Annotated in this window: 42 protein-coding genes, 2 tRNA genes and 1 pseudogene; 15 read left to right on the plus strand and 30 right to left on the minus strand. The window is 72.4% G+C overall.

Features of this window, described 5'->3' with window-relative positions; all coding sequences use genetic code 11:
• Nucleotides 1–112: 112 nt before the first annotated feature.
• A complete protein-coding gene (locus tag ABD52_RS13455; protein ID WP_047892031.1) occupies nucleotides 113–1,042 on the minus strand; it encodes an LLM class F420-dependent oxidoreductase in 930 nt (309 codons plus the stop codon).
• Between the two features lie 87 nt (nucleotides 1,043–1,129).
• On the opposite strand from ABD52_RS13455, the gene ABD52_RS13460 reads away from it, so the two are divergent.
• Nucleotides 1,130–1,438, plus strand: coding sequence for a metalloregulator ArsR/SmtB family transcription factor (locus tag ABD52_RS13460; RefSeq protein ID WP_013475589.1), 309 nt, complete (start codon nucleotides 1,130–1,132; stop codon nucleotides 1,436–1,438).
• Between the two features lie 3 nt (nucleotides 1,439–1,441).
• Nucleotides 1,442–1,972 (plus strand): SRPBCC family protein, encoded by a 531-nt coding sequence (locus ABD52_RS13465; RefSeq protein WP_047892032.1) that lies wholly within the window; start codon nucleotides 1,442–1,444, stop codon nucleotides 1,970–1,972.
• A 9-nt stretch (nucleotides 1,973–1,981) separates the two neighbouring features.
• On the opposite strand, the gene ABD52_RS13470 is transcribed toward ABD52_RS13465, so the two are convergent.
• Together ABD52_RS13470 and ABD52_RS13475 are read right to left on the minus strand one after the other, a co-directional pair.
• Nucleotides 1,982–2,365 (minus strand): hypothetical protein, encoded by a 384-nt coding sequence (locus tag ABD52_RS13470; protein ID WP_013287882.1) that lies wholly within the window; start codon nucleotides 2,363–2,365, stop codon nucleotides 1,982–1,984.
• Nucleotides 2,366–2,445: 80 nt separating this feature from the next.
• Nucleotides 2,446–3,207 (minus strand): GNAT family N-acetyltransferase, encoded by a 762-nt coding sequence (locus tag ABD52_RS13475; protein ID WP_047892033.1) that lies wholly within the window; start codon nucleotides 3,205–3,207, stop codon nucleotides 2,446–2,448.
• Nucleotides 3,208–3,365: 158 nt separating this feature from the next.
• Here ABD52_RS13475 and ABD52_RS13480 point away from each other — a divergent pair, with 158 nt between their 5' ends.
• Both ABD52_RS13480 and ABD52_RS13485 read left to right on the plus strand, forming a co-directional pair.
• A complete protein-coding gene (locus tag ABD52_RS13480) occupies nucleotides 3,366–3,833 on the plus strand; it encodes an SRPBCC family protein (RefSeq protein ID WP_047892034.1) in 468 nt (155 codons plus the stop codon).
• A 369-nt stretch (nucleotides 3,834–4,202) separates the two neighbouring features.
• A complete protein-coding gene (locus ABD52_RS13485) occupies nucleotides 4,203–4,637 on the plus strand; it encodes a hypothetical protein (protein ID WP_047892035.1) in 435 nt (144 codons plus the stop codon).
• 144 nt (nucleotides 4,638–4,781) lie between these two features.
• Here ABD52_RS13485 and ABD52_RS13490 read toward each other — a convergent pair whose 3' ends face one another.
• Nucleotides 4,782–5,267: a hypothetical protein gene (locus tag ABD52_RS13490; protein WP_047892036.1), complete on the minus strand. Its 486-nt coding sequence runs from the start codon at nucleotides 5,265–5,267 to the stop codon at nucleotides 4,782–4,784.
• Nucleotides 5,264–5,770 (minus strand): SigE family RNA polymerase sigma factor, encoded by a 507-nt coding sequence (locus ABD52_RS13495; RefSeq protein ID WP_013475583.1) that lies wholly within the window; start codon nucleotides 5,768–5,770, stop codon nucleotides 5,264–5,266. The genes ABD52_RS13490 and ABD52_RS13495 overlap by 4 nt, the downstream gene beginning before the upstream one ends.
• A gap of 136 nt (nucleotides 5,771–5,906) precedes the next feature.
• Between ABD52_RS13495 and ABD52_RS13500 the strand changes: the two genes are divergently transcribed.
• On the plus strand, nucleotides 5,907–6,698 hold the full coding sequence (locus ABD52_RS13500; protein ID WP_047892037.1) for an aminoglycoside N(3)-acetyltransferase: 792 nt from the start codon (nucleotides 5,907–5,909) through the stop codon (nucleotides 6,696–6,698).
• A 129-nt stretch (nucleotides 6,699–6,827) separates the two neighbouring features.
• On the opposite strand, the gene ABD52_RS13505 is transcribed toward ABD52_RS13500, so the two are convergent.
• Nucleotides 6,828–7,268 (minus strand): hypothetical protein, encoded by a 441-nt coding sequence (locus ABD52_RS13505; protein ID WP_235437459.1) that lies wholly within the window; start codon nucleotides 7,266–7,268, stop codon nucleotides 6,828–6,830.
• Between the two features lie 19 nt (nucleotides 7,269–7,287).
• Between ABD52_RS13505 and ABD52_RS13510 the strand changes: the two genes are divergently transcribed.
• Nucleotides 7,288–7,812 carry a hypothetical protein gene (locus ABD52_RS13510; RefSeq protein WP_235437460.1) on the plus strand — a complete coding sequence of 175 codons (525 nt, stop codon included), beginning with the start codon at nucleotides 7,288–7,290 and terminating at the stop codon, nucleotides 7,810–7,812.
• Here ABD52_RS13510 and ABD52_RS38245 read toward each other — a convergent pair.
• Together ABD52_RS38245 and ABD52_RS40790 are read right to left on the minus strand one after the other, a co-directional pair.
• Complete coding sequence (locus tag ABD52_RS38245; protein ID WP_186461613.1) at nucleotides 7,744–8,127, minus strand: hypothetical protein; 384 nt, start codon at nucleotides 8,125–8,127, stop codon at nucleotides 7,744–7,746. The two genes, ABD52_RS13510 and ABD52_RS38245, sit on opposite strands and share 69 nt — an antisense overlap.
• 335 nt (nucleotides 8,128–8,462) lie before the next feature.
• Nucleotides 8,463–8,699 carry a hypothetical protein gene (locus ABD52_RS40790; protein WP_235437461.1) on the minus strand — a complete coding sequence of 79 codons (237 nt, stop codon included), beginning with the start codon at nucleotides 8,697–8,699 and terminating at the stop codon, nucleotides 8,463–8,465.
• Between the two features lie 4 nt (nucleotides 8,700–8,703).
• Here ABD52_RS40790 and ABD52_RS40795 point away from each other — a divergent pair, with 4 nt between their 5' ends.
• A complete protein-coding gene (locus tag ABD52_RS40795) occupies nucleotides 8,704–9,084 on the plus strand; it encodes a hypothetical protein (protein ID WP_235437462.1) in 381 nt (126 codons plus the stop codon).
• 1,125 nt (nucleotides 9,085–10,209) lie between these two features.
• Here ABD52_RS40795 and ABD52_RS13520 read toward each other — a convergent pair.
• The gene (locus ABD52_RS13520; protein WP_047892040.1) at nucleotides 10,210–11,277 is read right to left on the minus strand and encodes a helix-turn-helix domain-containing protein; all 1,068 of its coding nucleotides are present in this window, start codon (nucleotides 11,275–11,277) and stop codon (nucleotides 10,210–10,212) included.
• 581 nt (nucleotides 11,278–11,858) lie between these two features.
• On the opposite strand from ABD52_RS13520, the gene ABD52_RS37455 reads away from it, so the two are divergent.
• The 5 genes from ABD52_RS37455 (at nucleotide 11,859) to ABD52_RS39065 (ending at nucleotide 14,330) form a co-directional block, all read left to right on the plus strand.
• The gene (locus ABD52_RS37455; RefSeq protein ID WP_053065373.1) at nucleotides 11,859–12,269 is read left to right on the plus strand and encodes a helix-turn-helix transcriptional regulator; all 411 of its coding nucleotides are present in this window, start codon (nucleotides 11,859–11,861) and stop codon (nucleotides 12,267–12,269) included.
• Nucleotides 12,266–12,526 carry a hypothetical protein gene (locus ABD52_RS41585; protein ID WP_082171285.1) on the plus strand — a complete coding sequence of 87 codons (261 nt, stop codon included), beginning with the start codon at nucleotides 12,266–12,268 and terminating at the stop codon, nucleotides 12,524–12,526. The genes ABD52_RS37455 and ABD52_RS41585 overlap by 4 nt, the downstream gene beginning before the upstream one ends.
• A gap of 187 nt (nucleotides 12,527–12,713) precedes the next feature.
• Nucleotides 12,714–13,505: a hypothetical protein gene (locus ABD52_RS13535; protein ID WP_145754821.1), complete on the plus strand. Its 792-nt coding sequence runs from the start codon at nucleotides 12,714–12,716 to the stop codon at nucleotides 13,503–13,505.
• Nucleotides 13,506–13,619: 114 nt separating this feature from the next.
• Complete coding sequence (locus ABD52_RS13540) at nucleotides 13,620–14,117, plus strand: DUF5956 family protein (protein ID WP_047892043.1); 498 nt, start codon at nucleotides 13,620–13,622, stop codon at nucleotides 14,115–14,117.
• An 18-nt stretch (nucleotides 14,118–14,135) separates the two neighbouring features.
• Entirely contained in the window at nucleotides 14,136–14,330 is a 195-nt protein-coding gene (locus ABD52_RS39065; protein WP_145754824.1) for a hypothetical protein, read from the plus strand.
• 47 nt (nucleotides 14,331–14,377) lie between these two features.
• Here ABD52_RS39065 and ABD52_RS13545 read toward each other — a convergent pair.
• From ABD52_RS13545 to ABD52_RS13560, 4 genes are all read right to left on the minus strand, one after another.
• A tRNA-Ile gene (locus tag ABD52_RS13545) sits at nucleotides 14,378–14,454 on the minus strand.
• Nucleotides 14,455–14,574: 120 nt separating this feature from the next.
• Nucleotides 14,575–15,810, minus strand: coding sequence for an NAD(P)/FAD-dependent oxidoreductase (locus ABD52_RS13550; RefSeq protein ID WP_047892044.1), 1,236 nt, complete (start codon nucleotides 15,808–15,810; stop codon nucleotides 14,575–14,577).
• Nucleotides 15,803–17,938, minus strand: coding sequence for an MMPL family transporter (locus ABD52_RS13555; RefSeq protein ID WP_047892045.1), 2,136 nt, complete (start codon nucleotides 17,936–17,938; stop codon nucleotides 15,803–15,805). Before ABD52_RS13555 ends, ABD52_RS13550 begins: the two co-directional genes overlap by 8 nt.
• A gap of 176 nt (nucleotides 17,939–18,114) precedes the next feature.
• A tRNA-Asn gene (locus tag ABD52_RS13560) sits at nucleotides 18,115–18,187 on the minus strand.
• A gap of 267 nt (nucleotides 18,188–18,454) precedes the next feature.
• On the opposite strand from ABD52_RS13560, the gene ABD52_RS13565 reads away from it, so the two are divergent.
• Nucleotides 18,455–18,841: a hypothetical protein gene (locus tag ABD52_RS13565; protein WP_013287896.1), complete on the plus strand. Its 387-nt coding sequence runs from the start codon at nucleotides 18,455–18,457 to the stop codon at nucleotides 18,839–18,841.
• Between the two features lie 96 nt (nucleotides 18,842–18,937).
• The gene (locus ABD52_RS13570) at nucleotides 18,938–20,122 is read left to right on the plus strand and encodes an ROK family transcriptional regulator (protein WP_047892046.1); all 1,185 of its coding nucleotides are present in this window, start codon (nucleotides 18,938–18,940) and stop codon (nucleotides 20,120–20,122) included.
• Between the two features lie 4 nt (nucleotides 20,123–20,126).
• Here the strand turns inward: ABD52_RS13570 and ABD52_RS13575 are convergent, their stop codons facing one another.
• The 17 genes from ABD52_RS13575 to ABD52_RS13655 form a co-directional block, all read right to left on the minus strand.
• On the minus strand, nucleotides 20,127–21,137 hold the full coding sequence (locus tag ABD52_RS13575; protein ID WP_013475574.1) for a sugar phosphate isomerase/epimerase: 1,011 nt from the start codon (nucleotides 21,135–21,137) through the stop codon (nucleotides 20,127–20,129).
• A 173-nt stretch (nucleotides 21,138–21,310) separates the two neighbouring features.
• Nucleotides 21,311–23,419 (minus strand): ThuA domain-containing protein, encoded by a 2,109-nt coding sequence (locus tag ABD52_RS13580; protein ID WP_047892059.1) that lies wholly within the window; start codon nucleotides 23,417–23,419, stop codon nucleotides 21,311–21,313.
• Nucleotides 23,420–23,436: 17 nt separating this feature from the next.
• Complete coding sequence (locus tag ABD52_RS13585; RefSeq protein ID WP_047892047.1) at nucleotides 23,437–26,271, minus strand: RICIN domain-containing protein; 2,835 nt, start codon at nucleotides 26,269–26,271, stop codon at nucleotides 23,437–23,439.
• Between the two features lie 290 nt (nucleotides 26,272–26,561).
• The gene (locus tag ABD52_RS13590) at nucleotides 26,562–27,629 is read right to left on the minus strand and encodes a polyprenyl synthetase family protein (RefSeq protein ID WP_047892048.1); all 1,068 of its coding nucleotides are present in this window, start codon (nucleotides 27,627–27,629) and stop codon (nucleotides 26,562–26,564) included.
• The gene (locus ABD52_RS13595; protein WP_047892049.1) at nucleotides 27,626–29,020 is read right to left on the minus strand and encodes an alkaline phosphatase family protein; all 1,395 of its coding nucleotides are present in this window, start codon (nucleotides 29,018–29,020) and stop codon (nucleotides 27,626–27,628) included. The genes ABD52_RS13590 and ABD52_RS13595 overlap by 4 nt, the downstream gene beginning before the upstream one ends.
• On the minus strand, nucleotides 29,017–30,204 hold the full coding sequence (gene eboE, locus ABD52_RS13600) for a metabolite traffic protein EboE (RefSeq protein WP_047892050.1): 1,188 nt from the start codon (nucleotides 30,202–30,204) through the stop codon (nucleotides 29,017–29,019). Before eboE ends, ABD52_RS13595 begins: the two co-directional genes overlap by 4 nt.
• Entirely contained in the window at nucleotides 30,204–31,055 is an 852-nt protein-coding gene (locus tag ABD52_RS13605) for a TatD family hydrolase (RefSeq protein WP_013287904.1), read from the minus strand. Before ABD52_RS13605 ends, eboE begins: the two co-directional genes overlap by 1 nt.
• Before the next feature lies 1 nt (nucleotide 31,056).
• Nucleotides 31,057–31,662: an EboA domain-containing protein gene (locus ABD52_RS13610; protein ID WP_047892051.1), complete on the minus strand. Its 606-nt coding sequence runs from the start codon at nucleotides 31,660–31,662 to the stop codon at nucleotides 31,057–31,059.
• A 34-nt stretch (nucleotides 31,663–31,696) separates the two neighbouring features.
• Nucleotides 31,697–32,593 carry a sugar phosphate isomerase/epimerase gene (locus tag ABD52_RS13615; protein WP_047892052.1) on the minus strand — a complete coding sequence of 299 codons (897 nt, stop codon included), beginning with the start codon at nucleotides 32,591–32,593 and terminating at the stop codon, nucleotides 31,697–31,699.
• Entirely contained in the window at nucleotides 32,590–33,498 is a 909-nt protein-coding gene (locus ABD52_RS13620; protein ID WP_047892053.1) for an SCO3242 family prenyltransferase, read from the minus strand. Before ABD52_RS13620 ends, ABD52_RS13615 begins: the two co-directional genes overlap by 4 nt.
• Nucleotides 33,495–34,643: an inositol-3-phosphate synthase gene (locus ABD52_RS13625; protein ID WP_047892054.1), complete on the minus strand. Its 1,149-nt coding sequence runs from the start codon at nucleotides 34,641–34,643 to the stop codon at nucleotides 33,495–33,497. Before ABD52_RS13625 ends, ABD52_RS13620 begins: the two co-directional genes overlap by 4 nt.
• Before the next feature lie 210 nt (nucleotides 34,644–34,853).
• Nucleotides 34,854–36,059, minus strand: coding sequence for a Gfo/Idh/MocA family protein (locus ABD52_RS13630; RefSeq protein WP_013287909.1), 1,206 nt, complete (start codon nucleotides 36,057–36,059; stop codon nucleotides 34,854–34,856).
• Between the two features lie 20 nt (nucleotides 36,060–36,079).
• Complete coding sequence (locus ABD52_RS13635) at nucleotides 36,080–37,132, minus strand: substrate-binding domain-containing protein (RefSeq protein ID WP_013287910.1); 1,053 nt, start codon at nucleotides 37,130–37,132, stop codon at nucleotides 36,080–36,082.
• Between the two features lie 93 nt (nucleotides 37,133–37,225).
• Nucleotides 37,226–38,314 carry an ABC transporter permease gene (locus ABD52_RS13640; protein WP_013475563.1) on the minus strand — a complete coding sequence of 363 codons (1,089 nt, stop codon included), beginning with the start codon at nucleotides 38,312–38,314 and terminating at the stop codon, nucleotides 37,226–37,228.
• Nucleotides 38,311–39,879, minus strand: a complete 1,569-nt coding sequence (locus tag ABD52_RS13645; RefSeq protein WP_047892055.1) for a sugar ABC transporter ATP-binding protein — start codon at nucleotides 39,877–39,879, stop codon at nucleotides 38,311–38,313. The genes ABD52_RS13640 and ABD52_RS13645 overlap by 4 nt, the downstream gene beginning before the upstream one ends.
• Nucleotides 39,876–41,054 (minus strand): ROK family protein, encoded by a 1,179-nt coding sequence (locus ABD52_RS13650; RefSeq protein WP_013287913.1) that lies wholly within the window; start codon nucleotides 41,052–41,054, stop codon nucleotides 39,876–39,878. Before ABD52_RS13650 ends, ABD52_RS13645 begins: the two co-directional genes overlap by 4 nt.
• A gap of 208 nt (nucleotides 41,055–41,262) precedes the next feature.
• Nucleotides 41,263–42,354: a YihY/virulence factor BrkB family protein gene (locus ABD52_RS13655; RefSeq protein ID WP_047892056.1), complete on the minus strand. Its 1,092-nt coding sequence runs from the start codon at nucleotides 42,352–42,354 to the stop codon at nucleotides 41,263–41,265.
• Nucleotides 42,355–42,510: 156 nt separating this feature from the next.
• On the opposite strand from ABD52_RS13655, the pseudogene ABD52_RS39070 reads away from it, so the two are divergent.
• A pseudogene (locus tag ABD52_RS39070) lies at nucleotides 42,511–42,577 on the plus strand (GNAT family N-acyltransferase); the annotation flags it as partial.

A 42,577-nucleotide genomic window follows, 5' to 3' on the forward strand; every position in this document is an offset into this window, starting at 1 on the left:
GTCCCCGTCGATCTTGGAGTTGTGGCGCCCGGATTGTCGCTCAGGCGAGGCTTGTCAGGTGCCACAACTCCAAGATCGACGGGGACGGCCGGGGCGGCGGGGCGAGCCCGGGTCAGATCTTGGGCATCACCTCGGCAGCTACCAGCTCCAGGTGGTCCAGGTCGCTCACGTCGAGCACCTGGAGGTAGGCGCGCGAGCTGCCCGCCTCGGCGTACCGGCCGAGCGTGTCGACCACCTCGGCGGGCGTGCCGGCGGCGCCGTTGGCGCGCAGCTCGGCCGGGTCGCGCCCGATCGCCTCGGCGCGGCGCTTCACCTCGGCCTCGTTGCGGCCGCAGCAGAGCACGAGCGCGTTGGACCAGGTCATCGTGGACGGGTCGCGGTCGATCCGGGCGCACGCGTCGCGTACCCGCCCGAACTGCGCGACGGTGTCCTCGACCGAGGCGAACGGCAGGTTGAACTCGTCGGCGTACCGGGCGGCCAGGCGGGGTGTGCGCTTCGGTCCCATGCCGCCGAGCAGGATCGGCGGGCGCGGGCGCTGCACCGGCTTGGGCAGCGCTGGCGAGTCGCTGACCGGGTAGTACGTGCCGGGGAAGTCGAACGTGGAGCCCGCCGGGGTGGACCAGAGCCCGGTGATGACGGCGAGCTGTTCCTCCAGCCGGTCGAACCGCTCCCCCAGCGACGGGAACGGGATGCCGTACGCGGAGTGCTCCTCGGCGTACCAGCCGGTGCCGATGCCCAGCTCGACCCGACCGCCGCTCATCTGGTCGACCTGCGCCACGGTGATCGCCAGCGGGCCCGGCAGCCGGAACGTGGCGGCTGTCATGAGCGTGCCGAGCCGGATCCGGGTGGTGTCGCGGGCCAGCCCGGCGAGCGTGGTCCACGCGTCGGTCGGGCCGGGGTCGCCGCTCACCGAGCCCATCTTCAGGTAGTGGTCGGAGCGGAAGAACGCGGCGAAGCCGGTCTCCTCCGCGCGGCGGGCCACGGCGAGGAGCTGGTCGTATGTGGCCCCCTGCTGGGGCTCGGTGAAGATCCGCAGTTCCATCCCCCGAGCATATGGAGCCCGCCGGGCCGGGGCGGCGCGACCTGCCATTCCTTGCCAGGCATATAACCGATAAGGCATATTACAAGAGTGACCGTCGACGCCTTCACCGTCCTGGCCGAGCCCTCCCGGCGCCGCATCCTGGACCGGCTGCGCCGGGCGGAGAGCAGTGTCGGCGAGCTGGTGGACGCGCTGGGCATGAGCCAGCCGGCGGTCTCCAAGCACCTGCGGGTGCTCCGCGACGCCGGCCTGGTCACCTGCCGTACGGCGGCGCAGCGGCGGATCTACCGGGTCGACGTGGCGCCGCTACGCGCAGTCGACGACTGGCTCGGGCCGTACCGGTCGATGTGGACCGCGCATCTCGACGCCCTGGAACGCCATCTCGACAGTCAGGAGTGACAGATGGACCGCGACACGTTCCGTCCCGGCCCGCTCGCCCGGGTGAATCTGGAACCCGCGAACGACAGGTGGGACCTGGTCTTCGTCCGCGACCTGCGGCACCCGCCGGAGACGGTGTGGGCCGCGCTCACCGACCCGGATCAGCTCGCCGCGTGGGCGCCGTTCCTGGCCGACCGCGACCTGGGCCGCACCGGTGACGCCGTGCTCAGCACCGTCGACGGCGAGCAGGCCCACCCGGCGCCGGCCCGGGTGCTGCGCGCGGACCGGCCGCACCTGCTGGAGTACACCTGGGGCGACGACCTGCTCCGCTGGGAGCTGGCCCCGACCGGCGACGGCACCACGCTCACGCTGCGGCACCGGGTCGGCCGGCCCGACCTCGCCCCGATGACTGCCGCCGGCTGGCACCTCTGCCTGGACGTCGCCGCCCATCTGCTCGACGGCGACCCGGTCGGCCCGATCCGGGGCGCGGAGGCGAAGGACTTCGGCTGGGCGGAGCTGCGCGACGCGTACGCCGAACGCCTGAACCGCGACTGACGACGGTCGTCACGCGGTCCGGCGGCGCAGCCACCCGGCGGCGCCGCCGACCAGCGTCGTCCCGATGGTCGTGCCGATGGCCACCAGCGCCGCCCCGACCGCCCACAGGCCGGTGTCGTCGGTCGAGGCGGCGTGCACCGCCCACGGGACGGTGAACGCCACTGTCATCACCGTTGCCACCAGCCAGATGTTCAGCCACCAGCCGCCTACCGCGGCCAGCGCGCCCAGGGTCAGCACCGCGGCGGCGACCTGCCAGACCGCGTACGGCCCACTCATGTCGCCGGTCTGCGGGTCCACGGTCCAGCCGGACTCCCAGCTCAGCCAGGCCACCCAGGCACCGGCCGTGGCCAGCGCCAGGAGCAGACCGCCGAGCAGCGTACGTCTCGTTGTCACGCATTCGATCCTGCCCGGCCGGCGGGCAGGGCGAATGAGCACGCGTACTCGGTTCGCCACCTCGGGACGCATCGAGCGGGCTACGCGTCGGGGATCCGGACCGTGAGCACCCGGGTGAGGGCGCGGAAGCCTGCCGCGTCGTACATGCGGCGGGCCGGGTTGCCGTCGACCACCGACAGGCCGACTGACGGCAGCCCGACCTCCCGCGCGCCGCGCAACGCGTGCACGAGCAGCGCCCGGCCGAACCCGCGCCGCTGTGCGCGGGGCGCCACACCCAGGTTGAGGATCCAGACGCAGTCGTCGTCGGTCCACGGCACCGGCCCGGCGCACAGCACGTGCCCGGCGCTGCGGCCGTCCGGGTCGATCAGCCGGGCCGAGGCGGGCACCAGGGGTGGCACCGGCTCGCCGGTGTCGAACATCGCCCGTACCTCTTCGGTGTCGCTCGGCTGCCAGCGGCCGTCCGGGTGGTCCGGGCCGTACGCCGCGTCCAGCCCTTCGGCGAGGTCGTCGTCCCAGCCGGGGGCGCCGAGCGACCAGCCGTCCGGCAGTGCCACCGGTTCGGGTACGCCGGTCAGGTCGTGTCGCATGTCGGTGGCGGCCCGGTCCAGCTTGAGCCCGTCGGCCACCAGTGCCGCCGCCAGCGCCTCGTCCGGCGTCTCCAGCCGGTGCCCGGCGAGGTCGCGCCGCACCTGCGCGACGAGCCGGGTGAGCGGCGCCTCGGGCAGCGGCCGGACGTCGGCCGCGACCGCGGTGCCGTCGTCGTCCCGCAGCCGCATTCGGGCCAGCGGGGTGTCGTCGTCACCGAGCAGCAGCGAGTCGTGGAGGTGTTGTCGTACCGGCATTCGCGGCAGCGTACCGGGCGCGCCCCGCTCCCGCTCCCCGCCGATCTTGGACTTGTGGCGCCTGAATCGCCCGTCTCAGCCGCATTCGTTCACGACCACAACTCCAAGATCGACGAGGAGCACCCGCGGGCGGGAGGGTGCGGGCCTAGGGTTGGGGGGTGAGCAGGATCGATCGGGGCAGCAGGACGATCGCCGCGCCACCGGCGGCGGTGTACGACGCGCTCGTCGACCGGGCCGCCCTGGAGGCGTGGTTGCCGCCGGACGGGATGCGCGGGCGGATCGAGCGCTGGGATCCACGGCCGGGCGGCGGGTTCCGGATGGTGCTCACCTACCTCGACCCGGCTGGCAGCCCCGGCAAAACGTCGGACGCGACGGACGTGGTCGACGTCGGGTTCGCCGAACTCGTACCGGCACGCCGGGTGGTGCAGACGGCCGTGTTCCAGGCCGACGACCCGGCGTACGCGGGCACCATGACCATGACCTGGCACCTCACGGCGGCCGGCGACGGCACCGCTGTGACGGTCACCGCCACCGGTGTGCCGCCGGGCATCGACCAGAGGGTGCACGAGGAGGGCATCGCGTCCTCGCTGGCGCACCTGGCCGCGTACCTCGAACCGGGCGGCTGACCTCGACGGAGGCCGGGAATGGCGGCGGCTTTTGCGGGTAGCCGCCGGCGGTGACCGGGCAGCGTGCGGGGCGCGGCGGCCGGCGGGGGTCGTCGCGGCGCGCCGGCCTGGACGCGGAACGGTTCGACGAGGCGTGGGAACGCGTGAACGAGCGCGGCCGGGCCGCCGGGCGGGACCGGATGCAACAGCTGCGGATCAAGTCCGTACTCGCCGTGCAGGCCGGACTTGCGGCGGCGCTGGCCTGGGCCGCCGCGCGCTGGCTCACCGGCATGCCGAGCCCGATCTTCGCCCGCGGACGCGGGCGTGCAGGTGCATGTCGTGCCGTCCGTCGTCGTGCACGGCAGCGCTGCGCTCGGCTAGGGTGCGCCTGTGGCAGTGACGGCAGCGGGCGTCTTCCGGCGTACGCCGCAGGAGCGGGCCGACCAGCGACTCGCCTGGGATCGCGCCGACCAGCCGTTCTTCGCCGCCGGGGCCTGCCACATCCTGGCCTGGGTGTGCCGGGACACCTACCCGGATCGGCCGATCGGTCTCGCGGGGTTGCGGTTCGCGGGTCAGAGCCAGGTCTTCCACGTGTACGCGACCTGGGCGGACCGGGCGTTCGACCACGCCGGCTGGAACCCGGAGGCGGATCTGCTCGCGGCCAACCGGGAGTTCGAACGGCGCCCCCTGGAGCGGATCGCGATCGTCGACGATCTCGCCACCTTCTGCCGGGAGCACTTCTCCCGCATGCCACACCAGTACTGGGGTGATCCGCTCCCCCGCGCCCGCGACTACGTGAACCGGCACGCCCCGCCGTGGGAGTGACGCCGAACGTCGGTAGGGCCGTCTCCACCCGGCTCGGATCGGTCGGGCGTACCCGCATGGACTGACCGCGCCGAGGGCCGGGCCCGCCACGGTCGGGGCGGGCCCGGCCCTCGCACCGGCCCGGAGGGTGCCGGCGTACGACGGTCAGCGCCTGATGGGGCTGGGCGACGGAGCCGCACCGCCCGGCGGGCTCGTGCCCTCCGGACCCAGCGGGACGGGCGACGGCATCGCACCGCCCGACGGGCTCGTGCCCTCCGGGCCTACCGGGACGGGCGACGGTGCGCCCGGGCGAGTCGGGTCCGCGCCGTCCGGCATCCGCCGGCCGTCCGGGCCGACCGGGACGGGCGACGCCAGGCCCGGCGGGGCCGGAACGGGCTCGGTCCGGTCCGGCTGCGGGGCGCTCGTGCCCGGCTGCGGCGAGATCACCGGGTCGTCGCCGCGGCCGGCGTAGGCGAACGGCGCCCCGATCACCAGCACCGCCAGGATGCCCGCCGCACCTGCCGCCACCGTGTTGCGTCGACGGTTACGCACGCGCCGTTCCGCCCTGGTCAATGAGTCCTGCACAGTCGGTGCCTCCTCGGCGATGTCGGTGAGGGTGGAGCGGAGCAGACCTTCGAACGGATCACTCATCGCCGCATCTCCAGAAGCTCGCTGTCCGGCAGGATCTGACGCAGTCGGGTGACCGCCCGGTGGGTCCGGCTGCGCACCGTCCCGACCGAGCAGCCCAGCAGTTCGGCGACCTGGGCCTCCGGCAGGTCCTCGTAGTAGCGCAGGACCACGACGGTGCGCTGCGCGGGCGGCAACTCCCACAGCGCCGCCCGCAACGCCAGCCGGAGATCCGTACCGCCGGCCGGGTCGGCCACCACCGGCTCCCGCACACCGGCCGGGGACTCCCGACGACGGCGCAACCGCCGCCACCAGCTCACCTGCTCCCGGTACATGACGGCACGGAGGTAGCCCTCCGGGTCGGCGTGCCGGATGCTCCGCCACTTCGGAATGATCTTCGACAGCGCCGACTGGAACAGATCCTCGGCACTGCTGCGGTCACCGGTGAGCAGGTAGGCGACCCGTATCAGCGCCGGGGCACGGCTCGCCACGAACTCGGCCAGCACCGCCCGCTCGTCCTCGTCCACCGCACCACCCTCGTCTCCTCGTTCACCAGTGACAGACGCCGGTAGGCACCGCCGCTATCCCGGGATCGGCGAAACGGTTTCCGCGGGCGTCGGCACCGTCCCCGGTCCAGGCTCGGCCCCGCCTACACTGCGGCGGGTGGACCAGGCCGCACCGCACACCGTCAGCTCGATCGCGTACGACCTGCGCGCGCTCGGCATCGTCCCGGGTGACGTTCTGCTGCTGCACTCGTCGTACCGGAGTCTCGGGTTCGTCGCCGGTGGCACGGAGGCGGTGGTGCGGGCGCTGTTGGCGGCGCTCGGACCGGAGGGCACCCTCGTCGTGCCGACGCACACCCCGGAGAACACGGACCCGGCCGAGTGGCGGCATCCGCCCGTACCCGAGGCGTGGTGGCCGGTCATCCGCGAGCAGACGCCCGGCTTCGACCCGGCGTGCACGCCGAGCCGGTGGATGGGCGCCGTCGCCGAGACGGTACGCACCTGGCCGGGCGCCCGCCGCAGCGACCACCCGCAGGTGTCCTTCGCCGCGCTCGGCGCGCACGCCGCCGACGTCGTGGAGGGACACCGCCTCGACGACGCGCTGGGCGAGCACTCACCGCTCGGCGCGGTGTACCGGCTCGACGGCAAGGTGCTGCTGCTCGGCTGCGACCACAGCTCCAACACCTCGCTGCACCTGGCGGAGTGGCGGCAGGCGTCGCCGCCGCGGGCGGTGACGGGCTCGGCGGTACGGCTGCCGGACGGCACGAGCCGGTGGACCACGTGGACAGACGTCGTCACCGACGAGGACGACTTCGACCGGCTGGGCGCCGACTTCGAGGCGACAGGCGGCGCGACGACCGGCCAGGTCGCCGGCGCGACGGCACGGCTGATGCGCCAGCGCACCCTGGTCGACTTCGCAACCGCCTGGATGGCCACGAACCGCGGGCGTTGACCGCGCCTCGGGCGGGCTTTCATCGATCTTGGAGTTGTGGCTCCTCGGATGTCCCGCACGCGGCCTTTGTGAGGTGCCACAACTCCAAGATCGATGTAGCGAGGGCGCCGGGAACGACGGGCCGCGCGCTCAGTCCGGCGGCTTGGGGGCGAAGGGGTTACGGCGGGGCTGGCGTAGTTCCCACTCCGCCGGGCAGAGGTGGGTCCACGCGGCTCCCGTCACCGATCGCCGGTCGGGCAGCTCGTCGCCCCAGGCCGGCAGGCGGTTCTCGACCTGCCGGACATAGCGCTCGTAGACGACAAGCTCGCGGTACTCCGGATCGTGCCGCCAGAGCGCGTACGGCTGCTCGCGCAACCAGTCGCATGCCGCGTCGCCCTCGGCGACCAGATCCGCGGTCGGCGGCAACACCGCCAGCGGCCGATCGTTCCGCCGGTCGCCGTACTGCTTCAGGTACGCCAGGTATCCGCTCTCGTCCCGCGGGTGGGTCGCGTGGACGCCGACGACGGTCACCGGCAAGGCGAGCAGCGCGGTCACGGCCAGTGCCGACACCACCCACAGGCGTCTGTTCACGCGGCAACCATAGACTGCGGTGCATCTGTCCGCCGCCCCCTGGCAGCGGCGCGCCACGCCTACGATCTCGCGCATGAAATCGCCGCGCCTGCGCCTTCTCAGCTGCCTCGCCGTGCCGTTGCTGGCAGCCTGCGGCGCCGAACCGTCCGAGATGGTGGCGGAGGTGCCGCCGACGTACACCTGCTGCGAGGACCTGGACGTCGACAAGCCGTATCAGCCTGGCCAGACCGTGACCGTCCACTGGACCGTCGAGTCCCCGGACGAGCCGGGCTCCGCCTCGCCGCAGGTCGAGCTGGCCGCACGGCTGACGGGTCCGTTCGGCACTGTGGACGACCTCAAGGCCGCTTCGGCGGTCCCGGGGCTGGTCACCTTCACGGCGACACCGGTCCGGCCGACCGGCACTCCGGGCGAGCGTCCCGCCAGCACGATCGTGATCGGCCCCGATGCCAAGCCGGGCTTCTACGACCTGGTCACCTCAGTGATCGACGGAGGCAACGCCACGTCCAGTGGCAGCAGCATCGTCCGGGTCGTGCCCGAGCAATGAGCGCCGGCTTCCAGGAGCAGGCATCTCCCGAGGCGGCCCCGGCTCGGCGCGGCACCAACCGCCTCGGAACTCCACTCCGGGGATTCCCTCGATCAGGCGGCTGATGTCGACCACCGCCCCGAGAGAGTCGGCGACGCTGCCGCGCAGTTCTCCGACCGCCGATTCGAGATCGTCGTCTTCCGTGCGCCACTCGACATCCGCATCTCGCAGCTCGGCCACTGCGCGATCGGTGAGAGCCTCCGCGTCAGTGACCAGGACGTCGACTCTGCAGTACAGGTGCAGAGCGAACGGCGTCGAGGCGTGCGGGTTCTCCATCCGGTCAGCATGCCGAAGCAGGCGTGAGTTGGGTAGAGCGCTCCCGACGGGCCCGGCCCTCGCCGTGGTAGAGGTCCGCCCGGTCCTGGAAGCTTATGACCCGGGCGAGTTCATCAGTGGGATGCGCGGGGCCACCCACTCGGCCAACCCGCGCCGTAGCAGGAACCGCTGATCCGAAGTGAGATCAACCGTTACGACGTCAGCAGCGCTCATGCGCGCGATTGTCACCCGGGCGGTCCATCTGGTTGATGGCCGCCACTGCGTCCGACATGTATCGTCACGCTCCCGCAAGATCGCGAGATGGGATACGACGTGACGGTACGACGGTTCGGGCTCTACGTGGCGGTCGCTGCGATGCTGCTCACCGCCTCGGCGTGTGGCCGCGCCGACGAGACGCCGGGCACGCCCACCGCCGTGGCGGCGAGCACCGCTACGGAGTCACCCACTCCCATGCCCTCGGCGCCGACGGCCACACCGAGCCTCGCGCCCGAGCCCTCGCAGACCTCACGGTCCTCGGGGACTCCCCGGTCCTCGACGGCCCCCGCGGCCGCGCCCACGACCAGGAAGGCCACGCAAGTGGCCACCGCCAGCAGCAAGGCGGCCTGCACCACCGTCAGAGGTCCCTTGGAGAAGGCCATCGCCGGGCTGATCACCCTGGTCGGGGTCGCCTCCAGTTCGACAGTGGAGGCCGAGCTCGTCAACGCCCGGGCGGAGGCGTCCACCCGATTGGTCAACCTCGAGGCGGTGGCGAACAGGGTGGCCGGCGAGCAGACCGACCGCACGCTGCGGAAGAAGTTCCAGGTGCTCACCATGGCCGCAGGCCGGAAGGACGTCGAGGTCCGCTCGATCAAGCCCAAGCTCGAATATGCGGAAGCGATCGTGAAGGTGGCGAGCGACACGGGCGACCTGGAGAGCGCGGTCGACAAGCTCGAGCCGACCTGCGGCAGGTACTGGTAGCTCGGCTGAGCAGGGCGTCTCGCGTGGCAGGGCGGGCGGCATCGAACGCATCCCGCCTTTCGGTACGGTGACGCTTCACGGGTCGCGCCCCAACCGTCGAAGGCCTCGCCGTTCAGGAGGTGACGCGCGTGCGATGGACCAGCCGCATGTTGTGGTGGCCGATCAGCGTCTGCCTGATGGTGACGCCAGCAGCCTGTACGTCCTCAAGCGGTTCCGGCCAGGGTGAGGCCCGACCACCCGCACCAACTGCATCTCTGGGTACTGACCCGAGCGCGTCCCCGTCAACTGACGGGAGCGCCAGGCAGGAGTCATGCACTGTATCGGTGGATGCGATGCAGGAACCGCCGGCGGGTTATCGGCTCGTGGGAGAGGACGTCGCGGTACCTGACCGGCCTGTGCTTCAAGCAGAGGAATCGGGGCAACCGGACCCGGCAGCCCGGCTGTTCGCCAAATGGGGATTGGTCGTACGCGGCGGCGCAGTGATCGATCTTCGGGTGGCATCCGGCTGGGAGGACAGGGCGCGTCTCGGATGGGGCTCGTCAGTGGTGCCGGCCGTGCGCGCCCGTGTGCGCGCCTGCGCACCTGTCGACGACCAATCTCAGTGGCTGGCCTTCGTCGGCGGCACGTGGGTTGCGCGGGCGACCTGCCTACCGCTCACAATTCGGTCGCGGGGGCAGACGGCGCAAGTACAGCTAGGTATCGGTGTCCCGTGCGACGGAACCGACCCGCCAAGTTCCTAGGAAGGCTCGCCAGGAACTTCGCTGTAAGACGGATCTCCTCGTCGCAGTCGTAGACCGGCCTCAGTGCGGACCGAGAGCGTCGGACCGGACCTCGACGCGGTGCGTGCGGGTCGCCACCAGCATGGCCGACCAGGGAAAACGGGTGGTGGGGCGGGCGGGGTTCGAACCCGCGACCGAGGGATTATGAGTTAGATTTCCCGCGTGATCGCTAGTCCGAAGACGTGTTGAGGGGTGCCTATCCGTCCTGGTGGGCACCCTTCACCGTGGTTCCCCATCTAGCCCCGTGACGATCAATCCGGAGGCGTCCGGGCTCACACCGGGCTCACGTTAGGCCCCCACGCCGGTCGGCTGAGTGCTCTCAGCCGCAGTGAGCTCCGCCTCGCTGTCAGGCTCGCTCGACCTCGCGCAGCATCAACGCGAGGCTCTGTGACCGCCGCTCGGCCGGGAGCGCGTCCCAAGCCCGCCGGGCGTACATGACGCCGCCAGCCTTGTCGCCGGCCTTTGCCATCGTCAGCCCCCGATGTAGCTCGATGTGCGTCGCGAAGCGCGGGAGCCCTGCCGGCCGTGTCCGGTCGGCCTCCTCTTGAGCCTCGCTTCCAGGTTCCGGCATCCCCAAGCGGGCGTACAGCATGCTACGGAAGGTCGCCATACGCCATGGCGGAACGGCGGTGTCGGAGATTTCCCCGTCCGGTGACGCGACGTGATCGAAGACGCGGCGCGCTTCGGTGTCAAGCGCAATCGCGCCGGCCTGGTTGCCGCGCCCCGCCGCGACGTGCGCGCCGGCCATGAGGGCTTGGACGCGGCCGAGCGAGGGCCGGTCGGACAGGGCTAGGGCCTGGTCGGCGTACCGCCGGGCCGTTGGAAGCGCCGCGCCTTCGTAGGCGAGTGCGATAGCTGCCCTGCCTCGAACCCATACGCGGACTCCAAGGTCGTCGGACCGGTCCGCCGCCGTTGCCGCTAGGTCGTACCAACGGATCGCTTCAGCCGGGTTGGGTGTGGTTTTCCCATAGGTGACCAGGGCTCGCGCGGCGTGCGACCACATGTGCGGCGTGTCGAGGTGCTGTTGAAGGATCACGAGGTCATTCGCAAGTCTGACCTGGAGAACGGCCGCTCCTACAGCCATGTAGTCCCGGCCGTACTGGTCAACCCGCTCGCGCCAGTCTTCCTCGGCCCCTCGGCCATCAAGTGCGGCGGTGAAGCCAGCTCGGATGAGTTCTCCAGCCACGACCGGACCCACGACGCCGGCTGCGAGTCCGAGTACTTGTCGGCGGTTCACGTCACCCTCCCCGAGCGCCCGCGCATAGGCGAGCACGATGTCAGGGGTCGCGGCCCTCCGTCCTGCCTCCACGTTGCTCAGGTGCGAAGCCGAGTAGCACGAGCGGGCCGCCACCGAGGCCAGCGTCGCGCCGGCCTCGGTACGAGCCTGCCGCAACTGCGCGCCAAGGTCGTCCACGGGGTCCCCCTGTTGAAAGCCTCTGAAAGCATCGACCTCCTTCCGAGCGTAGTCCGCTGATTGCAGGCTGAGACCAGACGGCCGACGCGACGGGAGGTAGAGCAACGTGCCTCGATGGAAGTGGTTTCGGCGCAAGCAGAACCCCGGAGATGCCTCAGAGCGCTCGGCGCGTGCGCAATGTAGCGGTCTACATGTCGGCCGCGTCCGTTCAGCGCCCGGCTGGAACGGTCCCACAATGCTGCTGGATGATCGGCCCTTGCTGACGCGGGGTGGCATGTGGCGGGCTGATCAGGCGGGCCGCCGGTCACGTGGAGATCGGCGGTGAACGTGGGAACGCCGCTGCCTGAACCCCCTTTCGCCGTGATGATGGCGGGTTTCGTCGTTGACTTCCATCACCGAGATGCGTGCTCTCGGTGCCAGCCGGACGGCAGTTGTGCTCGGCTCAGTCGCGCGGGCGAAACGCTGCTGGCGTGGAGAGCCAGGAACGGGCAGACGGCCGGCTTACTGCCGGCGCGTAGCGCTGCGGAGTACGCGCCGGCTCGGCCGCCGGGTCGTCTGTCGCATGAGGGTGGTGGGCGGCGGTGACCCTTTCTGTGGTGGCCGCGCTCGCCGCTCCTCAGCGCCTGGAGGCGGTCCCGTTGGAGGTGGTGGCGGACTCACGCCGGGTGTCGGGGCGTGCTCTGGCAGAGTCGCGGCGGTCGGCGGGGGTGACACAGGAGCGGTTGGCGCTCTTGGTGCGGCGGTCGCGCAGCAGCATCGCCAACATCGAGGTAGGGCGCCAGGTCGCGCCACGCGAGTTCTGGATGGCCTGTGACGTGGCGTTGGGATGCGAGAGTGCGTTGGCCGCGTGGGGCCGCACGGACGCCCTGCTGCGTCGGCTGAGGGAGCAGAAGAAGGAAGCGCAGATTCGGCAGATCCTCGCCCAGCCGCCTCCTGGATGTGTCTGTCGGGAACTGCATCGGCTGTTGGCGGAGTCGGGGTGGTCGTCGTGACGCGCCGGCCGCATTCGCCGCTTCGGCCGATCTGGCTGTGTCGTGCCTGCGGCCATCCATGGCCGCGTGGGGACGCGAAGCTTGCGCTCTTGAGTGAGTACGAACGGAACAGGGTGAGCCTGTTCGTGTACCTGGCCGGGACGCTGGGTGATGCGGCGGACGACCTCGCCAAGCTGCGCGCCGAGGTGCCGAGTGCGAACGAGCTGTTCGATCGCTTTTTGGGGTGGCCGAAGTTGCAAAAGAGGGAGCGAAGCTAGGCCGACCGAACAGGCCGAACGCGATTTCACCGCCGGGTCCGATCTCGCCCGTGCGGCAATTCCGCTTATGTATATTGATTGATGTTGGTGGATGTCAGTAAAGCGACGAAGCATTGATTGACCGTTCTAGATGTCGCAAGAATTCTCACGACCGCATTAACCGGCAGTTTGCGTGAGAGGAGAAAGCGTGAACATCCGTAGCCTCAGAAGGGGCGGCGCAATCGTCGCCGGCCTTCTCGCTGTCGTGCTCGGCGTCACGGCGGTGGAAGCTCCGGCGGTGGCCGGCGCGAGCGGGAAGAACACCTACGACGGCGCTCAGAAGGTGCTCGCGCCGTGCATCGCGCTGGCCATGCAGCAGAAGTCGCCGGATTGGGTCTGCACGAGCGCCGGTCTGGCCAGCACCCGCCGTGACCCCAACGGCACCCCCGTCACCACCTACACGCCCGTCGCCGCGACGATCGCCCCGGCCCCCGATCCCGTGTCGGTCCTCGCGGACGACTACGACACCTGGTGCGAGAGCAGCGGCACCTGTCACCGGATCATCGACGCCTCGCGCTACATCGGCGAGACGAAGGGCAACGCCACCTACGGCGACAGCAACGGGGTTATCGGCAGTTTCGACGTGATCATCCGCAACAGCCTCCAGGGTCGGCGCGGCCGGTGGACCGTCTCCCTGATCTGGGACTACGGCCCGTCGCTGACCTTCAGCGACTCCTGGATCAACTGCTACGAGGTCATCGACAACTGGCCGGACGCCGACTGCGGCGACCACGCTCTCTACCCGGGCCGAATCAGTGGCACGAACTGGCGCTGGAACAGCTCGACTCTCTACGGCAACTTCCTGGTCAACCCCAAGCCGTACTACGCGGCCTTCAACACCGACTTCACCCCCGGCGGCTACTCCGTGCGCACGCTGCCCCCGCTGGAGACGGCGCGCTTCAAGTGTTACGGGTCGACCGCCGACCCCTGCAAGTTCTGATCCTGTCCGGTCCGAAGTCGTACCATCACAGGTGAATGCGGATGTGTGACCACGGTCCCGACCTCTCCCCGGGGAGGCCGGGACCGTGCCGTAGCAAGCCTCCGGAGGAGCAGCATGGGCGACACCAGCGCCGCACCGAACGCCTGGGACACGGCCGCGCCGTTCCCCGGTTCACCGCCGGACATCACCGAGCGCCGCCACGCCATCCACACTCCTGATGGCAGGTACTGGGAGCTGAGCGTTTCCGGCTGGGATGCCATGCTCGGCTACCTCGCCGACCCCTCCACCCTGGCCCGGCTCCCTGAAACCCGGCAACACCAAGTGGAGGTGAAGATCATCGACCGTGCAGGAGAGCGTACGTCCTTCGAGCCGCGCACGGCCGATGACCAAGAGATCATCGATGAGGCCGCGAACTCGTTCCTACGCGATGTGGGATTGCCGGAGCGGCCGGCTGGCTATCGCTGGTTTCAACGCCTACCCGACGACCTCACCGTCAGAGACATCGATGAAGCGATCTACGAGGCGATCAAGCACCTACCCCTCGACCACCACCCCGCCGAGGCGGTGCCGGCCATCCGTGCGGCCCTCGCAGAGCTGTACAGCGGCCGATGAGGCGGCGACGAGGCCACCGTGACCGACATGGGTGAGCCTCGAAGAGTGCAGCGCCACTGGAACCCCGAGCTGGCGGAGGCGGCACCGGAGCAGCGTATCGGCGTCCCTCGTCCGGATCGAGGAGACGAGCCCAAGAGCGATGCCGGAAACCGCATCGTCGCTCTCGACGCCGACGGCTTGAAGGTGTCGAAGCGCCACATCAAACGAGTGTAAAAGATCGCAAAACTGGCAAGAAGTAGCAGGTCAAGCGCTCTTTCTGATGGTGGGGCGGGCGGGGTTCGAACCCGCGACCGAGGGATTATGAGTCCCCTGCTCTAACCGGCTGAGCTACCGCCCCGTGACCGCGCCGGATCGTAACCCGCCGATCGCTGCGCGGACCACCACCTACCGGGCGGAAACACGGCCGCGACAGCACGATGGGCAACGCGAGGATAACAACGCGCTACCCGCCGATGGCTCACCCGCGCCGCAACTGCGTGAGGACCGCGCCGACCGTACGCCACCCGCTGGCGAGCGCCCCCTGGATGGACGGGCTGTCCCGGTGGTCCCCGGCCACGTACAGGCCGTCGCCGAGCGCCACCGGCTTGCGCAGCCGGCCCTGTGGTGGCGGTGCCGCCGGGAGCGCGTCCGGCACGGCGACTGTGGTGAGGTGGGTCCAGTCGGCGGTGGAGCGGCCGTAGAGGCGGTCCAGTTCGCGTCGGATCACCGGTTCGGGCGGCGCCTGCGGGCCGACCACCGAGGTGGCGACGAGGTGCTGGCCGTCCGGCGCGTACGTGGGCGCGGCCTGGCTCACCACCACCGTGTTGGCGATCAGTTCCCACCGGTCGCCGTCGAGCAGCAGGATCGGCTCGTCCAGCGGCGCCGTGTCGGTGCGGTGGTAGTAGGTGGTGTACGCATGCATGCGTACCCTCGGCAGCCCTGGCAGCAGCGTGGCCGCCGCGGGCGGGTCCACCGCGACCACGACGGCGCGGCAGGTGATCTCGCCGGACGGGGTGCGGACCCGGCCGGGCGCGACGTCGGTGACCGGGGTGTTCAGTTCGATCAGCTCGGCGGGCAGGGGCGCGGCGAGCGCCCGGGGCAGCGCCTGCATCCCGTCCGCGGGCAGGCCGATCCGGCCGCGGGCGAAGGAGCGCATGACGACCGCGAGGACGTGGCTGGAGGTGGCCAGCTCGCGGTCGAGCAGCACGCCGGACAGGAACGGCCGGAGCAGTTCCTCGATGATCGCGTCGGAGAGCCCGGCCCGGCGCAGCGCCTTCTCGGCGCTGGTCTCGGGTGTGTCGAGGAGCCGCCCGACCGGCACCGTGGCGTAGCCGGCGGTGAGCGTGGCGAACCGCAACCGATCGGTCAGCGATCCGATGCCCGCGGTGAGCGTGCCGGGTGCGCCGGTGGGTTCGCGCAGCGGGTTGACCAGGCGTTCCAGCCGGTCGCCGCGGCGCACCAGCACGCCGGAGGTGAACCAGCCCATCGTGAGAGTGCCGACGTCGACCAGTCCGGTGAGCCGCGGGTAGGCGGTGTTGAGCACCTGGAAGCCCCGGTCGAGCAGGAACCCGTCGACGCGGTCGGTGGCGACCCGCCCGCCGAGCCGGTCGCCCGCCTCCAGCAGCCGCCACGGCACGCCGGCGCGGTGCAGCCGCCGGGCGGCGGCGAGACCGGCCAGGCCGCCGCCGACGATCACCACGTCCGTGTCAGGCACGGTCCACCCCCGCCCCGGCCCGGTCGCCCTCGCGGTGCGACCGCGACAAGCGGCCCGGCCACCAGACCTTCGGCCCGATGTCGTACGCGAGCGCGGGCACCAGCAGCGAGCGGACCACGATGGTGTCGAGCAGTACGCCGACGGCGACCGCCACGCCCAACTCGACGAGCACCACGAGCGGCAGGACGGCGAGCGCGGAGAACGTGGCGGCGAGCACGATGCCGGCGGAGGTGATGACGCCGCCGGTGACGGCCAGTCCGGCGAGCACACCGGCGCGGGTGCCGCGGCGGACCGACTCCTCGCGGACCCGGCTCATCAGGAAGATGTTGTAGTCGATGCCGAGCGCGACCAGGAAGACGAACGCGAACAGCGGGAAGGACTGGTCGACGCCGGGGAAGTCGAAGACGTACCGGAACAGCAGCGCGCACAGGCCCAGCGTGGCCAGGAACGACAGCACCACTGTGGCGATCAGCAGCACCGGTGCGACCAGGGCCCGCAGCAGCAGGGCCAGGATGACCGCGATGACCAGCAGCACCACCGGGATGATGACGTCACGGTCGCGTACCGAGGCGTCGGCGGTGTCCACGTTGATCGCGGTGAAGCCGCCGACCACGGCGTCGGCGCCGGGTACCCGGTGCACCGCCTCGCGCAGGTCGCGGATGGTGCGTTCGGCGCCGTTGCTGTCCGGCGGGTCGGCGAGCGTGACGTCGAGCTGGACCCGCCCGTCGACCACCTTCGGGGGCGCGTCCGGGTCGGGCGGCGCGTTCTCGCCCCGCTGGCCGAGCGGCAGCACCGAGGCGACGCCCGGCACGCCCTGCGCCACCTGGGCGACCTGCCGCGCGGTGGCCTGGGTGGTGAAGATGGTGGCGGGGCTGCCGGTGCCGGCCGGGAAGTGCCTGTCGATGACCTCCTGCCCGGCCACGGAGTCGGTGCGCTGGGTGAACAGCTGGGACTGGCCGAGCGTGGTGGCGCCGAGCTGGGTCACCCCGATCGTGAGGGCGGCGAGCACCACGGCGGTGACGACCCAGACGGTACGCGCGCGGCGCGCCACGAAGCCGGCGATCCGCCCCCAGATGCCGTGTTCGGTGCGCGGGTCGGCCTGGTCGTAGCGGGGTCGCCGGGGCCAGAACGCCCAGCGGCCACCGAGGACCAGCAGCGCGGGCAGGAACGTGAGCATCACCAGCAGCGTGGCGGCGATGCCGACGGCACTGACCGGGCCGAGCGCGCGGTTGGAGTTGAGGCTGGACAGCAGCAGGCAGAGCAGGCTCACGATGACTGTGGCGCCGGAGGCGATGATGGCCGGGGCGGCGCCCTTCCAGGCGGTCCGCATGGCGTCCCACGGGCGCTCGTGCCGGTGCAGTTCCTCCCGGTAGCGGGCGATGAGCAGCAGCGCGTAGTCGGTGCCGGCGCCGAAGACGAGCACGGTGAGGATGCCCTGTGCCTGCCCGTTGAGCTTGACGATGTCGTGGTCGGCGAGCAGGTAGACGAAGACGGCGGCGAGCGAGTACGACATCCCGGCGGCCAGCAGTGGGAAGATCCAGAGGACCGGGCTGCGGTAGACGACGAGCAGGATGACCAGCACCACTGTCAGCGTGACCAGGAGCAGCGGCCCGTCGATCGCGCCGAACACCTCGATCAGGTCGCCGAGCAGCCCCGCGGGTCCGGCCACGTCGACGGTGAGCCCGTCGCGGTCCGGGCCGGCGATGTCGCGCAGGCGTTCCACAACGGACCGGATCTGTTCGCCCTCGGAGCTGTCGATCGGCACGATCACCTGGGCGGCCTGCTCGTCCTGGCTGACGACCGGTGGCGGCAGCCGACCGACCACGCCCGGCACCTCGGCGAAGCGGGCCGCGTCGGCCCGGATGCGCTGCTGGTCGGCCGGGGTGAGGCCGCCGGGTCGTTCGTAGACCACGAGTGCCGGGGTGGTCTCCCGGTCGACGAATCCGGCGGCCAGGTCCTGCGCCCGGGTGGCCTCGGCGTCGGCCGGCAGGAAGGAGGCGTTGTCGTTGGTGGAGACCTCGCCGAGCTTGCCGGAGTAGGGGCCGGCGATGCCGCCGACGATCAGCCAGCCGAGCACCACCGCCACCGCGATCAGCGTCGCGGTCCAGCGGCTGCGTCCTGCGGCCATCTCCACCGTCCTCGAATCGACGCATCAATCGACGCAGCGGGAGTCTAAGTCGACGCCGACCATCCTGCCGGGCGAACGAGGACTCGGGGGCGGAAACCGGGCAGCCGGGCACGCGAAGGGGGCCAGCGACAACTAACGCCCGCCGGCGATGCCGACGGGCGTGACGTGGAGCGAAGCTCCCCCGATTGGACTCGAACCAATAACCTGCCGGTTAACAGCCGGCTGCTCTGCCAATTGAGCTACAGGGGACCGTGCACCGCTCGGTTCGGATCTCTCCGCTCCGTGCGACGGGGACAAGAGTACAGGACATCGGGGGGTGGTGCGCCAGGGGGTTACCGGAGGAGGACCGGACCGGCTGACGCGCCAGGATTACGGACAAATCGTCATCTCGGCACAGGGAGGCATGAGCGGAGAGCAGGATGGGTAGTTAGCCGTCGACAGAGAAGCAGGCGCGAGACGGTCATTCCGCCGAGCTGGCGGAAACCGGCGAGAGCGTCAGGTACGGAAGGAGCCGCCATGCGCGGAAAGATCATGTTTCTTGGCGGGCTGGCTGCGGGATTCGTCCTGGGCGCCCGTGCCGGCCGGGAGAAGTACGAGGAGCTGGTGGTCCGCGGGCGCAAGGTGCTCGACCACCCGACCGTCCAGGAGGCGGCCGGGGTCGCGCAGGCCCAGGCGACCCGGCTCTACTCGGAGGGCAAGGACAAGCTGGGGCAGACCAAGCTCGGTGAGAAGCTCGCCACCAACGGCGGCAAGCCGGGCATGACCGACGCCGACAAGCCGTTCGCCGGCACGCCGGCCGCGGTCGGCAGCCGCAGCGCCAACGGGACGGGCTCGACCAGCGCGTCCGGCTCGACCACCACCGGCACGAGCACCAAGCCGTCCAGCACCGGCAACACGCTCTGACACCAGCGGACAGCGGGCCGGTCACCTCCGGGTGACCGGCCCGCTCCCGTGTGCGCGGGCGGCGATGTGGCACATTCTCCGTGGGGAGGTGACCAGATGCCGATGGTCGGACCGGAGACGGCGGATCAGGCGCGACTGCTGCGCCTGCTGCGCGACGACGGCCCACGCTCCCGGGTCGAGCTGGCCGACCTCCTCGGCCTGCCCCGGGCCCGGTTCGCCGCCGAGGTCGACCGGCTGACCACGCTCGGCCTGGTGGAGACCGCCGGACCGGCCGCGTCCCGGGGCGGACGCCGCTCGTCGCTGCTGCGCATCGGCGCGCAGGTCCGGTTCGGCGCGGTGCTCGTCGGCGACGGCGTCCTGCGGGTCGCGCTCACCGACGGCGAACTGAACCCGCTCGCCCGGCACGACGAGCCGGTGGACGTCCGGCTCGGCCCGGACGTGGTGGTCGGGCGCATCGTCGAACTGCTCGGCAAACTGCGTGTCGAGGCGGGACTGTCGTCGCTCACCGGCGTCGGCGTCGCGCTGCCCGCGCCGGTCGAGGTCCGCGACGGCACGCCGGTGTCCGCGCCGGCCCTGGCCGGCTGGCACCGCTTCCCGGTACGCGACACGCTCGCCGCCGAGCTGGGCTGCCCGGTGCAGGTCGACAACGACGCCAACGCGATGGCCCTCGGCGAACGGCACGCCGGCACCGGCCGCCCGTTCGACGACTTCCTCTACGTCAAGCTGGGCGAGGCGATCGGCTGCGGGCTGGTGCTCGCCGGCGCGCTCTACCGGGGTGCGGCCAGCGGGGCCGGCGACATCGGCCACTTCCAGCTCACCGAGGACGGGCCGCTCTGCGGCTGCGGCAACAACGGGTGCGTCGAGGCGTACTGCGGGGATGTCGCACTGGTGCGCGAGGCGGTGAGCGCCGCGCGGGCCGGGCGCTCGACGGCGCTGGCGGACCGGCTGGCCGCGGCCGGGACGCTGTCGGTGGCCGACGTGGCGGCGGCGGCCACCGAGGGCGACCCGGCGGCGCAGACGCTGGTGCGCGACGCCGCCCGCCGGCTCGGGCGGGTGCTGGTCGGGCTGGTCAGCTTCGTCAACCCGGCCATCGTGATCATCGGCGGCGCACCCGGCGGGATCGGGCCGGTGCTGCTCGCGGAGATCCGGGGCGTGGTCTACCGGCGCTCCACGCCGCTGGCCACCGGCAGCATGCCGATCGTCCTGTCCGACCTCGGCGACACCGCCGGCCTGGTCGGGGCGGCGCGCCTGGTCAGCGACCAGGTCTACGCCGCCCGCTGACCGGTCAGTCGCGGCTGCTGCTGAAGGCGGCGTCGAAGGCCGCGGACGGGGCGTCGAACGCCAGGCGGCGGACGAACTGGAGCGCCTCCGGCGCGCCGACCAGGCGGTCCATGCCGGCGTCCTCCCACTCGATCGAGATCGGGCCGTCGTAGCCGATCGCGTTGAGCGCCCGGAAGCAGTCCTCCCACGGCACGTCGCCGTGGCCGGTGGAGACGAAGTCCCAGCCGCGCCGCAGGTCGGCCCAGGGCAGGTGGGAGGAGAGCCGGCCGCGCCGCCCGTCGCCGGTACGGACCTTCGCGTCCTTGCAGTCGACGTGGTAGATCCGGTCGGCGAAGTCGAAGATGAAGTTCACCGGGTCCAGGTCCTGCCAGACGAAGTGCGACGGATCCCAGTTGAGCCCGAACGCCTCCCGGTGCCCGATCGCCTCCAGCGTGCGCTTCGTCGTCCAGTAGTCGTAGGCGATCTCGCTGGGGTGCACCTCGTGCGCGAACCGCACCCCCACCTCGTCGAAGACGTCGAGGATCGGGTTCCATCTGTCGGCGAAGTCCTGGTAGCCGCGCTCGATCATGGCCGGCGGCACCGGCGGGAACATCGCCACCGTGTGCCAGATGGACGAGCCGGTGAAGCCGACGACTGTGTTCACGCCGAGCTTCGCCGCCGCCCGCGCGGTGTCCTTGATCTCCTCGGCGGCCCGCTGCCGCACCCCCTCCGGCTCGCCGTCGCCCCAGATCCGGGCCGGCAGGATGTCCTGGTGCCGCTCGTCGATCGGGTGGTCGCAGACGGCCTGCCCGACCAGGTGGTTGGAGACGGCGAACACCTGGAGGTTGTGCTTGGCCAGGGTGGCCCGCTTGCGTTCCACGTACGAGTCGTCGGCGAGCGCCTTGTCCACCTCGAAGTGGTCGCCCCAGCAGGCGATCTCCAGCCCGTCGTAGCCCCACTCGGCGGCGAGCCGGCAGACCTCGTCGAACGGCAGATCGGCCCACTGGCCGGTGAAGAGCGTGATGGGTCGCGCCATTGTCCTTCTCCCCTGTGGTGATGGGGGATTCCGTCGCGGACCGGGGCGAGGACGACCGGAGGCGGCGGCGCGTGGGAACCGGTGGACGCCGGAGCGTCTGCTCCCGGACGGGTTGCGCCTCCCGCCGGGTCACCGGCCACCTCGCGGTCGCCGCCTCCACTCTATGGCCTCCGTCAGGGCAGGGTCCAGCGCTGGTTCGCCGCGCCCGTGCAGGTCCACAGGTGCACCGCCGTGCCGTCGGCCGAGTTGTTGCCGGACACGTCCAGGCACTTGCCCGACTGCGGGTTACGCACGGTCCCGTCCGCCTGCGCGGACCAGTTCTGCGCCCCGGTGCCGTTGCACGTGTAGAGCTGGATCTTCGTGCCGTCCGCACTGCCGCCGCCCGACACGTCCAGGCACTTGCCCAGCGCCTTCACCGGCCCGTTCGGCGTCACGGTCCACGACTGCGCCGTCGTGCCGTTGCAGGTGTAGAGCTGGATCTGCGTGCCGTCGGCCGACGATCCGCTCCGCACGTCCAGGCACTTGCCGGCGAGGCCCTTGATCGGGCCGGCGCCGCCGGTGCCGGTCGAGCGGACCAGCGTGAAGTCGTCGACGTCGAACAGCCCGGAGCCGCTGCCGGTGAACGTCAGGTGGACCGTCTGCGTACCGGACGGCACGCCTGTGAGCGCGGTGCTCACGTCGGCGAACGTGGTCCAGCTACCGGTGTTCGGCACCGCCACCTGGCCGAGCACCGGGCCGCTCGGCGAGCCGGTCCGCACCTGGAGTGTGCCGCCCGGGCCGCCGGAGACCACCCGGGCGCGCAGCGACGTCACGCCGGTCAGGTCCAGACCCGGGTACGCGGCCCAGTCGCCCGGGTCCACGTACCCCAGGGTCTGGCCGCCGTTGGCACCGGCCTTGGGGTACGCGCTGACGCCGCTCGCCGAACCGAACGCCTCGGCCTGGACGGTGGTGTTGCCGGTCGGCGGCGGCGTGCCGCCGAGTTCCTTGATCCGGATGTTGCGGAACGACACGTCGTCGCCGGTGCCGTGGTTCTGGATGCCGACGTGCCCGGCGAGCGACCGCACCGGGTCGGTGTTCGTGAAGTCGTTGATCCGCACGCCGTTGAGGAAGACCTGGAGCCGCTCGGACTCGACCAGGATCTCGTAGGTGTTCCACTCCCCCGCCGGGTTGAGCGCCGCGTCCCGGGCCGCCAGGTCGGCGGACTTGAAGCCGTAGACCGCGCCGGTGGTCCGGTCGGCCGCGTCGGTGGGGTCGATCTGGATCTCGTAGCCGTTGTTCACCGCCGAGTTCGGGTCGCTCGACGGCGGGAAGCCGACGAACACGCCCGAGTTGTCGTCACCGGCCAGCCGCCAGTCCAGCTTCAGCGAGTAGTTGGTGAACTGCTTGGCGCTGTACCAGTACAGGCCCATGCCGCCGACCGAGGTGAGCGTGGCGTCGGCGTTGGTGAAGCTGCCCGGCCCGGCCTGCGACCAGCCGGTGGTGCCGCCGTTGTAGAGCGCGGTGTAGCCGGTCTCCGGCCGGCAGTCGGCCTTCGTGCGCCCGGCGGCGTAGCGGATGCCGCCGAGCAGGTGCGCCCGGAACGCCGCGTCGGCGTAGGACGCCTGGGTGTGGCCGCCGCCGGTGTAGAAGGACCGGCCGCCGCTGTACGTCTTGCACCAGGCGTGCGGGTGGTCGCCGCCCATCGAGCCGCCGGAGTACGTGGACTCGTCCAGGCTGGCCAGCACGTGCGCGGTGGAGCGGGCGTTGGTGCGGTAGTCGTACCACTCGTCGGTGCGGTTCCACCGCTGCGGCAGGTGCGCGGTGGCGGCGTGCGCCCGGTCCTCCACCTTCACCGTGGCCGGCTGGATGGCCGGGTGGGACGCGAACCAGGCGCCGACCAGGTTGCCGTAGAACGGCCAGTCGTACTCGGTGTCGGCGGCGGAGTGCACGCCGACGTACCCGCCGCCGGCGCCGATGTACGCCTCGAACGCCGACTGCTGGGTGGCGTTGAGGACGTCCCCCGTGGTGTTGAGGAAGATCACCGCCTCGAAGCGGGCCAGGTTGGCGGTGGTGAACTGGGCGGCGTCCTCGGTCGCGGTGACGGTGAAGCTGTTCGCCGCGCCCAGTTCCCGTACGGCCTGCGTGCCGACCGCGATGGAGTCGTGGCGGAAGCCGGCGGTCTTGGAGAAGACCAGCACGTCGTAGGGGGCGTCGGCGGCGGCTGCCGGGCCCGCGGGGACGGTGCAGGCGATGGTGGCGAGGACGGCGGTCACCGCCCCCAGTGCGGTACGCACGAGTTTCATCTGGTTCTCCTTCATCCTCACGGCAGGGTCCAGCGCTGGTTCGCCGCGCCGGTGCAGGTCCACAGGTGCACCGCCGTGCCGTCGGCCGAGTTGTTGCCGGACACGTCCAGGCACTTGCCCGACTGCGGGTTGCGCACGGTCCCGTCGGCCTGCGCGGACCAGTTCTGCGCCCCGGTGCCGTTGCACGTGTAGAGCTGGATCTTCGTGCCGTCCGCGCTGGCCCCGCCGGATACGTCCAGGCACTTGCCCAGCGCCTTCACGGTGCCGTTCGGCGTCACGGTCCACGACTGCGCCGTCGTGCCGTTGCAGGTGTAGAGCTGGATCTGGGTGCCGTCCGCGGTGGCGGCGTTGCGCACGTCCAGGCACTTGCCGGCCAGGCCCTTCACCGGGCCGGTACGGACCGCCGACGTGGTGAGCGTGAACGCGTCCAGGTCGTAGAGCGCCCCGGTGCCACCGGCGAACGTCAGGTAGAGCGTGGTGGTGCCGGCCGGCGGATTGGCGATCGTGCCGGTGACTGTGGTGAACGTGTCCCAGGCGCCGGTGACCGGGACGGTGGCCGAGCCGAGCACGGTGCCGGTGGCCGAGCCGGCCCGCACCTGGAGCGTGCCGCCGGCGCCGGCGGACGACACCCGGGCGGTGAACCCGGTGGCGTCGGCGAGCAGGTACGGCTGGAACGCGATCCAGTCCCCGTTGTGGATGTCGCCGACGGTCTTGCCGCCCTCGGCGGTGGCCTTGTCGAACGTGTTGATCCCGGACGAGGTCTTGAAGTGCTCGGCCTGGCGGTGCCGGGGCTGGAGCGTGTGCTGGGTGTGCGTGGTGAGGCCGCCGGAGTCGGTGTACTCGGCGTCGAAGACGGCGAAGATGTTCGCCGCGTCGTCGTGCTCACCGTCGACGGGTACGGCGATCGAGCCGGTGCAGCCGGTCGCCGAGGTGATCTGGTGGCCGTGCTGGTCGTGGCCGAGCACGTATGTCATCTTGACCTTCGTGCAGTCGATCGTGGCGTCCTCCGGGTCGGTGACGGTGATCCGGAACGGCACGGTGTCGCCGAAGGAGAACAGCTTGCCGTTGCCGGGCGTCTCGATGACGACTGTCGGCGCGGTGTTGCCCACTGTGATCGTCACGCTCGCGGTGCCGGTGGCGCCCTGCGGGTCGCGCACGGTGAGCGTGGCGGTGTACCTGCCGTTTGTGGTGTAGGTGTGCGAGGGGTTCGCGGCGGTCGAGGTGCCGCCGTCGCCGAACGTCCAGGCATACGTCAGCGCGCCGCCCTCCGGGTCGGACGAGCCGGCCGAGGAGAAGGCCACAGTCAGCGGCGCGGCGCCGGAGGTCCGGTCGGCCGCGGCGCGGGCCACCGGGGCGCGGTTGGCGCCGCCCAGGTAGTCGAAGCGGTACAGCGCCGAGTTGGCGTCGCCGTTGAAGTAGCCGGTGCCGTAGTCGAGCACGTAGTACGCGCCGTCCGGGCCGAACGCCGAGTCCATCACCTGCTTGCCGGTCCACGGGAAGCTGTCGATGGTGCCGGGTGAGCCGTCCGCGCCGACGTGGATCGGCTTGATCCAGCCCCGGCCGAACTCGGTGGCGAAGAACTGCCCGTCGAAGGACTGCGGGAACTTCGTGGTGGACGGGTTCGCCGCGTCGTACCGGTAGACCGGGCCGCCCATCGGCGACTCGGAGCCGCCGCCGAACTCGGGCGGGCTGCCGGCGTCACCGGCGTAGCGGATCCAGGACGGCTTCGCCGCCGGCAGCGTGGCCAGGCCGGTGTTCCGGAACGAGTTGTTCGTCGGCCCGCCGGTGCAGTTGAACTTCGGGCCGGCGGTACCGGCGGCGAAGTCCCACTCGGCGTACGTCTCGGCGGCGGTGTTGGTGCCGGTGCAGTACGGCCAGCCGTAGTTGCCGGGCCCGGTCACCCGGTTGAACTCGACCTGCCCGGACGGGCCGCGGGCCGTGGTGGTGCCGGCGTCCGGCCCGTAGTCGCCCACGTAGACGACGCCGGTGGCCTTGTCGACGCTGATCCGGAACGGGTTGCGGAAGCCCATCGCGTAGATCTCCGGGCGGGTCCGCGCGGTGCCGGGCGCGAAGAGGTTGCCGGCCGGGATCGAGTACGTGCCGTTGGCGTTCACCTTGATCCGCAGGATCTTGCCCCGCAGGTCGTTGGTGTTGCCGGCGCTGCGCTGCGCGTCGTACCCGGGGTTGCGGTTGGTGCGCTCGTCGATCGGCGCGTAGCCGGCCGAGTCGAACGGGTTGGTGTCGTCGCCGGTGGACAGGTAGAGGTTGCCCGCGGCGTCGAAGTCGATGTCGCCGCCGACGTGGCAGCACAGCCCCCGGTCGGCCGGTACGTCGAGCACGTCGACCTTGCTGGCCTGGTTGAGCGTGAAGTCGGCGTTGAGGGTGAACCGGGAGAGCCGGTTGACGCCCTGCCAGGCGGAGAAGTCGGTGCCGGTGGCGGGCGCGTCCCCCGTCGGGGTGGACAGCGGCGGCGCGTAGTAGAGGTAGATGTGCCGGTTGGAGGCGAAGCCGGGGTCGACGCCGACGCCCTGGAGCCCCTCCTCGTCGTGGGTGTAGACAGGCAGCGTGCCGATGACTGTGGTGGCGCCGGCCGCGTCGGTGCGGCGCAGCGTGCCGTTGCGGGCGGTGTGCAGGACCGACCGGTCGGGCAGCACCGCGAGCGACATCGGTTCGCCGGTCTCGGCGACACCGCGGGCGAGTTCGACCTGCTGGAAGTCGCTCGCCGGGATCGGGTGGGCGGACGCCGGGACGGACGCCGCGGCCACTGTGACGGTGCCGGCGGTGGCCGCGAGCAGCAGCGCTGCGGCAGCGGCGAACGGTCGTCGGGCACGGGGGTGGTGGTGGCTGGACATGCTGTGCTGTCCCTTCCTGACGCGCGCAGCCAGGAACGGGCGCGCGTCGCGCCGGATGCCGAGCAGGGGGATGCTGCGCCGGCCTGCCGGGGAGGTCGGCGGGCCGCGACCTCCGGTCGGGACCGGAGGTCACCTCGCCGAGGCGGGCGGTGCGGGGCGATCTGGTGCGGGGCGATCACCTCGGCGAAACAGCGTTGTGCTGTGCACGACATTAAGACCTTTCGATCAGCCTGTCCATAGCTTCTGATCGATCGGCTTTGACTTTCGCCGCTCAGCGACAAAAGTAGGTGTCACTCGTGGCGGTCGACCGCCCGCTCCGCGAGCGCCGCCAGCACCCGCCGCGCCGGTTCCGCCAGCGGCAACGCGTCCAGCGCGACAAGTGCCGCGTCGGCCCGGGTACGGATCATCCGCTCCACCGCCTCCCGGGCACCGGACTCCTCGATGATGCCCCGCACCTCGGCCGCGGCCGCCTGGTCGAGGCCGGGATCGCCGACCAGCTCCCCCAGCCGGGCCGCACCGGCCGGCGAGGCGGACGCCCGGGCCAGCGCCAGCAGCACCGTCGGCTTGCCCTCACGCAGGTCGTCCAGGTTGGACTTGCCGGTCACCGACGGGTCGCCGAAGACGCCGAGCAGGTCGTCGCGCAGCTGGAACGCGTCACCGAGCGGGTCGCCGAACCCGGCCAGCGCGGCCACCTCCTCCGGCGCCGCACCGGCGAGCGCGGCACCGATCTGCACCGGGCGGGTCACCGTGTAGCGGGCCGTCTTCAGCCGTACCACTGTGAGCGCGTTCGCCACCGAGCCGTCCCCGGCCGCCCCGACCACGTCCAGGTACTCCCCCGCGATCACCTCCGAGCGCATCCGGGCCAGCAGCACGTGCCCCCGGCGCAGCCGCTCGGGCGGCAACCCGCACCCGTGGAACATCTGCGCCGACCAGGTGGCGCAGAGGTCGCCGCAGAGCACCGCGGCCTGTCGCCCGTACGCCGCCGGGTCGCCCGGCCAGCCGGACGCGGCGTGCAGCTCGGCGAAGAACCGGTGCAGCGTCGGCGCGCCCCGGCGGCGGTCGCTGCGGTCCACGATGTCGTCGTGGATCAGCGCGAACGCGTGGAACAGCTCCAGCGACGCCGCGGCGACCACGATCGGCGCGGCGTCCGGGCCGCCGAAACCCCGCCAGCCCCAGTAGCAGAACAGCGGGCGCATCCGCTTGCCGCCGGCCAGGACGAACCAGCGCAGAGCAGTGTGGACGGCCCCCGTACCGTCGTCCGGCCGATCCGGCTCTCTCGCGTCCAGGAACGCGGCTAGCGCGGCGTCGAAGCGGCCCCGCAGCAGGGCCGGATCGGTCGGTGCGACGGTTACGGTCATGGTGCCTCCCTGGCCAGTCCGGCGAGTTCGAGCAGCAACGCCTTCACGTCGGTGGCCTCCACCCGGGGCCGGATCGCGGCCCGGTCGGAGCAGAGCAGCACCGGGCCGTCCGCCGGGTCGGCGGGCAGGCGCCCGTGTGAACCACGCACCGCACGCGCGCCCGCGTCCAGCCCCACCACTGACATCAGGTAGCGCAGCCCGAGCTTCTTGCGGGCCAGCGCCACCGCCGCGCGGCGCTTCGCCGCACCCGGCGCGGCCGGGTCGAAGAACAGCTCGGCCGGGTCGTAGCCGGGTTTGCGGTGGATCTCCACCAGCCGGGCGAAGTCGGGCGCCCGCGCGTCGTCGAGCCAGTAGTAGTACGTGAACCAGGCGTCCGGCTCGGCCACCAGCACCAGCTCACCCGAGCGGGGGTGATCCAGCCCGTACCCGGCCTGCCCGGCGGCGTCGAGCACCTCGGCCACGCCCGGCAGCGACGCGCAGAGCTTCGCCACCGCCGGCACGTCCGCCGGATCCTCGACGTAGACGTGCGCCACCTGGTGGTCGGCCACCGCGAACGCCCGTGAGGTCCACGGGTCGAGATATTCCATCCCGGCCTGGGTGTAGACCCGCAACAGCCCCTCGGCGCGCAGCATCCGGTTCACGTCCACCGGGCGGGACACGTCGGTGATGCCGTACTCGGACAACGCCACCACTGTGGCGTCCCGCTCCCGCGCGGCGTCGAGCAGCGGACCGAGCACGGTGTCCAGCTCCGCCGCCGCGGCGGCGGCCTGCGGGCCGGACGGGCCGAAGCGTTGCAGGTCGTAGTCCAGGTGCGGCAGGTAGACCAGCGTCAGGTCGGGAGCGTGGTCGGCGAGGATGCGCTGCGCCGCCCGGCTGATCCACGCCGAGGACGGCAGCCCGGCACCCGGCCCCCAGTAGCTGAACAGCGGGAACGTGCCGAGCGCGTCGGTGAGGGTGTCCCGCAGCTCGGGCGGGTCGGTCCAGCAGTCGGGCTCCTTGCGCCCGTCGGCGTAATAGACCGGGCGCGGCGTGACCGTCCAGTCCACGTCCGCGCCCATCGCGTACCACCAGCAGACGTTCGCCACCCGGTAGCCCGGCTCGACGCGACGGGCCGCCTGCCACACCTTCTCGCCGCCGACGAGCCCGTTGTGCTGCCGCCAGAGCAGCACCTCGCCCAGGTCGCGGAAGTACCAGCCGTTGCCCACCACGCCGTGCCCGGCGGGCAGCTCGCCGGTGAGGAACGTGGACTGCGCCGAGCAGGTCACCGCCGGCAGCACGGTGCCCAGCTCGGCGGCGAACCCGGCGTCGGCCACCGTGCGCAGCCGGGGCATGTGCGCCAGCAGCCGCGGCGTCAGCCCGACCACGTCGAGCACCACGAGCCGCCGGCTCACGAGGACGCCCCCACCGTCGTGGCCAGGCCGAGCGCGGTCAGCTCGTCGCGGGCGAACGCCAGCTCGGCGGCGATGCCGGCGGCCAGCTCCACGTCGCCGCGCGGCCGCCGCGCCTCCGGCAGCACCCCCCAGGTGTACGTCTCGACGTCGAGGTGGTCGCAGCCGGCGACGGGACCGGCGTACAACGCGGCCAGCGCCTCGCGCAGCACCGGCGCTGTGGAGCGCAGCGGCGGCTCGGGCGGTGCGTGCAACGGCACGTGGTAGTGCACCCGCCACGCCCCGGGCAGCCGCGCGTCGAGCGCGGCGTCGAGGTCGTCGGCCGCGTACGCCGGATCGGCCGGATCGGCGGCGCCGGCGCAACCGGCAGCCCGCGTCTGGTGCAGGAAGCGCGGTTCGACGAACCGGCGCAGCGCCGCGTTCGCGGCGGGCGGGTCAGGGGCCTCGACCGCTGCGGACACCTGGACCTTCACCACGGGGAGACCGGCGGCACGCAGCCCGGCCAGGGCATCCGCCGGCTGCTCCCAGGCACACGCCAGGTGCGCGAGATCCACGCAGATCCCGAGCCGGTCGGTATCCATGTCTGAGAATACCTCGCGTGCTTGTCCCGTCGACTCCACCAGACAGCCCGGTTCCGGTTCGAAGCCGACCCGGATCACCCGGCCGGTCTCCCGCTGCACGGCGGCCAGGCCCTCGGCCAGCGCGTCCAGGCGACGCCGGGCGGTGGCGGCCCGCCCGGCGTCCCACGGGGTGCGCCAGGCGATCGGCAGCGTCGAGATCGAGCCCCGGACGGCGTCGTCGGGCAGCAGGTCGGCGAGAACCCGGGCCAGGTCCAGCGTGTACGCCGACCGTTGCGGCGTGGTCCAGTCCGGGTGGTACACCGCGCCCTTGACCACAGGGGCCTGGAACGCGGCGTACGGGAAGCCGTTGAGCGTGACCACCTCCAGCCCGCGTACCGTCAGCTCGTGGCGCAGCCGGCGCCGGGCCGGCGGGTCGGCGGCGAGCGCGGCGGCGACCGGCGCGGCCAGCCAGAGTCCGAGCCCGAGCCGGTCGGCGCCGAGCGCCCGGCGGATCGCCACCGCGTACGTGTCGAGCTGGGCGACGACGCCCGGCAGGTCCTCGGCCGGGTGCACGTTCGTGCAGTAGCCGAGATGGACGGTCGTGCCGTCGGCGTGGCGCAGCCGCATCACTGCCCCCCACGGGCGATCGAGTTGCCGGCGAAGGTGGGGTCGCTCGTCTCCAGGTCGGTCAGGTCGAGCCGGCCGGACTGGCCGTAGAACTCGACCGGGTTGCGCCACAGCACCCGGTCCACGTCGTCGGCGTCGAACCCGGCCAGCAGCATCGCCTCCCCGGTGGCCCGGGTCAGCAGCGGATCCGACCGGCCCCAGTCGGCCGCCGAGTTCACCAGCATCCGTTCGGTGCCGTACCGCTTCAGCAGCTCCACCATCCGCGGCGGCGACATCTTCGTCTCCGGATAGATCGAGAAGCCCAGCCAGCAGCCGGTGTCCCGGACCAGCTCGACGGTCACCTCGTTGAGGTGGTCGACGAGCACCCGTCCCGGCGCGATGCCCGACTCGGCGACCACCGCGAGCGTCCGCTCGACGCCGCGCGCCTTGTCCCGGTGCGGCGTGTGCACCAGCGCCGGCAGGTCGTGCGCGACGGCCAGGGCGAGCTGACCGGCCAGCGCGGCGTCCTCGGCCGGCGTCATAGCGTCGTAGCCGATCTCGCCGACCGCCACCACGCCGTCCTTGTCCAGGTAGCGGGGCAGCAGGTCGAGCACGGGGCGGCAGCGCGGGTCGTTCGCCTCCTTCGGGTTCAGCGCCACAGTGGCGTGGTGCCGGATGCCGAACTGGCCGGCCCGGAACGGCTCCCACCCGATCAGCGAGTCGAAGTAGTCCACGAAGCTGTCCACGCTTGTACGCGGCTGGCCCAGCCAGAACGCCGGCTCGACCACCGCGCGGACGCCCGCGGCGGCCATCCGCTCGTAGTCGTCCGTGGTGCGGGACGTCATGTGGATGTGCGGGTCGAAGATGCGCATGTCACGCCTCCGTGGTGGGGATGGTCAGCCGGCGCAGCAGGCCGGTCGCGTCGGCGGGCATGTCGCGGCCGGCGGCGTGCCGTTCGGCGGCGAGCGCGGCGAGCATCCGGGCCAGCTCGCCGTCGGCCCGCTCCGGCAGGCCGTCGACAACCGCCAGCGGCACGCCGGTGAACACGCACTTGAGCACCGCCTGCCGCCAGGTCGCCTGCTCCAGGTGCCGGGCGTACGGGCCGAGCGCCGCGGCCACCAGCCGGGTGTCGTTGGTGCGGATCGCGTCGTGCAGCAGCGGCACGCACTCCGCGCCGATCGGCAGCAGCGGCAGCGCGCGCAGCACGGCGCGTTTCTCGGCGGCGTCGCCCTGCCGGTACAGCGTCTCCGCGGCGGCGGCGTGGCCGTGCGGCAGCGCGGTCAGCAGCAGCGCCCGGGCCGCCTCGTCCGCCGTCCAGCCGGGCGGGGCGGGCACCGGCAGGCGACCGCACCGCCGGGCGGCGGCGGCGAAGAACCGCCCGATGGCCGTGGGTTCGGTCGCGACGCGGCGCAGCGCCGCGTCCAGCCACTGCGGATCGGGTACGCCCCGAAGCGCGGCGCGCAGTCGGTCGGGTGTCATGCCGTCTCCCCTCTGCCGGGTGGAAGGTGGTGGGTCACCGCCCCTCGCCGCGCGAGGCGGCGGCGCGCAGGAAGTCCAGTGAGCGGGCGGCGACGGCCGGTGCGGCGTGCGAGTGGCGGGGCAGTTCCACGGCCACCAGCCCGCGGTAGCCGGCGTCGGCCAGGGCGCGCAGCACCGGCGGGAAGTCGATCTCGCCGGTGCCGAACTCCAGGTGCTCGTGCACGCCCCGGCGCATGTCGTCGATCTGCACGTTGACCAGGTGCGCGGCGACCGCCGACACGCACTGCGGCACCGGCATCGGCTCCAGGCAGCGACAGTGCCCGATGTCGAGCGTGATGCCGAAGCCGGGCGGCGTGCCCAGCGCCTCGCGCAGCCGCCACCACCCGGCGATGTCCTCGACGAACATGCCCGGCTCGGGTTCGAAGCCCAGCGGCACGCCCGCCTCCGCCGCCGCGGCGCACACCGTCGCGCAGCCCGCCACCAGGCGGTCGGCGGCGACGCCGGGTGGTACGCCGGGTGGGCGTACCCCGGCCCAGAAGGAGACCGCCTCCGCGCCCAGGTCGGCGCCGATCCGGACGGCTCGGCGCAGGAACTCCACCCGCCGGGCCGGGTCGTCGTGCAGCAGCGTCGGCGCGTGCTTGTGCCGCGGGTCGAGCAGGTACCGGGCGCCGGTCTCGACCACCACGGCCAGCCCCAGCGCGTCCAGCCGTCGACTGATGGCGGCGACCCGGCGGGCCAGGCCGGGGGCGAACGGGTCCAGGTGGTCGTGGTCGAGGGTGAGCGCGACGCCCACGTAGCCGAGGTCGGCGAGGACCGCGAGCGCGTCCCCGAGCCGGTGGTTGGCGAAGCCGTTGGTGCCGTACCCGAAGCGCAGCGCGCCCGGCCCGGACAGCGGGCCGGCGGTGGGCCGGGTGGCCGGCGCGGCGGTCATGTCGGTGAGATCAGTCGGGCCAGGCGGCGGCCGAGCGGCGCGGCGCCGGCCACGGCGAGGCCGAGCAGCCGGGCCCCGGCGCGGGCGGTGAGCGCGCCCTGCAACGCGGGCAGCCCGGTGATCCCGGCGCCGACCGCGGCCCGGACCCGGGCCGGTGACGGGTCGGCGAGCACGCGGGCCTGCGCCCGGCCGTAGCGGACGGCGTACCCGGCGGCGAGCACCGCCGGCACCAGCTCCCCGAGCCGAAGGAAGGGCCCCCTCTTAACGCATCCGGTAGAGGAGGGGGCCCCGCTTAACACGGTCGGCCGGGCCGGGGTGGTGAGCGCGATCAGCGCGGTGCCGGCGAGCGTGAGGCCGGGCAGCCGCCGGTCCGCGCCGGTCACCTCGCGGCGGGACAGCGCGGTCACGGTCCAGGTGTGCGCGGCGACTGTGAGCGCGGCCGGGAGCGCCCGGACCACCCGCCCGCCGGACGCGCCGAGCAGCACGTCCAGCCCTCGGCACGCGGCCATCACCGCCGGCCCGGCGGCGGTGTTCTTCGCGCGCAGGTCGTACCCCCAGATCGTGGCCGCGAGCGGCAGCGCGACTGCCGCCGCCCGGCGGCCCCCGGCGGCGGTGGCGACCGCGAGCCCGGCGGCGGTCAGGCCGGACGCGACGCCGAGCGCGACCGACGGGCGCACCCGGCCGGACGGGATCGGCCGCTCCGGCCGCTCGACCGCGTCCAGCCGCCGGTCGGCCCAGTCGTTGGCGGCCATCCCGGCCCAGTACAGCAGCACCGACGCGCCGGCCAGGGCCGGTGTACGCGGACCGAGCGCACCGGCGGCCGCCGCGCCGGAGAGCACGTCCCCGGGTACGGAGAGCGCGGCGGGCGCCCGGACCAGCTCGGCCAGGTCGGCCAGGCGGGTCACGGCGTCACCCGGGCGTGCAGGCCGGCGGCGAACTCCCGCAGCACCGTCCACTGTTCACCGAGCGCGTGGCCGGTCGCGCCGAGCGGGTCCTTGAAGAAGAACGCCAGCTCGGTCAGCGGGCCGTGGCGGCCGGCGGCGTGCGCGGCGGCGGTGAGCCGGGCCAGGTCCAGCACGAGCGGCGCGGCCAGCGCCGAGTCGCAGCCGTGCCAGGTGAACTCCATCCGCATGCCGGTGCCCAGGAAACCGGCGAACGTGACCAGGTCCCAGGCGGTCTTGAAGTCGCCGAGTTCCTCGACGTACTCGATCCGGGTGTGGCCCTGCGGCAGGTAGCCGAGCGTCTCGGCGAGCACCCGCTGTTTGCTGCCCACCTTCGCGGCGTTGGCGGCCGGGTCGGCGAGCGTGGCGCCGTCGCCGCCGCCGAGCAGGTTCGTGCCGGACCAGGAGCGCACGGCCAGGTGCCGCATCGCGAACATCGGCGCGAGCACCGACTTGAGCAGCGTCTCGCCGGTCTTGCCGTCGTGCCCGGCGTACGGCAGCTTTCGTTCGGCGGCGAGCGCGGCCAGGGCCGGCAGGCGGGCGCCTGTGGACGGGGTGAAGTCCACGTACGGGCAGCCCGCGGTGAACGCCGCGTACGCGTATCCGGAGCTGGGCGGCAGCACGTCGGCCGGGCCGGTCAGCGCGTCGCGCAGCGCGGCCAGGTCGCTGTGGGCCGGGTGCGGGGCGGGCGCCGGTTCGGTGGCGGCGACGTTGACCACCACCACCCGGTCCAGCCCGTGCCGGGTGCGGAAGTCGGTCAGGTCGCGCACCACCGCGGCGATCCGCTCGCCCTGGCCGCCCTCGGTGGGCGCGGGCCGCAGCGACGGCTCGACGGCGGCCAGGTCGGGCGCCACGGCGTCGGCCAGCCGGGCGGGCAGCACGCCTGCGGCGGCGAGCGCCTCGGCGCGTTTGGTGAGCGGGGTGGTGACCACGTCGTGGCCGCCGAAGACGAGATCGGCGAAGCCCGGCAGGGCGGGCCCGCGCAGGTCGGGCAGCTCGGTCACGCAGCCGGTCGGCGCGGTGAGCCCGGCCCGCAGGGCCAGTCCCCCGACCACGCTCGTGGTGGCGACCGAGCCGCGCGCACCCACCAGCCAGACACCCGTACGCATTCGCGCTACCTCCCCAGGTATGGCCGGTCCGCCGGTGCGGCCGGGGAATCCCGGTCCGGCCGCACCGGAGGGCCGTGCTGGTCGTGCCGGCGGACACCGGCGGCACGCTCCCCGGAGCCGGCCTCGTCCCCGCCGCGGGGCGCAACCGCGGCGGGCCCTCGCCGGCCGGCGCCGGTGAGTGTCGACGGACCCCGCAGGGGCCGTCTCGGGTCAGGCGGAAGCTTCGGCCAGGGCGGGCTCCACCTCCGTCCAGGCGGCCCGCTCGGCCGAGCGGGTCACCGCGTCGAGCACGAGCTGGACCTGCAACGCGTCGGCGAACGACGGGGCCGGGTCGGCGCCGGTGGCGACCGCCTCGACGAAGTCGCGCGCCTGGTGGGTGAAGGAGTGCTCGTAGCCGATGATGTGGCCGGGCGGCCACCACGCACCCAGGTACGGGTGGTCCGGCTCGGTCACCAGGATCCGGCTGAAGCCCTGCTCGGCGGCCGGCCGGGTGGCGTCCAGGAACTCCAGCTCGTTGAGGCGTTCCAGGTCGAACACGACGCTGCCGCGCGAGCCGTTGATCTCGACCCGCAGGGCGTTCTTGCGGCCGGTGGCGAACCGGGTCGCCTCGTACGTGGCCAGCGCTCCCCCGTCGAGCCTGGCCACGAACACCGCCGCGTCGTCAACTGTCACCTGGCCCGTCGCGCTGCCGTTGCCGTCGGCCTGCGCGGCCAGGCCGCTCGACCCGGCGACGAGCGGCCGCTGACGCACGAACGTCTCGGTGAGCGCGCTGACCCCGGTGACGAGCTGGCCGGTGACGTACTGGGTCAGGTCGATGATGTGCGCGCCGATGTCACCGAGCGCGCCGGAGCCCGCCCTGTCCTTCTGCAACCGCCACACCAGCGGGAACTGCGGGTCGACGATCCAGTCCTGGAGGTAGGTCGCCCGGACGTGCCGGATCTCGCCGATCCGCCCGTCGGCCACCAGCTGCCGCATCAGGGCGACAGCGGGCACCCGCCGGTAGTTGAAGCCGCACATCGCGCGTACCCCGGACTCGCGTGCCCGGGCCGCGGCCTCGGTCATCTCGCGGGCCTCGGCGACGCTGTTCGCGAGCGGCTTCTCGCACAGCACGTGCTTGCCTGCGGCGAGCGCGGCGAGTGCGATCTCGCGGTGGCTGTCCCCCGGCGTGCAGATGTCGACCACGTCGATCTCGTCGGACTCGACGAGCCGCCGCCAGTCGGTGGTGTAGCCGTCCCAGCCGAGCCGGTCGGCGGCCTCGGCCACCTTCGGCTCGTCGCGGCCGCAGACGAGCGCCATCCGCACCCGCGCCGGCAGGTCGAACACCCGGTTCACGGTGCGCCACGCTTGGGAGTGCGCGGCGCCCATGAACGCGTAGCCGACCATGCCGACCCGCAGGATGCTGTCGTGACTGGACAAGGTGGGTCTCCCCCCGTGTGTCAGAACCCGAGCTTCAGGTAGTCGCTCGCGTTCTCCTTGGTGATCGTCTCGGAGGCGAGCACGATCTCCTTCGGTACCTGGAGTTCGACCAGGTCGGACATGCCCTTGCCCTGGCCGATCAGGCGGGCCAGGGAGATGGCCGAGGAGGCCATCGACGGGCTGTAGGTGACTGTGGCCTTGAGGACCGTGTTGTCGGCGGCGATGTCCTCCATGGCCTTCTTGGAGCCGGCGCCGCCGACCATGACGAATTCCTTGCGGTTGGCCTGGTTGACCGCCGCGAGCACACCGATGCCCTGGTCGTCGTCGTGGTTCCAGACGGCGTCGATCTTCGGCAGCGCCTGGAACAGACCGGTGGCGGCCTGCTGCCCCGAGTCCACTGTGAACTCCGCGGGCCGCCGGTTGGCGACCTTGAACCCGTACGAGGCGAGCGTGTCGGCGAACCCCTTCGACCGTTCCTGGGTCAGCTCCAGCGACTCGATGCCGGGGATCTCGCCGATCACCGGGTTGCTGACGCCCTTGGCCTTGAGCTGCTCGGCGATGTAGGTGGCGGCGGCCACCCCCATGCCGTAGTTGTCGCCCTTGATCTGCAGCCGGTAGGCCCGCGCGTCCGGGAAGGCCCGGTCCAGGTTGACCACCGGGATGCCGGCCTTCATCGCCTCCAGGCCGAACGCGTTGAGTTCCTTGCCGTCGTGCGGCAGCAGCACGATCACGTCGGGCTTCTGCGAGATCAGCGTGGACAGCGCCGCCCGCTGGGCCGCCGCGTCCGCGCCGGCCTCGACCGACTTCAGCTCGACGTCCTGGTACGCCCCGGCCTGCGCCTTGGCGTTGTTGGTGATGGCGGCGATCCAGCCGTGGTCGGCGGCCGGGGCGGAGAAGCCGATGCTCACCTTCTTGCCCGTCTCGGTGTTGGCGCCGGAACCGGCCGCCTTGGTCTGCGCCTCGGTCGGGTTCTGCTCGTTGCTGGTGCAGCCGGCGAGCAGCACCCCGGCGGAGACGGCGGCCCCGCCGAAGAGCAGCCGGCGGCGGGACAGGTCATGGCGCGGTGTTCTCATGACGCCTCCTGGGATGAGGTGGTGGGGTGGTTTCGGGTGTGGCGGGCCGGACCACAGTCGGTACGACGGCAGCCGGGGTGTGCGCGGGTGGGGTCAGGTGGTGGTGGCCCGGTTGCGGGCGAGGAACTGGGTGAGACTGCCGAACTGCACCTGCTGGACCAGGACGGCGGCGACGATGATGCCGCCCTTGACCATGTTCTGGGCCTCGGCGGAGAGGTTGTTGATGGCGAACAGGTTGGTGATGGTGGAGAAGATGATCACCCCGAGCAGGGAGCCGATGATCGTTCCCCGCCCGCCGCTGAGCAGCGTGCCGCCGATGATCGCGGCGGCGATCGCGTCCAGCTCGTAGAGGTTCGCCATCGCCGCCTGCGCGGAGGTGGCCTGCGCGGTCAGCATGACCGCGGCGATGCCGCAGCACAGGCCGGACAGCGCGTAGAGGAGCACTGTGTGCCGGCGGACGTTGATGCCTGCCAGCCGGGCCGCCTCCGGGTTGCCGCCGACCGCCACCGTACGGCGGCCGAACGTGGTCCGGTTCAGCAGCACCCAGCCGGCCGCCACCACCGCCACCAGGATGTAGACCAGCAGCGGGATGCCGAGCACGTTCGTGCTGGCGATGCCGTTGATGAACGTGTTGCCCGACACCTGGGTCTGCTTGTCGGAGATCTCCGCCGCCAGCCCCCGGGCGGCCACGAGCATGGCGAGCGTGGCGATGAACGGCACCAGCCGCCCGTACGAGACGAGCAGCCCGTTCACCACGCCGACGGCGAGCCCGACTGTCAGCGCGGTGAAGATCATGCCGCCCGCGCCATAGCTCTGCGTGGCCACTGTGGTGCACCAGACCCCGGCGAGGGCGACGATCGCGCCGACCGACAGGTCGATGCCCCCGCCGATGATCACGAAGGTCATGCCGACTGTGACCACGCCGACCACCGAGGCGAGCTTGAGGATGGTGAGCGTGTTGCCCCACACCCAGTTCGGGTCGCCGTAGAGGTCGGGGCGGGTCAGGACGCCGATGACCACCAGCACGACCAGCGTGGCGAGCAGGCCGAGGTTGCGCTTGACGCCCTCCCCGCCGTCACCGCGCCACCAGGAGAGCTTCGCCGGCGCGCCGACCTTCGCGGTCTCCGTCCGCTCCACCGGCGGCGACTGCGCGGGCAGCGAGGATTCTCTGACATCGCTCATGCCGGTGCGCCTTCCATGAGAGACCCCGCCATGACGAGGTCGAGCACTGTGTTCTCGTCCAGTTCGCCGGCCGGGGCCTCGCGGACCACCCGGCCCTCCCGCATCACCAGCACCCGGTCGGCCAGGCCCAGCACCTCGGGCACCTCGCTGGAAACCAGCAGCACCCCGACGCCACGGGCGGCCAGATCGCGGATCACCTGGTACAGCTCGGCGCGGGCGCCCACGTCCACGCCCCGGGTCGGCTCGTCGAGCAGCAGCAGCCGGGTGTCACCGAGCAGCCACCGCCCGACCACCACCTTCTGCTGGTTGCCGCCCGACAGCGTGCGCACCGGCCGGCGTACGTCCCGGGGCCGCAGCTCCAGCGACGCGGCGATCCGGTCCGCCTCGGCGCGTTCCCGTCCGGTGTCGGTGAAGCCGAGGCGGGCGTACCTGCTGAACGTGGCGAGCGTGACGTTGCGGTAGATCGGTTCGCCGAGCAGCAGCGCCTGACTCTTGCGCTCCTCCGGCGCCATGCCCATCCCGGCCCGTACCGCCGCGCCCACACTGCCGGGACGCAGCGCACGGCCGTCCACCCGGACCGTCCCGGCGTGCGCCCGGCGCGCGCCGAAGATGGTCTCCAGCAGCTCCGACCGGCCGGAACCGACCAGCCCGGCGATGCCGACGATCTCTCCCGCCCGGACCCCGAGCGAGACGTCGGCGAACTCGCCGTGCCGGGTCAGCCCGTCCACCCGCAGCAGCTCCGCGCCGCCCCCGTGGTCGGCCGGGCGCTGCGGGAAGACGTACTCGATGGTCCGCCCGGTCATCCGGGCGACCAGGTCGCGGGTCGGCGTCTCGCGGGCCGGCAGGCTCGCCGCCGTGGTCCGGCCGTCCTTGAGTACGGTGACCCGGTCGCCGATCTCGCGGATCTCCTCCAGCCGGTGCGAGATGTAGATGACCGCGATGCCCTGCGCGGTGAGTTCCCGGATGATCCGGAACAGGTTCGCCACCTCGTCGTGGGCCAGCACCGCGCTCGGCTCGTCCATGATGATCAGCCGCGCCTCGTGGGACAGCGCCCGGGCCATGCTGACGATCTGCTTCCCGGCGGCGGGCAGGTGCCGCACCAGCCGTCCCGGCGGGATCTCCGGGTGGCCGAGCCGTGCCAGGATCTGCCGGGTACGCCGGGCCATGTGCCCCCGCCGGACGAAGCCGAACCGGCGCGGCTCGTGGCCGAGGAACGCGTTCTCCGCCACCGACAGGTCGTCGACCAGGTCGAGTTCCTGGTAGATCGTGGCGATGCCGGCACGCATGGCGGCCTGCGGGTTGGCGAACGAGGCCGGCTCGCCCCGCCAGAGCACCTCGCCGGAGTCCGGCCGGTGCACCCCGGCCAGCACCTTGATGAGTGTGGACTTACCGGCGCCGTTCTGCCCCAGCAGGCAGTGCACCTCGCCGGCCCGCACCTCCAGTTGCACGCCGTCGAGCGCGCGTACCCCCGGGAACGTCTTGACGACGTCGGTGAGGCGCAGGACCACCTCGCCCGCGACGGCGTCCGCGGGCGCCTCGACGAGCGGCTTGCCGGTGTCGCTCACGCTGCCTCCCCGAATGCGAGGTCACTGGCCAGCACCGCCGCGCCGGCGACGCCGGCGCGCGGGCCCAGCTCGGACAGGACGACGGGCAGGTTGCCGGTGGCGAGCGGCAGCGAGCGGCGGTAGACCACGCTGCGGATCTCGGCCAGCAGGATGTGCCCGAGCTGGGCGAGCCCGCCGCCGATGACGATCATCGACGGGTTGGTGAAGCTGACCAGCCCGGCCAGTACGCTGCCGACCCGCCGGCCGCCGTCGCGGATGAGCTGGATGCAGGTGACGTCCCCCTCGATCGCCCCCTGCGCCACGTCGAGCGCGGTCACCACCCCCCGGGCCGCGAGCCGCTCGGCCAGTGCCGGGGACACCTCGGTGCGGGCCGCGACTGTCGCCTCCCGGGCCAGCGCGGCGCCGCTGAACACCGCCTCGAGGCAGCCGAGGTTGCCGCAGCTGCACATCGGGCCGTTCGGGTCGACCTGGATGTGGCCGATGTCCCCGGCGCAGCCGTCGGTGCCCCGGTAGACCTCGCCGTGCAGGTAGATGCCGCAGCCGATACCGGTGCCGATCTTGATGAACAGGAAGTCGTCGACCGAGTGGGCCACGCCGCCGTGCCGCTCGCCGATCGCCATGATGTTGACGTCGTTGTCGACCACGGCCGGGCAGCCGTGCTCGCGGGTGAGCAGCTCGCGGACCGGGAACCGGTCCCAGCCGGGCATGATCGGCGGGGAGACCGGCACGCCGTCGCGGAAGCTGACCGGCCCCGGTACGCCGATGCCCACCGCGTCGAGCCGCTCGTACGCGCCGTCCACCTTGGCCTTGTGCAGCAGCTCGTTGACCCGCTGGAGCGTCACCTTCGGGCCGGAGCGGATGTCGGCGGTCTCGGTGTAGGCGGCCACCGTCTCCAGCCGGCCGTTCACCACCTCCACGTCGATCGAACTGGCGCCCAGGTCGACGGCGGCGAACCGCAGGTGCGGGCTCAGTTCGACGAGGGTGGAGCGCCGCCCGCCCCGGGAGGCGGCCAGCCCCGCCTCGGCCACGTAGCCGAGGGAGACCAGGCGTTCCAGCTCGGCGAGCAGGCGCGGGCGGGGCATCTGGAGCCGGTCGCCGAGTTCGGCGCGGGACACCGCGCCCTCGTCCCGGAGCAGTCGCAGAAGCCGTACGTGCAGGGGGTCGACCGTCCGCACCGGCAGTCACCTCCGCATCGGAAGTCCGTCACATCGACGACGGCGATGTGTGTTGTGTCCGACACAGTAGGAGCCTTCCGGGCCGCATGTCCATAGCTTCGGCACGTCTGATGCAAACTTTTGTCCATACGAACAAAAGCGAGTTCCGGATCATGAAAACGCATCGCCCCGCCGGGGATTCTTCCGGGCGGGGCGATGCGTTCTGGGGTCAGCGGGAGTGCGCGCGGCCCTTCTTGCGCAGCTTGCGGTCGTCGCGCAGCTCCACGTAGGGCTCCTCGTCGGCCGGGTGCCCGGCCGCGATGGCGCGGCTGCGCTCCAGCTCGGCGTCGAACTCGGCGCCGAGCAGGATGGCGACGTTGCTCAGCCAGAGCCACACCAGGAAGATGATCACGCCGGCCACCGCGCCGTACGTCTTGTTGTACGAGCCGAAGTTGCTGACGTAGAGCGCGAACAGGCCGGAGACCACCAGCCAGAGCACCACCGCGAGCACGCCGCCGGGGCTGACCCAGCGGAAGCCGCCGTGCCGGGCGTTCGGCGAGGCCCAGTAGAGGATCGCGAACATCAGGCTCACCAGCACCAGCAACACCGGCCACTTGGCGATGTTCCACACCGTCACGGCGGTCTCGCCAAGCCCGATCGCGTTCCCGGCCTGCTCGGCCAGCCCGCCGGTGAACACCACGATCACGGCACTGATCAGCAGCATCACGCCGATCACCGCGGTCACGCCGAGGCGCACCGGCAGCGTCTTCCAGATCGGCCGCCCCTCCGGCACGTCGTAGATGCTGTTCGAGGCGCGCATGAACGCGGCGACGTAACCGGACGCCGACCAGAACGCCGCCACCAGACCGACGATCGCCGCGATGCTCGCCAGCCCGCCGGACTGGCCCGCCTGGTCGATAGCGCTCTCGATGATGCGGCGGATGTTCTCCTCCGGCACCGCCTGCCCGACGGTGTCCCGCACCCCCTCGGTGGCCCGTTCCCCGAGCAGGCCGAGCACCGAGATCAGCACCAGGACGCCCGGGAAGATGGAGAGCACGCCGTAGTAGGTGAGCGCGGCGGCCCAGTCGGTCAGGCTGTCGTCCTGGAACTCCCGCACGGTCCGCTTGAGGGTCGCCATCCAGCCCGTCGCCGACAGGTCGGCCGGGCTGTCCGGCCCGTCGTCCGGCCCCACCGGTCCGGCGTGCTTCCGCCCGTCCGGCCGGTCCTGCCCGGCGCGGGCGTCGTCGCGCGTGGTGGGGGCGTCCTCACGCCCGTCGCGGGTGTCCTCGTGGACGTCGTGGGCGTCGTCGCGGGCGGCCATGGCACCTCCTCGTCGTCATGTCGTCCCGCACGACATGCCCTGACGAGGGCAGCGATAACCACCGCACCCGCAAACCGGCCACTCGACAGCCGGCGACCGTCCCCACCCACCTCCCTGCCGGCCCCTCCGTGGCCTTGCCCTGCCCTCAACTCCCACCCGCTCCGCGACGACCTGGTCGAGGCGGGCCGCTCCTGCGTCCACCCGGACCACCGCACCGGCGCCG

It is taken from the genome of Micromonospora sp. RV43, from assembly GCF_001029515.1.
GTDB lineage: Bacteria > Actinomycetota > Actinomycetes > Mycobacteriales > Micromonosporaceae > Micromonospora > Micromonospora aurantiaca.

Excerpts from the sequence above, each read along its gene's own strand:
- ABD52_RS13455 (WP_047892031.1), bottom strand. The coding sequence starts at position 1,042 with ATGGAACTGCGGATCTTCACCGAGCCCCAGCAGGGGGCCACATACGAC.
- ABD52_RS13465 (WP_047892032.1), top strand. The coding sequence starts at position 1,442 with ATGGACCGCGACACGTTCCGTCCCGGCCCGCTCGCCCGGGTGAATCTG.
- ABD52_RS13475 (WP_047892033.1), bottom strand. The coding sequence starts at position 3,207 with ATGCCGGTACGACAACACCTCCACGACTCGCTGCTGCTCGGTGACGAC.
- ABD52_RS13490 (WP_047892036.1), bottom strand. The coding sequence starts at position 5,267 with ATGAGTGATCCGTTCGAAGGTCTGCTCCGCTCCACCCTCACCGACATC.
- ABD52_RS38245 (WP_186461613.1), bottom strand. The coding sequence starts at position 8,127 with ATGGAGAACCCGCACGCCTCGACGCCGTTCGCTCTGCACCTGTACTGC.
- ABD52_RS13540 (WP_047892043.1), top strand. The coding sequence starts at position 13,620 with ATGGGCGACACCAGCGCCGCACCGAACGCCTGGGACACGGCCGCGCCG.
- ABD52_RS13555 (WP_047892045.1), bottom strand. The coding sequence starts at position 17,938 with ATGGCCGCAGGACGCAGCCGCTGGACCGCGACGCTGATCGCGGTGGCG.
- ABD52_RS13565 (WP_013287896.1), top strand. The coding sequence starts at position 18,455 with ATGCGCGGAAAGATCATGTTTCTTGGCGGGCTGGCTGCGGGATTCGTC.
- ABD52_RS13570 (WP_047892046.1), top strand. The coding sequence starts at position 18,938 with ATGCCGATGGTCGGACCGGAGACGGCGGATCAGGCGCGACTGCTGCGC.
- ABD52_RS13575 (WP_013475574.1), bottom strand. The coding sequence starts at position 21,137 with ATGGCGCGACCCATCACGCTCTTCACCGGCCAGTGGGCCGATCTGCCG.
- ABD52_RS13580 (WP_047892059.1), bottom strand. The coding sequence starts at position 23,419 with ATGAAACTCGTGCGTACCGCACTGGGGGCGGTGACCGCCGTCCTCGCC.
- ABD52_RS13585 (WP_047892047.1), bottom strand. The coding sequence starts at position 26,271 with ATGTCCAGCCACCACCACCCCCGTGCCCGACGACCGTTCGCCGCTGCC.
- ABD52_RS13590 (WP_047892048.1), bottom strand. The coding sequence starts at position 27,629 with ATGACCGTAACCGTCGCACCGACCGATCCGGCCCTGCTGCGGGGCCGC.
- eboE (WP_047892050.1), bottom strand. The coding sequence starts at position 30,204 with ATGCGGCTGCGCCACGCCGACGGCACGACCGTCCATCTCGGCTACTGC.
- ABD52_RS13605 (WP_013287904.1), bottom strand. The coding sequence starts at position 31,055 with ATGCGCATCTTCGACCCGCACATCCACATGACGTCCCGCACCACGGAC.
- ABD52_RS13610 (WP_047892051.1), bottom strand. The coding sequence starts at position 31,662 with ATGACACCCGACCGACTGCGCGCCGCGCTTCGGGGCGTACCCGATCCG.
- ABD52_RS13615 (WP_047892052.1), bottom strand. The coding sequence starts at position 32,593 with ATGACCGCCGCGCCGGCCACCCGGCCCACCGCCGGCCCGCTGTCCGGG.
- ABD52_RS13625 (WP_047892054.1), bottom strand. The coding sequence starts at position 34,643 with ATGCGTACGGGTGTCTGGCTGGTGGGTGCGCGCGGCTCGGTCGCCACC.
- ABD52_RS13635 (WP_013287910.1), bottom strand. The coding sequence starts at position 37,132 with ATGAGAACACCGCGCCATGACCTGTCCCGCCGCCGGCTGCTCTTCGGC.
- ABD52_RS13640 (WP_013475563.1), bottom strand. The coding sequence starts at position 38,314 with ATGAGCGATGTCAGAGAATCCTCGCTGCCCGCGCAGTCGCCGCCGGTG.
- ABD52_RS13655 (WP_047892056.1), bottom strand. The coding sequence starts at position 42,354 with ATGGCCGCCCGCGACGACGCCCACGACGTCCACGAGGACACCCGCGAC.